This window comes from Nocardia sp. NPDC004278 (genome assembly GCF_053602975.1).
On record NZ_JBSGEQ010000006.1, the window covers coordinates 339,037 to 385,414 of the forward strand.

General features: G+C 66.0%; 50 protein-coding genes (1 of these 50 cut by a window edge). 33 read left to right on the plus strand and 17 right to left on the minus strand.

Features of this window, described 5'->3' with window-relative positions:
- Nucleotides 1-37, minus strand: partial view of a serine--tRNA ligase gene (serS, locus tag ACWEO2_RS12495; protein ID WP_354961493.1) — the 5' end (the start) only. Its footprint begins 1,226 nt before the window's first position; only the first 37 of its 1,263 coding nucleotides appear in the window; it begins with the start codon at nt 35-37; its stop codon lies beyond the left edge, outside the window.
- A gap of 92 nt (nt 38-129) precedes the next feature.
- Between serS and ACWEO2_RS12500 the strand changes: the two genes are divergently transcribed.
- The 6 genes from ACWEO2_RS12500 (at nt 130) to ACWEO2_RS12525 (ending at nt 5,892) form a co-directional block, all read left to right on the plus strand.
- Nucleotides 130-1,821, plus strand: a complete 1,692-nt coding sequence (locus ACWEO2_RS12500) for an aldehyde dehydrogenase family protein (RefSeq protein ID WP_452405383.1) — start codon at nt 130-132, stop codon at nt 1,819-1,821.
- A gap of 89 nt (nt 1,822-1,910) precedes the next feature.
- Nucleotides 1,911-3,050: a septum formation family protein gene (locus ACWEO2_RS12505; RefSeq protein ID WP_452405384.1), complete on the plus strand. Its 1,140-nt coding sequence runs from the start codon at nt 1,911-1,913 to the stop codon at nt 3,048-3,050.
- A complete protein-coding gene (locus tag ACWEO2_RS12510; RefSeq protein WP_452405385.1) occupies nt 3,050-3,400 on the plus strand; it encodes a metallopeptidase family protein in 351 nt (116 codons plus the stop codon). The genes ACWEO2_RS12505 and ACWEO2_RS12510 overlap by 1 nt, the downstream gene beginning before the upstream one ends.
- A 157-nt stretch (nt 3,401-3,557) precedes the next feature.
- Nucleotides 3,558-3,878, plus strand: a complete 321-nt coding sequence (locus tag ACWEO2_RS12515) for a PE family protein (protein ID WP_452405386.1) — start codon at nt 3,558-3,560, stop codon at nt 3,876-3,878.
- Nucleotides 3,879-3,910: 32 nt separating this feature from the next.
- Nucleotides 3,911-5,065: a PPE domain-containing protein gene (locus ACWEO2_RS12520; protein WP_452405387.1), complete on the plus strand. Its 1,155-nt coding sequence runs from the start codon at nt 3,911-3,913 to the stop codon at nt 5,063-5,065.
- Nucleotides 5,062-5,892, plus strand: a complete 831-nt coding sequence (locus tag ACWEO2_RS12525) for an ESX secretion-associated protein EspG (RefSeq protein ID WP_452405388.1) — start codon at nt 5,062-5,064, stop codon at nt 5,890-5,892. Before ACWEO2_RS12520 ends, ACWEO2_RS12525 begins: the two co-directional genes overlap by 4 nt.
- Before the next feature lie 642 nt (nt 5,893-6,534).
- Here the strand turns inward: ACWEO2_RS12525 and ACWEO2_RS12530 are convergent.
- The 3 genes from ACWEO2_RS12530 to ACWEO2_RS12540 are packed head-to-tail and all read right to left on the minus strand — an operon-like array spanning nt 6,535 to nt 8,646.
- Nucleotides 6,535-7,197, minus strand: a complete 663-nt coding sequence (locus ACWEO2_RS12530; RefSeq protein ID WP_452405389.1) for a histidine phosphatase family protein — start codon at nt 7,195-7,197, stop codon at nt 6,535-6,537.
- Nucleotides 7,194-8,108 (minus strand): prephenate dehydratase, encoded by a 915-nt coding sequence (pheA, locus tag ACWEO2_RS12535; protein ID WP_354958663.1) that lies wholly within the window; start codon nt 8,106-8,108, stop codon nt 7,194-7,196. Before pheA ends, ACWEO2_RS12530 begins: the two co-directional genes overlap by 4 nt.
- Before the next feature lie 10 nt (nt 8,109-8,118).
- On the minus strand, nt 8,119-8,646 hold the full coding sequence (locus ACWEO2_RS12540; RefSeq protein WP_452405390.1) for a hypothetical protein: 528 nt from the start codon (nt 8,644-8,646) through the stop codon (nt 8,119-8,121).
- Nucleotides 8,647-8,832: 186 nt separating this feature from the next.
- Between ACWEO2_RS12540 and ACWEO2_RS12545 the strand changes: the two genes are divergently transcribed.
- The 5 genes from ACWEO2_RS12545 (at nt 8,833) to ACWEO2_RS12565 (ending at nt 13,795) form a co-directional block, all read left to right on the plus strand.
- Nucleotides 8,833-9,594 carry a DUF2470 domain-containing protein gene (locus ACWEO2_RS12545; protein WP_452405391.1) on the plus strand — a complete coding sequence of 254 codons (762 nt, stop codon included), beginning with the start codon at nt 8,833-8,835 and terminating at the stop codon, nt 9,592-9,594.
- A 676-nt stretch (nt 9,595-10,270) separates the two neighbouring features.
- Nucleotides 10,271-11,059, plus strand: a complete 789-nt coding sequence (locus tag ACWEO2_RS12550; RefSeq protein ID WP_452405392.1) for a CPBP family intramembrane glutamic endopeptidase — start codon at nt 10,271-10,273, stop codon at nt 11,057-11,059.
- 108 nt (nt 11,060-11,167) lie between these two features.
- Nucleotides 11,168-12,616, plus strand: coding sequence for an LCP family glycopolymer transferase (locus ACWEO2_RS12555; RefSeq protein ID WP_452405393.1), 1,449 nt, complete (start codon nt 11,168-11,170; stop codon nt 12,614-12,616).
- Nucleotides 12,617-12,626: 10 nt separating this feature from the next.
- Nucleotides 12,627-13,175 (plus strand): ferritin, encoded by a 549-nt coding sequence (locus ACWEO2_RS12560; RefSeq protein WP_354958658.1) that lies wholly within the window; start codon nt 12,627-12,629, stop codon nt 13,173-13,175.
- A gap of 71 nt (nt 13,176-13,246) precedes the next feature.
- Nucleotides 13,247-13,795, plus strand: coding sequence for a ferritin (locus ACWEO2_RS12565; protein ID WP_354958657.1), 549 nt, complete (start codon nt 13,247-13,249; stop codon nt 13,793-13,795).
- A gap of 295 nt (nt 13,796-14,090) precedes the next feature.
- Here ACWEO2_RS12565 and ACWEO2_RS12570 read toward each other — a convergent pair whose 3' ends face one another.
- The 4 genes from ACWEO2_RS12570 to ACWEO2_RS12585 form a co-directional block, all read right to left on the minus strand.
- Nucleotides 14,091-15,014, minus strand: coding sequence for a DUF5926 family protein (locus ACWEO2_RS12570; RefSeq protein ID WP_452405394.1), 924 nt, complete (start codon nt 15,012-15,014; stop codon nt 14,091-14,093).
- Between the two features lie 244 nt (nt 15,015-15,258).
- Nucleotides 15,259-16,026 (minus strand): glycerophosphodiester phosphodiesterase, encoded by a 768-nt coding sequence (locus ACWEO2_RS12575; protein ID WP_354958655.1) that lies wholly within the window; start codon nt 16,024-16,026, stop codon nt 15,259-15,261.
- The gene (locus ACWEO2_RS12580; protein ID WP_452405395.1) at nt 16,023-17,063 is read right to left on the minus strand and encodes a DUF4328 domain-containing protein; all 1,041 of its coding nucleotides are present in this window, start codon (nt 17,061-17,063) and stop codon (nt 16,023-16,025) included. Before ACWEO2_RS12580 ends, ACWEO2_RS12575 begins: the two co-directional genes overlap by 4 nt.
- A 21-nt stretch (nt 17,064-17,084) precedes the next feature.
- The gene (locus tag ACWEO2_RS12585) at nt 17,085-17,456 is read right to left on the minus strand and encodes a rhodanese-like domain-containing protein (RefSeq protein ID WP_452405396.1); all 372 of its coding nucleotides are present in this window, start codon (nt 17,454-17,456) and stop codon (nt 17,085-17,087) included.
- A gap of 574 nt (nt 17,457-18,030) precedes the next feature.
- Between ACWEO2_RS12585 and ACWEO2_RS12590 the strand changes: the two genes are divergently transcribed.
- Nucleotides 18,031-18,642, plus strand: coding sequence for a hypothetical protein (locus tag ACWEO2_RS12590; RefSeq protein ID WP_452405397.1), 612 nt, complete (start codon nt 18,031-18,033; stop codon nt 18,640-18,642).
- Between the two features lie 53 nt (nt 18,643-18,695).
- Here ACWEO2_RS12590 and msrA read toward each other — a convergent pair whose 3' ends face one another.
- A complete protein-coding gene (gene msrA, locus ACWEO2_RS12595; protein ID WP_452405398.1) occupies nt 18,696-19,403 on the minus strand; it encodes a peptide-methionine (S)-S-oxide reductase MsrA in 708 nt (235 codons plus the stop codon).
- Nucleotides 19,404-19,665: 262 nt separating this feature from the next.
- On the opposite strand from msrA, the gene ACWEO2_RS12600 reads away from it, so the two are divergent.
- From ACWEO2_RS12600 to ACWEO2_RS12620, 5 genes are all read left to right on the plus strand, one after another.
- Entirely contained in the window at nt 19,666-20,289 is a 624-nt protein-coding gene (locus ACWEO2_RS12600; RefSeq protein ID WP_354958666.1) for a superoxide dismutase, read from the plus strand.
- Nucleotides 20,290-20,584: 295 nt separating this feature from the next.
- On the plus strand, nt 20,585-21,112 hold the full coding sequence (locus ACWEO2_RS12605; RefSeq protein ID WP_354958651.1) for a peptidase: 528 nt from the start codon (nt 20,585-20,587) through the stop codon (nt 21,110-21,112).
- A 238-nt stretch (nt 21,113-21,350) separates the two neighbouring features.
- On the plus strand, nt 21,351-21,548 hold the full coding sequence (locus ACWEO2_RS12610) for a hypothetical protein (protein ID WP_452405399.1): 198 nt from the start codon (nt 21,351-21,353) through the stop codon (nt 21,546-21,548).
- 14 nt (nt 21,549-21,562) lie between these two features.
- Nucleotides 21,563-22,036 carry an N-acetyltransferase family protein gene (locus ACWEO2_RS12615; RefSeq protein WP_452405441.1) on the plus strand — a complete coding sequence of 158 codons (474 nt, stop codon included), beginning with the start codon at nt 21,563-21,565 and terminating at the stop codon, nt 22,034-22,036.
- A 92-nt stretch (nt 22,037-22,128) separates the two neighbouring features.
- Entirely contained in the window at nt 22,129-22,947 is an 819-nt protein-coding gene (locus ACWEO2_RS12620; RefSeq protein ID WP_452405400.1) for a methyltransferase domain-containing protein, read from the plus strand.
- 253 nt (nt 22,948-23,200) lie between these two features.
- Here the strand turns inward: ACWEO2_RS12620 and ACWEO2_RS12625 are convergent, their stop codons facing one another.
- On the minus strand, nt 23,201-23,968 hold the full coding sequence (locus tag ACWEO2_RS12625) for an SDR family NAD(P)-dependent oxidoreductase (RefSeq protein WP_452405401.1): 768 nt from the start codon (nt 23,966-23,968) through the stop codon (nt 23,201-23,203).
- Nucleotides 23,969-24,145: 177 nt separating this feature from the next.
- Between ACWEO2_RS12625 and ACWEO2_RS12630 the strand changes: the two genes are divergently transcribed.
- Nucleotides 24,146-25,024 (plus strand): SDR family NAD(P)-dependent oxidoreductase, encoded by an 879-nt coding sequence (locus tag ACWEO2_RS12630; protein WP_452405402.1) that lies wholly within the window; start codon nt 24,146-24,148, stop codon nt 25,022-25,024.
- 35 nt (nt 25,025-25,059) lie between these two features.
- The gene (locus ACWEO2_RS12635; RefSeq protein WP_452405403.1) at nt 25,060-25,737 is read left to right on the plus strand and encodes a TetR/AcrR family transcriptional regulator; all 678 of its coding nucleotides are present in this window, start codon (nt 25,060-25,062) and stop codon (nt 25,735-25,737) included.
- 379 nt (nt 25,738-26,116) lie between these two features.
- On the opposite strand, the gene ACWEO2_RS12640 is transcribed toward ACWEO2_RS12635, so the two are convergent.
- The 3 genes from ACWEO2_RS12640 to ACWEO2_RS12650 form a co-directional block, all read right to left on the minus strand.
- Entirely contained in the window at nt 26,117-26,842 is a 726-nt protein-coding gene (locus tag ACWEO2_RS12640; RefSeq protein ID WP_452405404.1) for a TMEM165/GDT1 family protein, read from the minus strand.
- Between the two features lie 445 nt (nt 26,843-27,287).
- Nucleotides 27,288-29,240, minus strand: a complete 1,953-nt coding sequence (htpG, locus tag ACWEO2_RS12645; protein ID WP_452405405.1) for a molecular chaperone HtpG — start codon at nt 29,238-29,240, stop codon at nt 27,288-27,290.
- Nucleotides 29,237-30,913, minus strand: a complete 1,677-nt coding sequence (locus ACWEO2_RS12650; RefSeq protein ID WP_452405442.1) for a TM0106 family RecB-like putative nuclease — start codon at nt 30,911-30,913, stop codon at nt 29,237-29,239. Before ACWEO2_RS12650 ends, htpG begins: the two co-directional genes overlap by 4 nt.
- 369 nt (nt 30,914-31,282) lie before the next feature.
- Here ACWEO2_RS12650 and ACWEO2_RS12655 point away from each other — a divergent pair, with 369 nt between their 5' ends.
- From ACWEO2_RS12655 to rraA, 9 genes are all read left to right on the plus strand, one after another.
- Entirely contained in the window at nt 31,283-31,933 is a 651-nt protein-coding gene (locus ACWEO2_RS12655) for a DUF6474 family protein (RefSeq protein WP_452405406.1), read from the plus strand.
- 7 nt (nt 31,934-31,940) lie between these two features.
- Nucleotides 31,941-32,507, plus strand: a complete 567-nt coding sequence (locus ACWEO2_RS12660; RefSeq protein ID WP_452405407.1) for a hypothetical protein — start codon at nt 31,941-31,943, stop codon at nt 32,505-32,507.
- A gap of 42 nt (nt 32,508-32,549) precedes the next feature.
- Nucleotides 32,550-33,209: a YcnI family copper-binding membrane protein gene (locus ACWEO2_RS12665; RefSeq protein WP_452405408.1), complete on the plus strand. Its 660-nt coding sequence runs from the start codon at nt 32,550-32,552 to the stop codon at nt 33,207-33,209.
- Entirely contained in the window at nt 33,206-33,769 is a 564-nt protein-coding gene (locus ACWEO2_RS12670) for a copper resistance CopC family protein (RefSeq protein ID WP_452405409.1), read from the plus strand. Before ACWEO2_RS12665 ends, ACWEO2_RS12670 begins: the two co-directional genes overlap by 4 nt.
- 13 nt (nt 33,770-33,782) lie before the next feature.
- Entirely contained in the window at nt 33,783-34,718 is a 936-nt protein-coding gene (locus ACWEO2_RS12675; protein ID WP_452405410.1) for a CopD family protein, read from the plus strand.
- Between the two features lie 57 nt (nt 34,719-34,775).
- Nucleotides 34,776-35,234: an SRPBCC family protein gene (locus ACWEO2_RS12680; protein WP_452405411.1), complete on the plus strand. Its 459-nt coding sequence runs from the start codon at nt 34,776-34,778 to the stop codon at nt 35,232-35,234.
- A gap of 86 nt (nt 35,235-35,320) precedes the next feature.
- Nucleotides 35,321-35,701 carry a DUF5313 family protein gene (locus ACWEO2_RS12685; RefSeq protein WP_354958634.1) on the plus strand — a complete coding sequence of 127 codons (381 nt, stop codon included), beginning with the start codon at nt 35,321-35,323 and terminating at the stop codon, nt 35,699-35,701.
- 100 nt (nt 35,702-35,801) lie between these two features.
- Entirely contained in the window at nt 35,802-36,191 is a 390-nt protein-coding gene (locus ACWEO2_RS12690; protein ID WP_355180341.1) for a DUF5313 family protein, read from the plus strand.
- 103 nt (nt 36,192-36,294) lie between these two features.
- A complete protein-coding gene (gene rraA, locus ACWEO2_RS12695; protein ID WP_355180343.1) occupies nt 36,295-36,783 on the plus strand; it encodes a ribonuclease E activity regulator RraA in 489 nt (162 codons plus the stop codon).
- A gap of 1 nt (nt 36,784) precedes the next feature.
- On the opposite strand, the gene ACWEO2_RS12700 is transcribed toward rraA, so the two are convergent.
- Entirely contained in the window at nt 36,785-37,006 is a 222-nt protein-coding gene (locus ACWEO2_RS12700; protein WP_354958631.1) for an RNA-binding S4 domain-containing protein, read from the minus strand.
- Between the two features lie 141 nt (nt 37,007-37,147).
- Here ACWEO2_RS12700 and lysX point away from each other — a divergent pair, with 141 nt between their 5' ends.
- Together lysX and ACWEO2_RS12710 are read left to right on the plus strand one after the other, a co-directional pair.
- A complete protein-coding gene (gene lysX, locus ACWEO2_RS12705; RefSeq protein WP_452405412.1) occupies nt 37,148-40,471 on the plus strand; it encodes a bifunctional lysylphosphatidylglycerol synthetase/lysine--tRNA ligase LysX in 3,324 nt (1,107 codons plus the stop codon).
- 145 nt (nt 40,472-40,616) lie between these two features.
- Nucleotides 40,617-40,844, plus strand: coding sequence for a hypothetical protein (locus ACWEO2_RS12710; protein WP_452405413.1), 228 nt, complete (start codon nt 40,617-40,619; stop codon nt 40,842-40,844).
- Between the two features lie 67 nt (nt 40,845-40,911).
- Here ACWEO2_RS12710 and ACWEO2_RS12715 read toward each other — a convergent pair whose 3' ends face one another.
- Complete coding sequence (locus ACWEO2_RS12715; RefSeq protein ID WP_452405414.1) at nt 40,912-42,435, minus strand: MFS transporter; 1,524 nt, start codon at nt 42,433-42,435, stop codon at nt 40,912-40,914.
- Nucleotides 42,436-42,543: 108 nt separating this feature from the next.
- Here ACWEO2_RS12715 and ACWEO2_RS12720 point away from each other — a divergent pair, with 108 nt between their 5' ends.
- Complete coding sequence (locus ACWEO2_RS12720; RefSeq protein WP_452405415.1) at nt 42,544-43,251, plus strand: winged helix-turn-helix transcriptional regulator; 708 nt, start codon at nt 42,544-42,546, stop codon at nt 43,249-43,251.
- A 12-nt stretch (nt 43,252-43,263) separates the two neighbouring features.
- Here ACWEO2_RS12720 and ACWEO2_RS12725 read toward each other — a convergent pair whose 3' ends face one another.
- Entirely contained in the window at nt 43,264-43,842 is a 579-nt protein-coding gene (locus ACWEO2_RS12725; protein ID WP_452405416.1) for a Uma2 family endonuclease, read from the minus strand.
- 78 nt (nt 43,843-43,920) lie between these two features.
- Here ACWEO2_RS12725 and ACWEO2_RS12730 point away from each other — a divergent pair, with 78 nt between their 5' ends.
- Together ACWEO2_RS12730 and ACWEO2_RS12735 are read left to right on the plus strand one after the other, a co-directional pair.
- The gene (locus tag ACWEO2_RS12730; RefSeq protein WP_452405417.1) at nt 43,921-44,538 is read left to right on the plus strand and encodes a histidine phosphatase family protein; all 618 of its coding nucleotides are present in this window, start codon (nt 43,921-43,923) and stop codon (nt 44,536-44,538) included.
- 160 nt (nt 44,539-44,698) lie between these two features.
- On the plus strand, nt 44,699-45,031 hold the full coding sequence (locus ACWEO2_RS12735; RefSeq protein ID WP_452405418.1) for a hypothetical protein: 333 nt from the start codon (nt 44,699-44,701) through the stop codon (nt 45,029-45,031).
- Nucleotides 45,032-45,120: 89 nt separating this feature from the next.
- On the opposite strand, the gene ACWEO2_RS12740 is transcribed toward ACWEO2_RS12735, so the two are convergent.
- The gene (locus ACWEO2_RS12740; RefSeq protein WP_452405419.1) at nt 45,121-46,020 is read right to left on the minus strand and encodes a cutinase family protein; all 900 of its coding nucleotides are present in this window, start codon (nt 46,018-46,020) and stop codon (nt 45,121-45,123) included.
- Between the last annotated feature and the right edge of the window lie 358 nt (nt 46,021-46,378).

The window sequence follows — 46,378 nt, forward strand, 5'->3', positions numbered from 1 at the left end:
CGTCGGGGTTGTCCCGCAGGAATCGGAGGTCGATCATGGGTGACCAGCCTAATGGTCGCGGTATTGCGGTTTCACGCCGATATCCCAGGATGCGAACCGTGCGGGGGTGTACGCGCGCATAGTTGGTTTGTGGGCACAACTTTCGACAAAACCGCGATTGACAACGCAGTGGCCGATCTGGTCGCGGGCGAGAAGACGTGGGCGCATACCTCGCTGCGTCGCCGCCGCGAACTTCTCGACGATATCCACACCCGCACCGGCCGCTTCTCGCACGAGTGGGTGCGGGCCGCGCGCACCATCAAGGGACTGGATCCGGACTCGCCGCTGGTCGGCGAGGAGTGGATGTCGGGTCCGATGACACTGCTGCAGGCCACCGCCGCGCTGTCGGCCACGCTATCGGCGCTGGAGCAGGGGCGCAGTCCGCTGGACCGGGTCGCGCTGGCCGAGGCGCCCGGCGAGCGGGTCGCGGTGCCGATTCTGCCGCTCGATCTCTACGACCGGCTGCTGCTCAGTGGGTTTCACGGCGAAGTATGGCTGCGGCCCGGCGTCGATGCCGATACCGCGCGCAGCCGCGCCGGACTCGGCCAGCTCGATCCGACCGCGACCGGGGGCGTCGGCGCGGTGCTCGGCGCGGGCAATATCACCTCCATACCGCCCCTGGATGTGCTCTACGAGCTGTATGCCCACAACCGGGTGGTCGCGCTCAAGCTGAATCCGATCACCGACCCGCTGTTCACGGTGTACGAAATGGTCTTCGCGCCGCTGCTCGAGCTCGGTGTGCTGCGCATACTGACCGGTGGTGCCGAGGCGGGCGGGTATCTGGTGCATCACCCCGATATCACGCATGTCCATATGACCGGCAGCATGCGCACCCACGACGCGATCGTCTGGGGCCCGGACGGCAAGGCCGAGGGACGGCCACTGCTGGACAAGCCGATCACCAGCGAACTCGGCGGGGTATCGCCGACGATCGTGGTGCCGGGCGAATGGGACGACGCCGACCTGCGCTTCCAAGCCGAACACGTCGCAACCCAGCGGCTGCACAATGGCGGCTACAACTGCGTCGCCACTCAGGCGGTGGTGGTCAGTTCGGATTGGCCGCAGAAGGACAGGTTCCTCGCGGAGTTGCGTACCGCGATCGAGCGGGCGCCGCGGCGCCGGGCCTACTACCCGGGCAGTGACGATCGGGTCGCCGGGGCGCTGGATTCGTATCCGGAGGCCGAGCGGCTCGGGCCGGATCACGGGCGCGTACTCGTCGAGAATCTGCCGCGGACCGAAACGCCGCTGCTGCGCACCGAGTACTTCGCACCGGTCCTGGGTGTCGTCGAACTGCCGCATACCGGCAGCGAATTCCTCCAGCATGCGGTCGATTTCGCCAATGACGAGGTGATCGGCACACTCGGCGTCAACGTGATCGCACACCCGAGCACCATCAAACGGCTCGGCATCGCCTTCGACCGCGCCATCGAGCGGCTGCGCTACGGGGCCATCGCGGTCAATGCCTGGACCGCACTGGCCTTTTTGGCCCCGCGCGCCTCCTGGGGCGCCTATCCCGGCCACACGCTCGATGACGTGCAGAGCGGAATCGGCGTGGTGCACAACGCTTTTCTGCTCGACGATGTGGAGCGCACGGTGGTGCGCGGACCGTTCCGGCCGTCGCCGCGGTCACTGCTGCGCGGGGAAATGGCGCTGTCGCCGAAGCCGCCGTGGTTCGTCACCAATGCCACCGCGGCCGCAACGGGGCGCAAGCTGACGGAGTTCTACGCGACCGCAAATCCGGCGCGGCTGCCGGGTCTGTTCCTGTCCGCATTCCGCGGATGACGCACCTCGCATAGCCACTACCGGGGCGCTTCGGATCGATCCGACCAGGTCGTGGCACCCGAGATCAGACGCTGACATGATGGATCGCGATGTCTGCTGATGATCTGCCCCAGGACCCGCGTGAACTCGAGCCGCGCTCGGGCGAGTCGTCGCGCGCGGAATCGTTCCCGCAGTCGGTGATCATCGACCGCGACGCGGTCGCCGACGGCAAACTGCATCTGTCCGCGCCGAAACTGCGCTGGGTGCTGCTTGCCGCGGCGGCGGGTGCCGTCCTCATCTCGCTGGTCGGCCTGTTCATCACCGGCTACGACAATGAAAAGGGGCTGGAGGCGCACACCCCCGGTGCACCCGGCGAGACGGTGTTGGACCGGGAGTTCGGCACCGCGGCGAAGGGCGATTGCCTCAGCTGGAGCAAGCAGGATCGCAGCGATCTGGTGAAGGTCGCCTGTTCGAACAAGCATCTGTTCGAGGTCGCGGCCGATGTCGATATGGCCAAATATCCCGGCGTGGAATTCGGTCCCGGCTCACGCTTCCCGGACTCGCTGCGGCTGACCGAACTCAAGGAAGAGCACTGCAACCCGGCGGTGACGCAATATTTGAGCGGCAGGTTCGATCCGCGCGGCCGCTATGTCGTCGGCCTGATGTACCCCAGCCCCGACGGCTGGAAGCACGGCGACCGGACACTGCGCTGCGGGCTCCAGTTCTCCGGCAGCACCGGCACCCCGCTGCCGACCACCGGCAGCGCCGCCGAACACGACCAGTCGAAGGTGTTCGAGCCGGGTACCTGCCTGGGCATCAACCAGAATCTGCCCACCGATCCGGTGGACTGCGCACAGGCGCATGCCGTCGAAATCGTCTCCACCGCCGACCTCGGCCAGCGCTTTCCCGGCGGACCGCCCAGCAAGGACGACCAGGACAAGTTCATGGAGGACGAATGCGGGCGCGCGGCCAACGACTACCTCGGCTCCCCCGACGCGGTGCGCAATAAAACGCTGACACTGTTCTTCGATTACCTCGACGCCCGCAGCTGGTTGTCCGGCAGCCACAAGCTGGACTGCATGATCGGCAAGGGCACCGACCGCGAGGGCTTCGCACCGATCACCGGCTCGGCGAAGGGCGAGATCCTGATCAATGGCCAGGCGCCGGTCCCGCCGCCGAACTCCGGGCGCTCGACCCCGGCACCGCTGCCCGGCGCGGCGCCGCTGCCGCCGCAACCGCAGCCCCGCTGATGTCGGTCACCATGTCCGCGGACCGGTTCGAGGAGCTGGTCGGCGATGCGCTCGATCTCATCCCGCCGGAGCTGGCCCGTGCCATCGACAATGTGGTCGTGCTGATCGAACCGCGCAATCCGGAGGATCCACATCTGCTCGGCCTGTATCACGGAATCGCGCTGACCGAGCGGGACAGTCACTATGGCGGATCGCTGCCGGACACCGTAACCATCTATCGCGAAGCGATTTTGGACATCTGTGGCGATGAACGTGAGGTCGTCGAGGAGGTCGCAATCACCGTGATCCATGAGATTGCACACTATTTCGGCATTGACGAAGACCGGTTGCATGAGTTGGGATGGGGCTAGTCTTTACCCAGCTGTGTGGGACCGGAAACAGCTGAGACAGACCGGGATAGAAATGTGGGGATTCGATGGAACCGATCGCGTGGCTGTCGCGTCCTATCACTCGTAGGGGGAATTCTCGTGGTTCCGCCCAGTAGTTGCCACTAGAAGGAGTCGAGCCATGGTTGGCCTTGTAAACATCTCACCCGAAGCCGTCCTCCTCGCAGCGGGAGAGCTGGATCTGCTCGCCGAAAGGCTCACCGCCGCACAAGCTTTGAGCGCTCCGGCAACCCATGTCGTCCCCTCTGGAATCGACGAGGTGTCCCTGCTGGCCGCGCAGCATTTCAACAAGGCGGCGATCACGCACGACCAGTCGGTGGGCCAGCTCGTACTCGAGCTGCATCACGCCGCCGCGACGCTGCGCAGTCAGCTCGCCACGCACATCGGCGAAGACATCGTGAAGGCGGGCGTCATGAACGTCCAGGCCTCGACCATCATCTGAGCTGCGATCACGGATTAAGGGGAGTTACTGACATGACCGCAGGTGTTACCGGGGTGTTCTGGCTGCCCCGCCTGGCAGAAGCAAATTCCATCGCCCTCAACGCGGGTGCGCACGGCGTTCCGATCTCGGCCGCCGGCACCGCGTGGGGCGCGCTGACCGGTGCGTGGGTGGACGCCACCGCGACCGTCGCCCGGGTGATGGCCGAACTCGGCGTCGGCATGCAGGGTGTCACCGGTCTCGCCGTGCTGAGCCGGCTCGGCGGCATCACCGCATGGGCCGAACAGCAGAGCGTCATGGCGGCCACGATGGGCGCCAAGGCGGCAGCGAACGCGACCGCGTACACCGTCGCCTCGATCGCCATGCCGAGCCTGCCGGAGATCGCGGCCGTGGACGCCGCCCGGGTCGCCGCGCACTCCACCGGCGGCGTGCTCAACGGCTCCTCGGAAGCCGCCGAGGCCGCCAAGGCGGCGCTCGATCTGCGGGCCGCGCTCACCATGGAGACCTACGAGGCCGCGACCAGCGCAATGGTCGTGACGCCCGGTGAGTTCATCAGCCCGCCGCCGATCGCCAACGGCGCCGGTACCGCAGACGCGAGTCAATCGTCGGACACGGCTTTCGGGGGCGACCCGGTGCAGGGTGCGCTCGCCGCCGCGTCCGCATTCGTGCAGAACCCGGCAGTGGTGAGCGCAGCGACCCAGGCGGCCAATGTCGCGGGCGGGGTGCTCTCCGGCGGTGTCACCACGGCCGGAAATATCGGCGCGAGCGCGATCTCGGCCGTCACCAGTGCGGCGGCGCCGTCCGCGGCCACCACGGTCGCGCCGATGGCCGCCATGGGAATCGGCGGCGTGGCCAGCGCCGCCACCGCGACCCGTTCCGCATCGTCGGTGCCGGGTGCCACGCTCAACAACGGTTCGCTCAAGATCCCCGAGGGCTGGGGTGCAGGCGCGACCAGCGGTGGTACGCCTGCCGCGGCGGCGACCGAGAACGTCTCGGTTCGGCTCGATAGTGCGCCGGTGCGCAGCGCGTCGACATCCAGCAGCCCGCTGATGGGTCACGGCACTCACTCGGATGAGGACGATGAGTCCGAGCACAAGACCCCGGATTACCTGGTCGCCGATCACTTCGCCGACGGCCGGTACGCCGCCGACGGGGTCATCGGTGCCGACGCCTCCGGGACGGCTAAGTGACGGTGCTGGGTGCGGGCCGCGGCCCGTCCACGCTCGCGTCGGTCGTGCTGTCACTCGACGAGATGCAGTATCTCCTGGAGACACTGGAGATCGACGAGCTCCCCATCGTGCTGCAAGCGATGGGGAGCTACGACAACGTGACCGATCACGATGCCGCGATGGCCCTGGCAGCCCAGTCGCTCACCGATCGGGAACTCCTGATCGATGGTGCCGTCCACCACGAACTCGAAGACCGGCTGCGCGCGCTGTACCGCCCGCACTGGGTGGTCGCGGTGCGGCTGATCGTCGAAGGTCAAGTGAGTCGCATGTGTCTGGCGAAGGGCGATGACCTGGTGGCCGTCGCCCTTCGCGGGCCACACTCCTACGTGATCGACCAGGTCGAAGAGGATCTGCCCGCGCCGATCCTCGCGGCACTCGGCCCCGCCGAAGCGCTCGAGCTGACCGGTATGAACGCTCCAACCGAACAGCTCGTCCCGATCTTCGACGATGCGGGCGATGCCGCGGCAACCGCGGCCCGCCTGACCAAGGTCGGCAACCCCCCAAGGGATGCGCAGGTCCTGGCCTCGGCCATGGTGCAGATCCACTCGCACACCGAAATCGTCGGCGTTATCTATGGCGACGGCACGAAGGACTACGCCGACAACCACATCGCCGTATTCAACACGCGCGGTGGACGATTCATCGCGACCGCGAGTGTGTCCGATGACGGGACGAAGTGGACGTCACTGAGCAGCGGAACGACCGCGAGGCTGCGGACGGCGTTGTTGGATTTGATCAATTCGCTGCCGGAGCGTGCGGAGTTTCCTAGGAATCCGAAGTTGGCCTAGGTGTATGAGGCCGTACAACGTCGACCTCCTCCCCGGCCCCGGCGCAGCCACCTAACCGAGCCGGGCCCCCAACTGGTTTCGCCTCCAGCACAGACCGCTCACCACCCAGCTCGTAGCAGGGCACCGAGTATCCCCACCCATCAGCGATGCACTCGACATCGATAACGATCACCGCTCGAATGCCCAGATATTCGAGGCCGAAATCCGTTCGAAGGTAGATGAACTCAGGGTCGTCAGATCGAACTCCCCGCCCAGAGCCGACACCCACAGAATCCTGGACTTCCGTCCGAACATGACCGTGATCCGCCCGTCGTCCCACAGATCCGAACCGCTCCCAACGCCACCCCCCAACACCGATCACGCACCCGTCGAGAATGCGCTGATGCAGGGCGCTCTCGACGTTTACCTGCATGAGCGCATGGTGATCATCCGTCCAGGGGACGGGCGGGGGGTGTGTTGTCCCCGGAGGGTCGAGGAGGTGGGTGGTGGTGAATTTGGGTTGGTTGCCTGCGGTTTCGACGAGATCCGGGCTGATCTCTTTGGGGCGGATCCTGATCTGGGTGGTGCTGTCCCGCGTCACTGGATCGAGGGAGACGGCCGTCCGGCAATAGCACTGGAACTCGCTCAGCGTGTCGAGAGGATTCAGCCCATGGGGTCGTCGGCGGTGGGGGCGACTTCGTAGCCGAAGGGTGGGGTGAAGCGGCCCCAGCGGGTGCATTCCCAGCCGCCGATGGCGCGGGGGAGCAGTTGGATGGTTTCGGTGTTGTCGAGGTGGTTGTTGGTGGTGAAGGGGGGAGCTACGCCGCTGAGAGTGCGGGAGACCAGGCGCATGGCGGCACCGTGGTTGACCAGCATGATGTCGCCGTCACTGCCGTCGGTGAGGTATTTGGTGCGGAGGTCTTCGATGATGGGGAGGAAGCGGGCGAGGACGTCGTATCCGGACTCGCCGCCGGGGACTCGTTCGGCCAGATCGCCCTCGTGCCAGGCGCGGTAGATCCGTAGGAATTGTCCGTGCGCTTGCTCGGTGTGCTGGCCCTCCAGTTCGCCGACCTGCACTTCGTGGACATTGTCGAGGACCTCGACGGGTACACCGGTTGCCGCCTCGATATACCCGGCGGTCTGTCTGGCGCGCAATGCCGCCGAGCAGAACAGCGCCTTGGGCGGTCTCGAGAGGCTCGAACCGAACGTCTTCGCTTGGGCCGCACCACGTTCGGTCAGCGGCAGGCCGGGCACCCGGGTGTCCAGGATTTTCGCGACATTGCCTTCGGTCTCGCCATGGCGGACGAGAATCAGCTTGCCTGTCATAGGTCGGTCACCCCCTTGCGCAGCTGGGTGAGCCACTCCGCGGCGGGCTCGTCGGAGGGCGGTGGGGTTCCGGTCGCCGAGGTCGCGGGCCAGGAGCCCAGGAAACGGATCCGCGCCGTGCGGTGCAGTGCCTTGAGCGCCTCGGCGACGGCGGTGTCATCGATGTGCCCGACACAGTCCAGATAGAAGCGGTAGACGCCCAAACCCGTTCGGGTGGGCCGGGATTCGATTCTGGTCAGGTCGATGCCTCGGGTGGCGAATTCGGCGAACGCGCGCATCAGTGAGCCCGGCTCGTTGGGTAGTTCGAGCACAATCGACGTGCGGTCCGTGCCGGTCGCGGGCGGTGCCACCCTGGGGCTGGTGACCAGTACGAAACGGGTGATCGCCTGCTCGTGGTCGGCGACGCCGGACACCAATGCCGTCAGACCGCGACGCTCACCGGCAAGTGCGGTGGAGACCGCGGCGTCGGCACGACCGGCCGCGACATCCTCGGCCGCGGCCGCATTCGATGCCGAGGTGTACAGCTCGACATTCGGCAGCGTGCCCGCCACCCACTGCCGCACCTGCGCCGCGGCCACCGGATAGGCGGCCAGGGTGCGGACATCGGCGAGCGTCGTCCCGGGCCTGGCCACGATCGTGAAACTCACCTCGAGTTCGGTTTCGGCGATGATCTGCAGCCGCGGGCCGATGGCGAGCGAATCCAACGTCGCCGAGATGGAACCCTCGACCGAACTCTCGATCGGCACGACAGCACCCTCGACATCGCCGGACCGGATCAGATCGAGCGCCGCACCTTGACTGGGCGCGGCAATCCGCTCGACCGGTCCGTCGAAGGCTTGCGAGGACTCGAGTTTGGCGAGGGCCATCTCGGTGAAGGTTCCGGACGGCCCGAAGTACGCGATACGCGGCACGGTTACGAGATTACTTGCGTGTGCTGAGGATGCTCAGAGTTCGAGCTAGATCGTCGGGCGCAGCGGTTTCGATCGCCAGCAATACATTGCGCGCTGCCTCGACCGCGGGCGGCTTCAACGAGGTCAGAAAGGCGATATCCGGCTGAGCCAGCGCCGCCCGGATATCCTCACCGCACAGCGCGGCAACCGTTCCCGCGACGATAGCCAGGGCGCGCTGCCCCTCGTCGGTTCGCGCGATGAAGCCACCATCAGAGTGTGCGATCTCGGCCAGAAAATCAGCCACTGCGGCATCGGGCTCAGCCGCATCGAGAATTCGAACGCCGGTCTCCCCGGCCCCGATCCCCCGCACCAACCCTTCGTCCAGACTGCGCCGCGCGGGCGTCGGCGCCGACAACGAAAGCAGCACCGGCTCCCCCGCCACTCCGTGCGCCGCCTGCACTCCATCCGCCATACCCCCACCGTAGCCGCGGCCGGTCACCGCGCTGGTGACATGGGTCTGCCCGACCACCCCGAATCCACCCAACCACTCCGGATCCACCGCGGGTCACCCGACAGCCGGTACCAGTCTCGTGCGGCGACCAGGCCCAGGCGTTGGCGAACACAGCCAGCACCGATGCGGCCGAAAGGTGCGGGAATCCTCAGGATCCAGCTGACGCGAACGGTTGCGGAAAATTCGGCGGTGACTTAGCTTAGGGTAACCTAATTGAGATGCTTGGAGGTCTGCATGCCGAACCCGACCGTCGCACCGTCTACCGCCGAGCGGGTTCGGAGTGCGTGTGCCCATGCGGAGCAGGCGGTGCTGGCGATGCCGGGCATCGATCCGACGCCGATCTCGGTGCATCATGTGCGGCAGTGCGGTGATGCTGTGATCGCGGTGCCGACCGCATCCATGGCCGCGGTGCTGGCCGGGAATTCCGGAGAGAGCGGCGCCCCCGCGGTGCTCGAGCTCACTGATCACGCACCGCTGCCGCTGCGGGAACCGGTTCGGGCGCTGGTGTGGCTGCGCGGCTGGGTGCGGGCGGTGCCGATGCAGGCACAGCGGGCGCTGGCCACCGAGGTGGCCAAGGATCATCCGCATCCCGACCTGCTCGATGTCGGGTACACCTCGACCCTGCTGCGTGTGGTGATCAATTCCGCAGTGGTGGCCGACTCCACCGGCGCCGAATCCGTCTGCGTCGACGAACTCCGGCTGGCCCAACCGGATCCGTTCTGCGCCCTGGAATCGGCCTGGCTGCAGCATATGGACGCCGACCACGCCGATATCGTCGCCCAACTCGCCCGCCACCTGCCGCCCCGCCTGCAGCGCGGCACCGTGCACCCACTGGCCATCGACCGCTACGGCCTGACCCTGCGCGTCGAAGGCCACGACGGCGACCACGACTTCCGCCTCTCTTTCAACACCCCCGCCGATAACATCGAATCCCTGAGCCGCGCCGTCCGCACCCTCGCAGGCTGCCCCTTCCTCAACGGCCTGCGCCGCATCTGATCCGAACGGCGCACCGGCCACGCAAAGCGATCAGCCGCCACCCACGCAATCACCTCCCCGACCGCCGTCCGCAGCCTCGCGCAGTGCGCCCTTCTAACGACCTGCGCCACACCCCGACCTGCACCAGCATGCTACGGCTGAGCACGTCGATGGGCATCCATATGCAAAGGCATCAGCTGCCAGCCGTGCACCACCTCCCCGAGCCGCACCACCCCCACCCTCGCGCACTGCCTTGCTCGACGGTCTGCGCCACCTCTGACCCGGCCGCCGCACCCGCGCGGCCGAAATCGCTGCCAAGATGCGTACAACAGCGGCGCGATCGGATGCCCTCCCGCGTATTCACCCCAACGCGAGCCGTCTGCTCGCACGCATTCCTCGTGGCATGCGCCATATCCGACCAGCCCACGCCGCCGCACCCAGGCCGTCGAGATCGCTGCCAAGATGCGAACAACAGCAACGCGATCGGATGCCTCCCGCACTCACTCGTGTGACTCACCCCTTCGTCGCCGTCGTCCGGCACAACCAGCAATCGCCTTCGACAAGCAAGAACAGCACTCCGGCCGAACCAGCACAGGTGGGCACCTCGGCCGACCGGTAGGCACGCCCAGCAGCGCACCGATCGCTACGCGACACGTGGATCACCCGCGCAGGAGGTATGGGCAATAGATTCGGACGCATGCGTGCAGAGACCGGTCCCGATCGGGACGAGCCCGTGAGCGATCGGGAGCGGCTGGGGATACGGCTCGAGATCCTGGTCGTTCTGGTCGTGACCTTTGGGCTGAGTGGGCTCAATGCGGCGCTGTCGCTGCTCGATAGTGCATTGTCGCCGGGTGGCGTCGGCGGGCGGACCGTTGCGCTGAATCCCACGCGAGCGGCGCAGTCGACCATCGATCTGCTGTTCCAGTTGCTCAGCGCATTGCGTTTGGGCGGATGGGCCGCCCTGGGGCTGTATCTGTTGTGGCGCAGCGGAATCGGGCCACGAATGATCGGGTTGGCCCGGATTCATTGGCGTTCCGATGTGGTGCCGGGCCTGGTGCTGGCGGCCGTCATCGGGTTGCCGGGGCTCGGGTTGTATCTGGCCGCACATGCGCTGGGGTTCAGCGTGACGATCGTGCCGAGTTCGCTCGGTGACCACTGGTGGCGATTGCCCGCGCTCATTCTGGCAGCGTGTGCGAATGCGGCGGCGGAGGAGATCGTCGTGGTGGCCTATCTCATTACCCGGCTGCACAGGCTGGGTTGGTCGGAGAACCGATCGCTGCTGGCCTCGGCGCTGCTGCGGGGCAGTTATCACTTGTATCAGGGCTTGGGCGGTGGGCTCGGGAACCTGGTGATGGGCTTGATCTTCGGTCGGTTCTGGCAGCGCACGAACCGGCTGTGGCCGCTGGTTTTGGCCCACGCCACCATTGATGCGGTCGCCTATATCGGCTATACATTGCTGCGCGGTCACGTTTCCTGGTTGCCGTAACATACGCGGGTCCGGGCAGCGAATTATCGAAGAGCGCTCATCCGAGCGAACGAACCAGCGGCCGCTCGTCAAGCCCCCCGACGGCCCACGATAAGTAAAGTCTGAATGATGAACGGCGACGACCCCCAGCGCTACGAGCGGACGCGGCGGGCGCCGCAACCCTTCGGAAACCCGGGTGCGCCGTCCAAGCCACCGCAGCGACGCGAACCGCACCACCCGGCTCCGGGCCGTGATCCACACAGCCAGCCCCCGGGTCGTCGCGAGCCGCACCCGCCCGGACACGACCCCGGGCGCGTCGAACGCACCAAGGTGATCCGACGCGACGGCTCGAACCACCCCCAGCCACTCGCGTACTCCCAGGTGCCACCGGAGCCCGCCGCGGCACAGATGCCACCGCCGCCCCGCAGGCCTGGGCGGACGCACGCACCGACCCAGCAGCCGCAGCCGTACCGCGATCCCCAGCACCGCGGTGTGCCCGGCTACGCACCGCCGCAGCAGCCGCAGCCGTATCGGGATCCGCAGCAGCTGCGCCCGCGCCGCGAGGTCCCACCGCCGCCCCCACCCTCGTTGCCACCGGCGCGGCGGGAGCGCGAACCGCGGCCGCCGCGCCGCCGCCGCAAACTGCACCTGTTCCGCTGGTTCCTCGTGCTGTTGGTGGTGCTGGTACTCGCGGTGGTCGGCGCGATCGTCAAACTCGACGGTTCGCTCAATCGGATCGACGCACTCGCGAATTACGCCGACCGCGTCGGCGATACCCCCGGCACCAACTGGCTGCTCGTCGGCTCCGACGGCCGGGCCGGGCTCACCCCCGAACAGGAACAGGCGCTCGCCACCGGCGGTGAGGTCGGGCCCGAGCGCACCGACACGATCATGCTGGTGCACATCCCGAAATCGGGCGCGACCACCCTGGTCAGCCTGCCGCGCGATTCCTACGTGAGCATTCCGGGCCACGGCAAGGACAAGCTCAATGCCGCCTTCGCCTTCGGCGGCGCGCCGCTGCTGGTGCAGACCGTCGAGACCGCCACCGGAGTGCACATCGATCACTACGCGCAGATCGGCTTCGGCGGATTCGCTGGCATCGTCGATACGCTCGGCGGCATCGATATCTGCGTGCCGAAGGCCATCGACGATCCGCTCGCCGGCGTCGATCTGCAGGCGGGATGCCAGACGCTGGATGGGCCGCAGGCGCTGGGTTTCGTGCGCAGCCGCGCGACCGCCCTCGCCGATATCGACCGGATGAACCACCAGCGCCTGTTCATGGCCGCCCTGCTGAAGAAGGCGACCAGCGCTGGCACACTGGCTAATCCCTTCACACTGTGGCCGCTGGCCAGCGATACCGCGAAATCGCTGAAGGTCGATAAGGGCGATCACATCTGGAACCTCGGCCAGCTCGGCTGGGCAATGCGCGGCGATACGGTGGCGACCACCGTTCCGATCGGCGGGTTCACCGATACCGACAGTGGCAATGTGCTGCTGTGGGATAAGCAGAAGGCGGGCCAATTCTTCGACGACATCGCCAGGGACCAACCGATTCCGGAAGATCTGCTGACGAGGTAGCGTCGGGTCCATGCCGGACACCGACGCAGACGAGCCCTTCCCCGCCCTGCTGCGCGACCAGATCCGTCGTGGCTTGACCGCCGCGCAGCAGTATCTGGCCGCGGCCGTCTACTTCGATTCGAATCGCCTGCCGCAGTTGGCAAAACACAGCTACAGCAAGTCCGACGAGCACCGCTCGCACGCCCTACGCATGGTGCAGTACCTCCTGGATCGCGATCTGGAGGTACAGGTGGGCGGCCTGGATGACGTGCAACCCACCTTCGAATCGCCGCGTGGGGCCGTCGTCTTCCTGTTGGAATCCGAACGCGCCCGCAACGCGCAGATCTCCGAACTGGCTCGGACCGCCCGTGCCGCAGGCGACTATCTCGGCGAGCAGTTCATCCAGTGGTTCCTCAGGGAACAGGTGGAGGATGTCGCCGGGATGACCACGTTGCTGACGGTGATCGACCGTGCGGCAGGTGATCTGTTCGATGTCGAGGACTTCATCTCGCGCGAGCTGCGCACCACACAGCGCGCCGACATGACCGCACCCAAAATGGCGGGCGCGCGCCGAAATTAATTAGGCAATACTTGCCTCAATAAGGCTGCACTTGGATGACACGCGCCCTGACCAGCGCTAATGTCGCAACTATGTCCAGCCATCCGGAGTCCCCCCGCAGCAAATTCCACGGCCTGCTCCACGACCAGATCCGGCATGAATTCAATGCCGAACATCAATACATCGCGATCGCGGTGTGGTTCGACAATGCGGATCTGCCACAGCTGGCCAAGCGTTTCTATGCGCAGGCGGTCGAAGAGCGCAATCACGCAATGATGATCGTGCAGTACTTCCTCGATCGGGATATCAGCGTCGAACTTTCCGGTATCGACCCCGCGAAATCCCATTTCGAGAACGCTCGCGAACCGATCGCGCTGGCCCTCGCACAGGAAAAGAACGTCACCGATCAGATCATCCAATTGGCGAGCACGGCCCGCGAAGAGGGCGATTACCTGGGTGAACAGTTCATGCAGTGGTTCCTGAAGGAGCAGGTGGAGGAGGTCGCCAATATGACAACCCTGCTCACCATCGCCGATCGCGCCGGATCGAACCTGTTCGACCTGGAGGATTTCATCGCCCGCGAAATGAGCGGTCCGAGCGATACTTCCGGGGCCCCGTCCGCGGCGGGCGGCAGCATCTAGTCCGCGATTTCCGAGAGCGAAACAGGGTCGGCTCGCCGCGACGAGCCGACCCTGTCGCTGTTATTAGAACGCGGGGCACGCAACCCCCGCTATCAGCAATACGACTTACTTGGCACTCATGGTGCTGAGCAGCGTCTTGAGCAGCGTGAGAATGGCGTCCATGATGTTCCCTACTTTCCTCATCATTCGGTGAGAGTGTCCCTCACCACCACCAGCTTTCGGTGATGCAGTGAACCTAACCGAGTGCGATTAGAAAGGGGGGTGTTTCACAAAATTCTCTGTGATTTTTTTCGAATCACCGAAGGGTGACCTGACGAGACCGCAGTCCGTCGCGGGACCGACGCTCGTCCGCCGAGAGCGGAGCGGTATCGGCCAGCGCCGCCACCAGTCGGTCACCGAACTCGATCGCAGGTTTGGTCCATTCGCTGGCATGCAACTCCGGGTCCAGATCGAAAACCGGCACCAGCAGGCCGTGCGTGCGGAACGAACCCGCGAAACGCGAACCCTCGCCCAGCTGCAATCCACCCGCGGCGTGCAGCCGGGCCAGCGCCAGCATCAGATCGTCCTCATGCTCCGGACGAACCCAGCGCACATGCGCCTTCTCACCCGCGTCGACCCACCAGGCGGCACCAATGGCATCCGGACCGAGATCCAGTCGCGCCGAGGGCATGATCGCCTGCTTGGCCTGTTCGATGGTCGCGGCGACCTGCGGATCGGGCTGTACGCCCTCGGGCACCCACCAGTCGAAGTCCTGGTGCACGGTCAGCTCCAATGCCGCGTCCGGGTCGATCACATCGGCCAATCGCGGTCCGCCCGCAACACTTTCGGCCGCGGTCAGCGATTCGCCCGGTTCAGCGGACTGCGTCCAGAGGATGGCGGCCGCGAGGTCGGCGGCCGGATCCACACCCTGGAACTGCACCTGCGCGGCGACATACCCGGTCGGCGGCTCGCCCGCCCGCACCAATGCGGCGACCGCGCCCGGCAGCACCGTGGCGAGCACGACGGAACGCTCCGCCGCGATATCGGCCGATAGCTTCAATGTCGCGGTCGCCGACGGCACGAACTCGCGCAGCGCCACGAGATCGCATTCCGCGGCCAGCCCCTGGAACGGACGCGTGACGGCCTGCGCCGCCTGCTGTTCCAGGGTGGCCCGCCGCTCGGCGAGACGCTGGGCCCGGTTCCCTCCGGGCTTCGGACTATTGCGCTTGCTTTTACCCACGGCAGGTCAAACTACATGGTGCGGATCGATATGTGCCGCGCGCCGCTCTGAGTCATTTGCTGCGCTACGCGCTGCGTCTTCGCCGCACCCGATGCTTCGACGACTCGGCTGCCTTAAATAGCCATGACTTCGCGCGACCGAATCGATGACCGTGCTTATGCCCGGCCGCGAACGGTCGCTGGTGAGAATCGCTCTGCGAGTGGCTGCGCTGCCACGAAAAGCTATGCGGCCGAAGCAATTCGACTCAGGCGGCCGCCAGCAGCGCCTTGGTGCGGGCCGGGTGGTTGGTGGCGACCCAGCTGACGCCGAGATCGGCGCACAGGCGCACATCGTCGGGGTCGTCGACGGTCCAGCAGTAGGTGGCGCGCCCCGCCGCGGCGGCCTTGTCGACCAGGTCCGGATGCTCGCGCAGGGTTTTCACCGAGGGGCCGACGGCGGTGGCACCGACCGTGGTCGCGGCGCCGCCGCCCAGGTAGCGCGATGATTCGCCGAGTAGCACCGTCGGCAGCAGCGGCGCGGAACGGCGGATCCGCCAGACCGCGGTCGCCGCGAAGGACATGACCACCGCGCGGGAGTGATCGGCGGAGGCGGGGGTGGCGATGCCGAAGCGTTGGAGTTCGGCGAGCAGCTTGTTCTCCACCAGCGCGCCGTAGCGCACCGGATGCTTGGTCTCGATGAACAGCTTGGTCGGCCTGCTGCGCCAATCCAGGACCAGCTCGATCAATTCGCTGAGAGTGAGCACCGAAGCCGGTTCGCCCGCCGCGCCGAAATCGAGGCCCTTGAGCTCATCGAGGGTCAACTCGCTGACCAGTCCGGTGCCCGATGAGGTCCGGTCGACGGTGCGGTCGTGCACGCAGACCAGGTGCCCGTCCCTGGTCAACCGGACATCACACTCCACGCCATCGGCGCCCTCCTGTAGCGCCAGCTCGTAGGCGGCGAGCGTATGTTCCGGGCGCGCCGCCGAGGCTCCCCGGTGCGCGACGACGAACGGTGCGCGACTGCCCTGGCTCACTTGGCCAAAACCTCCTCGTGCTCACGGTGCGGTGTAGTTGTCTCGGGCATGTCCACCGGCTCGGCGGCTTGCTCTTTCACGGCGCCACCCGGCTGCACGGGTTCGATCACCGGCACCACGGGGTCGACCGCCATCACCCACCGGCGCGCGATCCTGGTGCGGCCGAACAGATCACGACCGGTGATCGACCGCTGCACCCAGAGGGTGAGCACCGCGACCGCCGCGGCGGCGAGATCGGTGAACGCGGCGAACAGCACACCATCCGCCTTGGCCTGCAGGGTATCCGCGGTCCGCCACAGCAGCGCCGCCACCGTACACACCGCGCCGAGCAGCCATCCGAGCCACCAGATGCGCACGGCCCGCAGCGCCCGGGGATCGGCGCGCACGGTGACCAGCTCGGTGAGGAAAACGCCGGGCCACAACAGATTCACCACCGGAATCAGACAGCCGAGCGCGAGCATCCGGACCGACCGCGGGTCACGCCGTCCGGCCTCGGCGAAGGCGGTTCGACGCGCCTCGATCAACCAGCCGAGCAGCGCGAGCGCGCAGACCAATCCGAGCACCAGGCCGACCAATGCGGACAGCCACACCATCACATCGGAGAAGTGCAGCAGCAGCGACGGGATCAACCGGGTGCGGTTGCGCAGCAGAATCAGGTAGCGCCCGAGTTCGGCGCAGGCGGCGACCGCGAATACCCCCGCGGTTGCGATGAGCAGCGCACCGGCCCGGTTCGTCAACCGGTCCAACGGCCGCTGGACCTCGGCGGCGGATTCGACCGGCGGATCCACCAGACCCCAGCGCGGAATCTGCTGATACCGCGGAGTTTCCAGGGACGGCCGCGGCCGGCTCGAGCTCGGCCTGCGGATGCGCTGATCGGGGCGGCGTGCCACCCAGCGGTAGTTACGCCGCTCGGCGGGTGCATCGATGGGCGCCGGTGACAACAGCACGCCACGGCAGCGCGGGCACCAGTGCATCGGGGTCGTCTGCACGGCCCAGCGCGCGCCACAGCGCGCACAAGGTTGTACCACCGTACTCATGGCGCCCCTTACTCTCTCGCCTCAGTAAATCTTTGCCTGGTGATCGCCGTCCGCGACCAGCGGACGGCCCGCCCGCTGCCAGGCCACCATGCCGCCGCTGACGTTGATCGCCTCATATCCGATGTATGTCAAGTACTTGACCACCTCGAAGGAGCGGCCGCCCTGTCGGCAGACCACATAGAGCTGGGCGTCGTAATCCAGCTCGTCGACTCGCGCGGGCACATCGACCATCGGGATATGGATCGCTCCCGGCGCGTGCCCGAGGTCCCATTCGTCGTCTTCGCGCACATCGAGCAGGATCGCCCGCGGCATGTCCGCGGCGACCTGCTCGGTCTGATCGAATTCGCCCGGCACGGCTTCCACCGGCACCGACGACACTTCGGGGCTCGTCACGCTTCGATCCTGCCATGGGTGGCGCACCGCGGGGGAGTTCCGGGCCCGCTGCGCGGGGGATGGACGGGGCACTTCACGGCCTCGACATCGGCACGTTACCTCAGGTATGTTCTGTGCTTCCGGATCCGGTTCGACGCCCGCTCCGGGGCCGCTTGTGCATATCCTCGGTCGAAGTTATCCACATAATCCACAACTTGATCCACAGGCCTCAGCTATCGAATAGCACACGAATCACAGGCCTTTAGCTATCAAGAAAATGTTGGGAGAATTGGTTCTACGAGGGTCGATGCGACTATCAGCGGATCGATGACGCCACAATTCCAGGTTGCTGATAGTCCGCTCGACGCTCTTCCGGGCGATCCGAAGACGCGCGCTGGCGGTACGAACGACCGATCCGAGACTCCCCTCCTTGCCATCCCGGAGCGGTCATTCGCCGCGGCTTCGGGAACTGAGGCTGTGCAGTCCCGATATCTACTTGGACGCCGCTGATCGCCGATCGGTTCCGTAAAAACGAGAACACCGACGAAAAACTGAAATACCGGGTTCCCGCAGGTGGTGTCGGTAGCCTGGGTGCATGGATGTGAGCAGGGGGCTTCTCGACGGAATGGATACGACCGAACTCGACACCGCACTCTCCGAGGCCGCATGCCTAGGGCTGCAGGTCGATACCGAAAACGCACAGCTGAGTCTGGATCTGGAGGTTCTTACGCTTCCGGTCGAAGGACCCGCACCGCAGGACTATCGCGTGAAGCTGACGTTCACCGGGGTCAGCCGGGTCGCGGCCTCGCTGCGCACTCAGCATTGGGACGATCTGGCCCCCACCGTGCTGCCGCTGCAACTGGACGGCCTGGACAAGGCCATCCGCAGCTTCGGCGGCGGACGGCTACACGGCTGGGAATTCATCGATCTGGACGACAGCAGCTGGGTGCACTGGAGTGAACTGCTCAGCTTCGACACCAAGATCGACTCGCACGCCTCCGCGCATGTGCTGGAGTTCTCCCAGGAGGAGGGCATCGATCCGCGCGAACTCGACGTACGAGTCTGGTTCGACAGCATGACGATTCACGACGCGAACGGCACCGAGATCCCGGTGGCGCAGTTCATCGCGGGAGGGGTGCGCTGGTGGCAGGCGCATGACGCCGGCGATCCGCGGACCATGCGGCCCGGAATCGTGCCGCAGCTGTAAACATCGTCGAAATCGCCTACCGCACACCCGGTCACCGGGTGTGCGGTCGTATTTCAGGCCCCCGAACCGACCGGACAGGTGACACCGGTGGCATGCACCGGGCAATAGCCGCCCGGATTCTTGGCGAGGTACTGCTGGTGGTAGCTCTCGGCGTAATAGAACCCGGGCAGCGCGTGCCGCGGATCGGTCGCACCCAGTCCGGGCAGATCCGTAATCTCGGTGGTGATTTCGCCGTAGCCGACCGCGGCGAGTCGCTCGCCGTAGACCTGTGCGGTGCGGTGTGCGAGCTGTGCCTGCGCCGGATCGACGGTGAAGATCGCCGAGCGGTACTGGGTACCGCGGTCATTGCCCTGCCGCATGCCCTGGGTCGGGTCGTGGTTCTCCCAGAATTGCTGCAGCACGGCGCCGTAGTCGATGACCGCCGGATCGAAGACGATCAGCACCGATTCGGTGTGGCCGGTTCGCCCGCTGCACACCTGTTCGTAGGTCGGATTCGGCGTGTACCCGCCGACATAGCCGACCGCGGTCGTGTACACGCCGTCAAGTCGCCAGAATTCTTGCTCCGCACCCCAGAAGCAGCCCATCGCCAGCACCGCGACCTGCAGGTCTTCCGGAAATGGCGGATGGATCGGGTGACCGTTCACATAATGGATATCCGGCACCGAGATTGGGTCGGGGCGGCCGGGCAAGGCCTGCGCCGGCGTAACCATGACCGGCTCGGGTAGACGGAAGCGTCCGACCAGTTCGTCGTACCACGACATGGTTCGATGCTAGTCCGCCTCCCCGAATCTCTTGGCCGATGAGTTTGGTACCCCATCAGGTCTATACCGGACCACCGGTGGGGTAGATGGCAGAGTTAACCCATTCCGACGAATTACCCATGTGCTCACGAAAACCGGTCGTTGCGAAGGCAACCGGAATGAGGGGGCACAGGGTGAGGTTGGAACCCATCGGGTGTACGAATGATGGTTGGATGTGCTCGACGACGAGGGCGCACCCGGCCCGACATTAGGAAGGGACATCGTGGCTGAGTACACGTTGCCAGATCTGGATTACGACTACAGCGCCCTGGAGCCCCACATCTCCGGGCAGATCAATGAGATTCATCATTCCAAGCACCACGCTGCCTACGTCGCGGGCGTCAACGCGGCCCTGGAGAAGCTCGAGGCCGCGCGCGAGGCGGGCGACCACGCCGCCATCTTCCTGAACGAGAAGAACCTGGCCTTCCACCTGGGCGGACACGTCAACCACTCGATCTGGTGGAAGAACCTCTCCCCCAACGGTGGCGACAAGCCGACCGGTGAGCTGGCCGCCGCGATCGACGACCAGTTCGGTTCGTTCGACAAGTTCCGCGCGCAGTTCACCGCCGCGGCCAACGGCCTGCAGGGCTCCGGCTGGGCGGTGCTCGGCTATGACACCCTCGGCCAGAAGCTGCTGACCTTCCAGCTCTACGACCAGCAGGCCAACGTGCCGCTCGGCATCATCCCGCTGCTGCAGGTCGACATGTGGGAGCACGCCTTCTACCTGCAGTACAAGAACGTCAAGGCGGACTACGTCACCGCGTTCTGGAACGTCGTCAACTGGGAAGACGTGCAGGAGCGCTTCGCCCGCGCCATCGGCCAGGCCAAGGGCCTCATCTTCGGCTGAGTCAGCTCACCTTCGGGCCCGCGAACCCGCCATCCGAGGCGACCGGTTCGCGGGCCCGATTGTGTTTTGTGGCTCGGCCTCGGCTCAACGCTGAGACGTTCGATGCCTCGTGATTCAGCGCATCGGCGTACCTCAGGTTTCGAGCGAAGCGAGTCGAGCATGCGCCGCTCGCGGCCCCGGCCAGAAGCACTAGCACTCTTTGGTACTTGTGTGCCAGGTGAGTATTGGCGCATTCTCGGGAATCCACAGTTCGAGGACGGGCAACGCCGCCCCCGGTTCCATGACGGGAGGCATCATGCATACGAATGGACCCATCGGCATCACGCCGTTCCATGCCCGCGGATCGCTGCGGGGGTTCGTCATATCCGGCCGCTGGCCCGATACCACCAAGGAATGGGCGCAGGTGCTGGTGCTCGCCGTGCGGGTGGCATCATTTCCCGGATTGCTGACCACCTCGACCGTCTTCGGCGTGCGCGAGGAGCTGCCGGATGATCCGGCGCCCGGCACCGTCGGCCTGGTCCTCGCCGAGGGACCGGTGCTCGGTGAGCAGGCGCTGGCACCGGGTCGTTTCGCCGACCACGTGCCAGCGGCCCTGCTGATGCTGCATCCGCCCTCGGAGACCAGGCCGTCACTGCCGGAATGCGTGGGCGCGGCATCGGGCTGTGTGCTGCTGCCCGGCGTCCCGCACCTGGGACTCGAGCATCGCGCCGCCTGGGCCGAGGCGGAATCCGACGGCACCGTCACCTCCCTGGTCAGCCGGGTCGGTCTGGACCCGATCAGCGATCCCGACACCGCGGTGCTGGCCATGCTGCTCGCCGCATAGGCGGCACCGACTCCCCACTTGTAGAGATCCTGTGGCGGATCTGTCGAGATGTGGTGGGCTGCGGCGGATTACTATCTGGCGCTCGCGGAGTTGGGCCGCTACCTGGACCGCATCGGTCGCGCCGCCTGGCGCACACCGATGAGACCTTCGGCTTGCATGCACTGTGCGCGGTCGGCGTCTTCCTCGGCCGCTGGGTTTCGACAGTTGGGAACCGGTGGTCCAGCCGCCCTTCGAATGCATGATGCTCGCACTGACCTGGTCCTGGGCGCCGATCCGCATTGCGGTCGTCTTCGTGGTCACCGCCATCGGGCATCTCGTCACCAAGGCGATCGCCGAAGCGGCGGTGGCGCCTACGCGCATCGGAATGCGCTGGATTCGCGGAGGGCGGAGCGTGATAAGGCCAACACCACGCAATGCGAGCAATTGCGCACAATGAATAGTGTGCAGAAAGTGAACGGGCCGGTGATCCGGGCCGCCCGTGCCGATGACTATGACGCCATCGCAACCGTCATCGATGACTGGTGGGGGCGCTCTGTGCTATCCCACCTGCCGAGGTTGTTCCTCGATCATTTCCATCGAACCAGCCTGGTCGCCGAGGTTCCGGTGACGCGGATGCGGGAACCGACCGATTGGCTGGCCGGATTTCTGATCGGCTTCCTCTCGCCGTCCGAATCCGATGAGGCCTACATCCATTTCGTCGGCGTTGATCCGCAGTCGCGCAAGAGCGGCCTGGCTCGCGAACTGTACGAACGGTTCTTCGCGATCGCCCGGGCGAACGACCGGCACATCGTGAAGGCGATCACCTCGCCCGGCAACGACGCGTCGATCGGCTTCCATCGACACCTCGGTTTCACGGTCACCGGCCCGGTGCGCGACTACAACGGACCGGGCCACCACCTGATCACCTTCGAACGCAAGATCTGATCCGCTTCGCGCGCAGCGAGATTCGCCCGTGTTGGTGGGTCCGCGGGGTGCGGCACGGTTTAGCCTTGGACCGTCGAAAGGATTGTCAGCAGATGTCTGGAAACCCGCTTGCCGCCGCTGAACCCTGGGATCTCGTTGCCGACGGATACGCTGAATTCGGCCCGTCGATCATGGCGCCCTTCTCCGCGCACGCACTCGAACTCGCGGGTCTGTCGGCGGATTCGCATGTGGTGGACGTCGCCGCGGGGCCGGGCACACTGAGCCTGCCTGCCGCCGAACGGGTGGCTCGGGTAACTGCCATCGACTTCTCGGAGCCGATGCTCGAGCGACTCGCCGAGGACGCGCGGGCGGCGGGGCTGACCAATATCGAGGTGAGCGTCGGCGATGGACAGGCGCTGCCCTTCGACGATGATCAATTCGACGCGGGCTTCTCGATGTTCGGGCTGATGTTCTTTCCGGATCGGGCCAAGGGTTTCGCCGAATTGTTCCGAGTGCTGCGCCCTGGCGCCATCGCCGTGGTGTCGAGCTGGGCGCCGGTGGCCGAATCGCCACTCATGCGACTGATGTTCGGGGCGTTCGCCGCCGCCGACCCGTCCATCCAGGAGCCCCAGCCCAACTTCCTCAACCTGGAGAATCCGGAGGTCTTCGCCACCGAGATGCAGACCGCGGGCTTCGCCGGGGTGAGCATCCAACGGCATACCAGCGCACTCGTTTTCGCCAGCTCCGACGAGATGTGGGAAACCATGATGCGCAGCAGCGCGCCGCTGGTGCTGATGCGGCGCACCGTCGGAGAGCAGGTGTGGGCCGAACGAGCCGAGATCATGCGCGCCTACCTCGCCGAGCACTACCGCCCGAATATGCCCCTGTCCACTACGGCATTCCTCGGCATCGGCCACAAACCGAACCGGTAACCCCCTGCTCAGCCGAGGAATCGGTGAGCGCGGCGACAACTGCCTCGGGCTGCTCTTCGGCAAGGTGGTGACCGCAGTTCGCGATCTCGCGCACCTTGACATCGGTCGCCTTGGCCGGCAGGAGATCTCGCAGCGCCGGGGTGATCTGGACGCGCGGTTTCCCGGGCTGTCGGATCTGGTGCTCAGTCGGTCATGACAAACGCCCCGCCATGCAGACGGATGGCGGGGCGTGGTTGCCTTGCGGCGCAGGCAGTTAACGGGGGGCCATGCGCAGGGCGCCATCCATGCGGATGGTTTCGCCGTTCAGGTAGTCGTGCTCGACGATGTACTGCGACAGCTGGGCGTACTCGTCGGGGCGGCCGAGGCGGGACGGGAAGGGCACACCGGCCTCGAGGCCCTTGCGGTACTCCTCGGTGACACCGGCGAGCATCGGGGTGTCGATGATGCCGGGGGCGATGGTGTTCACGCGGATGCCGAACTGCGCCAGGTCGCGCGCGGCCGGGACGGTCATGCCGTGGACGCCACCCTTGGAGGCCGAGTACGCGATCTGGCCGATCTGGCCCTCGAACGCGGCGACCGAGGCGGTGTTGATGATGACGCCGCGCTGGCCGTATTCATCGACGGTGTCGGTCTTGGCGATCGCATCGGCGGCCAGGCGCATGACATTGAAGGTGCCGAGCAGGTTGACGGTGATGACTGTGCGGAACAGCTCCAGATCGTGCGGGCCGTTCTTGGACAGGATGCGTCCGGCCCAGCCGACACCGGCGCAGTTCACCACGATGCGCAGCGGCACACCGGATTCCACGACCTTCGCGACCGCGGCGGAGACCTCGTCGTTGCTGGTGACGTCGGCCGGGATCAGGGTGACGCCGTCGGGCACACTGTCCCCGGCCCGCTCGATGGATTGGGGTACATCGAGTCCGAAGACGGTTGCGCCGAGATCGGCGAAACGCTTGGCAGTGGCGGCGCCGAGGCCGGATGCGCCTCCGGTGATGATGGCGGCGGAACCCGAAATCTCCACGATGGTCCTCTCGTTCGTGACAGCCAGTTGGCCCTTCGTCAATTTGCACCCTAACGGGTCCTATGTGAGAGCCCGATCACGGCTCCCTGACACTCGGAGCCCACCGCGCACAACGTGGTCGAATAGACAGAAAATTATTTGCGAACATATCTGTTCACAGCTGGTATCGTCGCTGGTATGAAGCTGTTTTCCGCCGCGTCCGTGGCCGGGCGCCGGATTCTGATCACTGGAGCGGCGCGCGGTATCGGTGCCGCATTGGCACGCCAGTTGCACGCGAAAGGGGCCAAGGTCGCCCTACTCGGCCTGGAGGCCGACCTACTCGCCGAGGTGGCGCACGAATGCGGAGACGCACCCTGGCGGTATTGCGATATCGCCGATCACCTGCAGGTCGAGCGGGTGGTGAACACGCTGGTCAGCGAGCTCGGCGGACTGGATGTGGTGGTGGCAAACGCCGGGGTGGCGAAGCAATTGGCACTGCTCGGCGGGGATCCGCAGGTCATGGAGGAGACGCTGGCGGTCAATGTGCTCGGGGTCTACTACACGCTGCGCGCGGCGGGACCGCACATCTGCCATCCGAACGGATACGCGCTGGTCGTCTCGTCGCTGGCGGCCGCGGTGAATCTGCCGCTGGTCGGGGCGTACAGCGCGTCGAAGGCCGGTGTGGAGGCGCTCGGCAATACGTTGCGCCATGAGATCAGGCATACCGGGGCCAAGGTCGGGGTCGCGTATTTCGCCGAACTCGATACCGATATGACCTCGCGCGGTTTCGGTACCGCCGCCGCGCGGGCCATCCTCGGCCGGTCGACGGTCTCGGGGGTGGCGCCACTCGGTCCCGCGATCGATGCGGTCGAGCGCGCCATCGCGCGACGGAAACGTCAGGTCGTTTCGCCGTGGTGGGTGGCGGTGGCGCTGCCCTTCCGGCCGATCGCGCAGCGCGTCATCGATATCTCGCTGCGTCGCGGAGTGGCGCGGGCATTGGAGATCGCGCGTACCGAAGAGGCGCCGTTCACCACCGACCAACCGGCCCGCCCCCGCAAAATGGACCGACCGGCATAGCCGGACACCGTACGACCGACCATCGGAGCCACCGCATGCCCCCATCCGCCAGCAGCGCCCGCCAACTCCCCCGGGGCAGACACGGCCTGCCGAGGGAGGAGGTGATCGCCTCGCAGCGCGAGCGGATCCTGAGCGCGATGGCCGAGGCCATGGTTGAGAACGGATACGTCGGGACCTCGGTCGCGGCCATCCTGAAGCGGGCCGGGGTGTCGCGGGAGACCTTCTACGAGCAATTCCGTTCCAAGGAGGACTGCTTCGAGGCCGCCTACGAGCGGGCCGTCGAGCTGCTGATCGCCAATATCGCCGATGCCATCAGTGGGCCGGAATCCGATGCCGAGACCGCGGACCCGGCCGATCCGGACCGGTTGGGCCGGATCCTGGAGGCGTATTTCGATGGGCTGATCGCCGAACCCGCATACGCCCGGCTCTATCTCGTCGAGGTATACGCGGTGGGTTCGAAGGCGGTCGCCCGGCGCGCCGAGCTGCAGGAATCCTTCGTCACGATGATCGCCGATGTCCTCGACGCCCGCACCGAACAGCAGCACTTCGCCTGCCAGACCCTGGCCGCCGCGGTCAGCGCGATGGTCACCGCACGCATCGCCGTCGATGATCTGGCCGGACTTCGGGCTCTCCGGGAACCGCTGTTGGACCTGCTGCGCCGCAGCGGCGATCTGTACGGCGAGGCGATGTCGCACTCTGCGGTGCGTGCCTGAGCGCTCGCAGCGCAGCGGCGAGCTGGCGCCGCTGATGGCGCGATCCAAGGTGCGCCACGATCGGATGTCAGCGCATCACGGTTAGCGGGTTGCTCGACAGCGCGATCCGAGGTGCCTGCCGCAACGGTGCATGCCCAATGCATCGCCCGGGCCACCGAACAGCGCCGCCGCCGGTGGCACGCCCGCCGATTCACCGAGGTCGCCGCCTGCGATCGGGGACCGCAGGTCGGGGCCATCGCCCGACACCGACACCGCGACGTCGAGACCAGCAGCGGCAGCCGGACCGCAGTGCATCGGCACTTGCGACTCGACGGCTACCGGTGGAGCAAATACGGGTGCGGCACCGTGCGGCCGGGCGGCAGCAGACGGGGACGATCGGTCAGTGCATCTCCTCGGCGGGCTCGGCCGCTGGCCGGTCCGGAACAAGTTCGGTGCGGCGTGCAAGCCGTGCTCGGATCAGCAGGGCAGCACCTGCGGCGGCCGGGGCAAGGATGGCGAATGCGCCGCCGGTGAGCACGCCGATGCCGGGGATGGCCGCGGCGAGCAGGCTCGCGGTACCGAAGTAAAGGAACAGCAGGCCGGAGCCGATGCCGATGACATGTTCCGGAAGGTGTTTGCCGACCAGGATGCCGACGGCGATGGCAAGGGCGTCGGCGGCCACCATGCCGATGGTGGAGCCGATCCAGACACCGATCCAGCTGTTGTCGGTGGCCAGTGCGGCGGTGGCGAACATGGTTCGGTCGCCGAGTTCGGCGAGCAGGAATGCGGAGAGCACCACGAAGTACGGGGCGGTATTCGTGCGCGGCGGCTTCGGGTCGGCGTCGTGGGCGTCATCGCCGCCGAAATGCTCGCGCAGGGTCCACAGGCCGACGGCCAGGAAGGTGATGGCGGCCACCAGTGCGATGGCGCGGGTCGGCAATGCGGCACCGAGGAAATAGCCGACGCCGACGGAGATCAGATGCACCGTCGCGGTCGCGGTCGCGATGGCGCCGAGCACCACCCACCAGCGGTAGCGCAGCGCGAACGTCAACGCCATGAGCTGGGACTTATCACCCAACTCGGCGAGAAAGACTATTCCGACGCTCAGCAGGATCGTGGCGATCATGTGGTGTGTACTCCCGGGTCTCCGGCCTGTCGGCCAGGAGATCGGGTACGCCTCCGGCCGACAACGAAATGGTTGTCTCGGCCGAAGGTCTCGCCCACCGGATCTACGCCGGTTCACGCTGCCGGATCCACGCCCTCATGAGGTGACGGACCAGTATGTCGACAGCGCAATTGCGGGCTACTCCCCTTCGCTGGCACCGACTCTACCCCCGCGACCGCGCCCGCGGCAAACCGTTGTAATCGAAATCGCAATGCGCACAATAAGTTTGGCGCTCCAATGGTTGAGTTTCGGGTGCCCTTATAGATACGGCAGGAGGTGCTGATCCGAAAATCAGCTAGCCCTTGGCAATCGCATCGGCACTGCCACCCCAGCAGAAGCTGTCGCATAAGCAAATGGCCGCCTCACACAAGGTGTGAGGCGGCCAGTGCGGCAGCGATGAAACTACTCAGAGCGTGCGGGTGAGCCGCTCGGTGAGGATCTGTGCGAATCGGGCCGGATCCTTCAGCTCCCCGCCCTCGGCCAGAACCGCTGTGCCATAGAGCAATTCGGCGGTTTCGGTGAGCTCGGGGACCTTACCCGCGTCGGCGTCCTGCTTGCGCGTGTCGTAGGCGTCGCGCAGACCGGTGACCAGCGGATGAGTCGGGTTGAGCTCGAGGATCCGCTTGGTCTCGGGCACCAGCTGCCCGGACGCGCGGTACATGCGCTCCAGCATCGGGGTGAAGTCGAAGACATCACCGACGAGGCAGGCGGGCGAGGTGGTGAGCCGGTTGGTCAGGCGCACCTCCTTGACAGTGTCCAGCGTCTTGCCGAGCCAGGTGAGCACCTCGGCGAAGTCCTTGTCCTGCTGTTCGCGCAGCGACTCGGTGGCCTTCTTCTCCTCCTCGGTCTCCAGATCGACCTCGCCCTTGGCGATGGACTGGAACGGCTTGCCGTCGAATTCGGTCACCGAGCCGACCCACATCTCGTCGACCGGATCGGTCAGAATCAGCACCTCGCGGCCCTTGGCCTTGAAAGCCTCCATATGCGGGGAGCTTTCGATCTGCTGACGGGTCTCGCCGGTCATGTAGTAGATGGCGTCCTGGCCGTCCTTCATGCGCTCGACGTACTGCGCGAGCGTCGTCAACTCCTCGTCGGAATTGGTCGAGGCGAACGACGAAACCTGCAGCAGCGTCTCGCGATTGTCGAAGTCCGAGAGCAGCCCCTCCTTGAGGACGCGGCCGAACTCCTTCCAGAACGTCTGGTACTTCTCCTGATCCTCGGCACCCTGCAGATCCTTGACCGTGGACAGCACCTTCTTCACCAGACGCTTGCGGATCATCTGGATCTGCCGGTCCTGCTGCAGGATTTCCCGGGACACATTGAGCGACAGGTCCTGCGCATCCACTACACCCTTGACGAAGCGCAGATACTCCGGCATCAGCTCCTCGCAGTTGTCCATGATGAACACCCGCTTGACGTAGAGCTGCACACCGCGCTTGTGCTCGCGGGTGAACAGATCGAACGGTGCGTGTGACGGAATGAACAGCAGCGCCTGATATTCGAAGGTGCCCTCGGCCTTCATCGGGATGATCTCCAGCGGATCGTCCCAGCCGTGGCTGACGTGCTTGTAGAACTCCTTGTACTCCTCGTCGCTGACCTCGCTCTTGGGGCGGGTCCACAGCGCCTTCATGGAGTTGAGGGTCTGCTCCTCGAGAATCGTCTTCTCGGTCTTCTCCTCGCCCTCACCCTCGGTGACGGTCCGCTCCACCTGCATGCGGATCGGCCAGGCGATGAAGTCGGAGTACTTCTTGACGATTTCGCGGAGCTTCCACTCCAGCGTGTAGTCGAAGAGATGATCTTCCTCGTCGGCAGGCTTGAGGTGCAGCGATACCGAGGTGCCCGGTGGACCGTCATCGATGGTTTCGATGGTGTAGGTCGACTGGCCCTCGGACTCCCAGCGGGTGCCCTCGGTCTCGCCCGCCTTGCGGGTGGTCAAGGTGACCTTGTCGGCGACCATGAAGGTCGAGTAGAAGCCGATGCCGAACTGGCCGATCAGCTCCTCGGCGGCCGCCTCGGACTTGGCCTCGTTCAGCTTTTTGCGCAGCTCGGCGGTACCGGATTTGGCCAGTGTGCCGATGAGATCGACCACCTCGGCGCGGGACATGCCGATGCCGTTATCCCGGACCGTCAGGATCCGGTTGTCCTTGTCGACCTCCAGCTCGATGTGCAGATCGGAGGTGTCGACGTGCAGATCCTTATCGCGGAAGGACTCCAGCCGCAGCTTGTCCAGCGCGTCGGAGGAGTTCGAGATGAGCTCCCGCAGGAACGTGTCCTTATTGGAGTAGACCGAATGGATCATCAGCTCGAGCAGCTGATGGGTTTCTGCCTGAAACTCGAGTTGTTCGACGTGCTCAGTCACGTCGCGATAGTACGACTTTTGAAATCGGCCAGGCCAGGAACCTCGCGATCGGCGCTGTGCGGCCCCGGCTGGCGCGGCTTCATCCATTCGCGCAGCACCATGGTGGCGCGGACATCGTCCTCGTTGTATTCGAGCAGCCGGGTGCGCTGGCTCAGGTCGGGTTCGCCCTCGTAGCCGACGGCCAGCCGATACCAGCTCATCGACGCCTCGCCGCCCGCCTCGGGATCGCGCCAGGAGAATCCGGCCACCGGCGCGATCTTCTTGAGCCCCTTGCCATTCGGGCAGATGAACTGGTCGGTGACGGCCTGGAACATATCCACCCACTGCGGTCCATCGACGAACGCGCGCACCTGATCAACCGTCGGCACCCCCGGCCGACCAGCGAACCGGCGCGCCGATTCGTAGAGCCATTTGTCTTCGGCGGTGCGCGAATAGCAGTAGGCGGCAAAGGTTTTCCCGGCCGCAATGGCCTCGGCGCGCACGGTCATCAGCCAGGTCCAGAATTCGCCGAAGGACCGCCCCTCGTCCTCGGTCGGCAGCGGATCCCAGGTGACGAACGGGCGGTACACGCCGTCGAGCAGCGTGCCCCACAGGTAGGCGCCGTACTCCTGGAAGCTCTCCAGATCGACGTCCACCTCGACATCGGCTCGGCGCACCCAGACCCGCTCGGCCCGGCGCACCAGCGGCGCACCAGCGAGCCAGGCCCGCGCGGTGACGACCGCCTCGTCGAACGGGCCGTGCTGCCAGTCGTCCGGATCGTCACCGACCCAGGCGGCCAGATCGTCGATGGTTTCGACCCCGTGCCCGCGCAGCACATCGGCGCGCGAGCCGGGCGCGACCAGGCTGACGTCCCGATGTTCGGTCAGCCAGCCCTCGCAGCTGCGCCCAGCGACCTGCGCCTCATCAGCGGGCGCCCCGCGCGTCCACCACGGGCATTGGCGGCATTCGGGCACCTTGGAGGGAACGGTCGGCAATTCCCCGCGCACCACCGCGATGCGATCGGCGTAGCGCCGGTCGTAATCGTCGAGCAGCGCGCCGAGATCATGCACCAGGATGCGGTCGAAGTGGTAGCCGATCACGCCGCCGACCAGTGCCGGACTGGCCAGACCGTGCCGCTGCAGCATGCGGTACAGATGCACGAGGCGCTGTTGGTCGCGGGGCTGCTGGCGCAGTTTGCGACTGGGATCGGGTTGCGGATCCCAGTGATACGGATCCGAGGTGGTCGGGTGGAAGTCGGCCGGTTCGGGCTGACGCGGGTCGGTCACCTTGTGGTTGACCACGATCACCGGGATATAGCCGCCGCGATCGAGATCGCGCAGCAGGATCTCCGAACCGCCTCGACGCCCGGTATCCGGTTCCTGCGGCAACAATCCGCCCCAGATGTGTTGTGCGCCTTCGGCACACGCGCGCATGGTGGCCGCGGCCCGCTCGCCCGCGCGCAGTGTCGGATCGATCACCACCCAGTTGTCCGGATCGGCGGCGATCAGCGCCTCGCGGACCCGCGTGCGGTGCGCCATCGCGGCCTCGCGGCGCTGGCGGACCCCGGGATCCTCGCTCACCTCGGTCAGCAGTTCGGGGTGGGCCGCGTTCAAATGCAGTCGGTGACGGCAGCCGATCAATGCCCTGGCATCGACAAATGCGGTCGGCACCGCGGGTGTCGGCACCGCACTCACCTCGGCCTGCCGCTCGTCGGCTCCGCCTTCGTGATTGCGACCGTCGCGGTCACCGATGCCCGAATACACATACGCAGTATGGTCCAGACCCCTGACAACTCCGCGAGCCGCATGACATGACGGTGCGCAGACGGCTTCTCTGGTAGACAAGCATCGACCGACAAACGATTCGACGCCGACTCGAGCACGCTCGGAGCCAGTCCTACGAGCGAGGAGTTCGCGGCCCGTCTCGGGTCCGAGTCGTCGAAGCGCATGCGACCGAGTCGCGAGTCTCGACGGCTCGGACCCGAAACATATGGGGGCCGCGAACACGCCGTGCCGTAGGCCCGGCAAAATGACACAGTGAACCAGCATGACGGAGGGCCTTCGATGGGTTTGTTCACGAAGCGCAAGCGGCGGCCGAGCCGCAGGGCAGAGGCGAAAGCCCTCAAGCACAAGGCCGCCATGGAGGCAAGACTCGGCGCCAGGAACGACCGCAAGGCCCGGCGCGCGGAGGCGCGCACCCAAAGCAAGGTCGCCAAGGCCCAGATCGCCACCCTGCAGGCGGAGGAGAAGGCCGCACTCAAGGTGGCGGCCAAGGCCGAACGGGATCCGTTCAGTGCGAGCCAGGTCCGCAAATACCTCGGTGTCGCCCGGGTGCTCGTGCCCGTACTCGCGCCGCTGGCCTACCGCGCCGCGACCTTCATCCGCGGCCAGATCGATACCCGGCGGGCGCATCAGCTCGGCATCGGCGTCGAACAGCTCGGTGATTTCAGCGGCCACGGCGGTCGCCTGCAGGCCAGGATCACCAATACCGAAGCCGCCCTTGACAAGATCGGCGCACAGCCCGGCGACAAGGCGAACAAGGGCGAGACCCAGAAGTTCGTCGCGGCCACCCAGGACCGGCTCGGCAATCTGACCGCCGCGATTCAAACCGCCGAGCAGATGCCCGCGCCGCGCCGCCGCGCCGTGCACGCGTCGATCTCGAACGAGCTGTCCGGTATCGAGGCCGACGTGCTGGCGCGCCTCGGCGTCAGCTGAGCCAGCGATGCGTCCCGGTCCGTCCACCGGCAGCCTGCGCGGCTGCCTGGTCGGCGGCACGGTCGGGGCGCTCGCCATCGCGGCACACGGTGTCGCGGGCGGCGGATTTCCGGATTCGGCCGAGGCGGCACTGCTGCTGGTTGTTTCGGCGCTGACGGGTTGGGCCGCGGCCTACGGTGCGAGGTCATTGCGGCGCGACAGCGGTGCAGCTGCGGCCCCTGGCGCGGTACTCGGTCCGCTCGTGCTCGGCCAGCTCGCCGGACATGCGGTGTTATCCGGACTGATCGACCACTCCCATACCCACGATCCGAGCTCGACAGATCTCGCTCGGTCCTCTCTGCCCACCGGCTGGATGCTGGTGGCGCACCTGATCGCGACACTCGGCTGTGTCGCGCTGATCCTGTTGGCCGAGCGCCTCTATGCCTTGGCATCCAGCGTCATTCGGGCGGTGTCGACCGCCGGGTCACCGCCCGAGATCACCGGCCCGATCCGCTGGCCGAATCCCGGTCTCGGGCACTACCGCTTTCCACCGAAGGGCGCGTTCGGTCCGCGCGCGCCACCGGTGTCGGCCTGACCCGCCACACCCAAACCCCTTCGGACAGAAAGCACTTCACCCATGCGCACGCAGATCTCGCGCGCCTGCACGGCCGCAACCGCAGCCGGCCTGGTTCTCCTCGCTGGCGGTACCGCCTCCGCACACGTCACCGCCGACGCACCGGGCGCCACCCAGGGCCAGTATTCGGTGGTCACCTTCAAGGTCCCGACCGAATCGGAGACCGCGAACACCACCGCGCTGACCGTCACCCTGCCCAACCTCAAGAGCGCACGCACCGAACCCATCCCCGGCTGGACTTCCAAGGTCGGCCGCAATGACAAGGCCGAGGCCACCTCGGTCACCTGGACCGCCGATCCCGGCGCCCCCGGCGTCGGCCCCGGTCAGTTCCAGCGCTTCGTACTCTCGGTCGGCCCACTGCCGTCCCAGGACACGCTCAGCTTCCCGGCCACCCAGACCTACAGCGACGGCAAGGTCGTGAAATGGGATCAGCCGATGGGTGCCGACGGCTCCGAACCCGAGCACCCGGCGCCGACGCTCACCCTCGCCGCAGCCAAGGGCGGCGAGGGCCATGATGGCCACCACGTCGACAGCGAAGCCGCCACCGAGAAGTCGAACGACACCGACAACACCGCGCGCTGGCTGGGCGGCATCGGCCTCGCCCTCGGCCTGCTCGGCGTCGCGCTCGGTCTCGGCAATGTGATTCGCGGACGCCGGGCATGAGCGGCATCGCGACCAAGGCCACGCGCCGTCTGATCGCCGGATTCGTCGCCGGTCTGCTCCTCGTGGGCGCCGGCGCGCTCGCCGCCGGAACGGCCGCGGCACATTCGGCCCCGGTCAGCAGCATGCCCGCCGATGGGGCGAGTGTCGAAACCGGTCCGGAGCGGGTGAGCATCACGTTCAACGAACCGCTGCAGACGAGCTTTCCGGCACTGACCGTGGTCGGCCCGGACGGCAACCTGTGGTCCAAGGGCGACCCGACGGTGGATGGCCCCACCGTCAGCGTCGCGGTCGGCGAACTCGGCCCGACCGGCGTCTACAAGATCGGGTACCGGGTCACCTCGGCCGACGGACATCCGGTCAAGGGCGAGCTGACCTTCACCCTCACCAAGGCGGGCAGTGGCACGCCCGGACCGAAGGCCAATAGCCAGAACGGTTCCGGCGATAAGGGCGACTCCGACGGAATTCCGTTGTGGGTCTTCATTGTCGGCGCCGTCATCCTGTTCGGCGGTGGTCTCGCGTTCGCCCTGTTCGGCGGTAGGGGCCGGAAACCGCAGCGGTGAGAAGAGCAGACGGGTGAACAAGGCACAGGGCACGACCGGCGGGCACGCGCAAGCGTTACTGCTGGTCGTCCCGGCCGGGATACTCGGGGTGGCACTCGCCCTGATCCTGGCCACCCCGGCTCCCGCCCAAAGCGCGAGCATCGTCCGGGTGCTCGCGGATTGTGCCGGTGCGACCGTGCTCGGGCTGGCCGCGCTACCCAGGCTGCACGATCGGCTGCGGCCGCCGTGGCGAATGCTCGCGATACTGGCCGGGATCTGGTGCGTCACCGAATTCGCGGTGCTGGTCTTCGAGGCGGCCGCGGTCGTCGGCGTGCCGGTCGGCAAGCTCACCGCCGCCCAGTTCGGCAACTTCCTGGTCGAGATCAGCGGCGGTCAGGTCGGCATCGCGGTGCTGATCGGCAGCGGTGCGGTCGCCTGCTACGCGGCGCTGGCGTTCCGACGACCCGAGACCGCATCGGCCGATCTGGTGCTGGTGTTCGCCGCGGTGGCGCTGGCGCTGCGGCCGATCACCGGACATATGTCGCAGCAACCCTTCGGTTCGGTGCTCGCCGCGGTGCATGCGCTGGCTGCGGCGGCCTGGTTCGGGCTGCTGGTCGCGCTCACGCTGGTGGTGCGTACCCGCGGTGAATGGGCAGTGACGCTGCCCCGGTATTCGGCGGTGGCATTGCCGCTGGTCGGCATCGTCGCGGTGACCGGCATTGTGAACGGACTGGTGCGCGTCGGCGGGATCACCCCGTTCGTGACGACCGGCTATGGCCGCATTCTGCTCGCGAAAACCCTTGTGCTGGTCGGTTTGCTGGTGCTGGGCTGGTGGTGGCGGCGCACCTGGGTGCCGCTCGCGACCAACCACCGGATGCTGGCCGAATCCTCGCTGCGGCGGGCGGTCATCGAGGTTGTGGTTATGTCGGTGGCATTCGGTCTGGCGGCGACGCTGGCGGTCACCGCCTGACGCTTGCAAATGCAAGCACGTGCGGCCGCACAGATAGCAACCCGTTACAGTTGGGCCATGACCGAAGTGAAGATCGTCGAGGACTGTGTGGCGTCGGCCGAAACCGCATTCGCGTATGTCAACGACTACCGGAATCTGTCGCGTTTCATCACCGAGGTCCACGACTTCACCCCGCGCACCGAGCAGGTGGAGGGTGTCGGCGCGACCTTCGACGGCGTCATCAAACTCGGTCCCGCCTCGCTGCATTCGCGGCTCGAGGTGGTGCGCTGGGAGGAGAATTTCGCGATCGCGGTGAAGTCGATCAAGGGCTTCGAGATCGAGTCGACCTTCCTGTTCCACGACAAGGGCCCCGATCTGTGCACCGTCGACGCGATCGTCGACTATCGGGTGCCCGGCGGTATCGCCGGAAAGGTGCTCGGCAAGACCATCGAGCCGTTCGTGAAGATCGCGGTCAAGCACTCCACGCACAACCTGACCACCCAGATCGCCGAATTCCACACCAGCAGGCAAGGCTGACCGACCGCTGCAGGCATTTGCCGGGGGTCCAGACGGCGGGTGGGCGAACTTGTCCGGGTGCACCCGGGCGGAGGATGCTTAGCACCATGGCGGAACGCACGACACCGACGCTGCCGCAGCGCATCGGCTATATCTGCGGGCGCACGCTGCCGGAGTCGATGTCGGCGTGGGTGCTCGAGGATCTGACCGGACCAGGCGCGGCGCGGCGTTATCTGATGCGGTTCCTCATTCCGATGATTCCGGTACTGAGCCTATTTCTGCTGGTACCAGGGCCGCTGTGGATGGGCTTCGCGATGATGGCGCTGCTGTACCTGCCGCTGATCTATTTCACCGCGGCATTGATGTACGTCTATCGCAGGTCGCGTCTGGTCAAGCATGGCCTCGATCCGGCGCTGGCCGATTTCGCCTCGCGCAAGCGCGCGGAATCCGAGCGTCTGGCCTACGAACGCCGTCACGGTCGCGCCTGATTTCGCCCTTGCCGGATATTCGCCGAACCCGGTGGTCACTTTTCGCTGACCTACCATCAATCTGTAGCGGTGGCGTATATCACAGGCATAGCCTTGGCATATGAACCGCCCCACATCTGGGCATATGAAACGCCCCACATTAGGCCAACGGATCGCCTACGATCTCGGCCGCGAGCTCCCCGAGGAGCTGCACGAGTGGGTCATCCACGACCTCGTCGGGCACGGGGCCATGGAGCGCTATCTCGTCCGCTTCCTCGTACCGTTCATCCCGTTCTTCGCGCTGTGGTTGCTGTTCCCCGGCCCGATGGGGTTGAAGATCGGCATGATCATCATGATGATCGTGCCGCTGGTCGTGTTCACGGTGTCGCTGAGTTACGTCTGGCGTCGGTTCCGGCTGGCCCAACACGGCATCGATCAGGAGTGGATCAACCACAACAAGATGCGCGAAACCGAGCGGATCAAGTACCAGATGCATTACGGGCACCGCTAGCGGACTGCTTGCGGGACGCTCGAAAAGGTCAGCCAGCAGCCGCCCGGACAGACCGAATGGTCCGTTCGGAGTCGACTGCGGCCCGAACTCTAAGCTGACACCCGTGACCGAATCGCAGAACATCGTTGCCACCGCGGATCTCGCCGACGAGATCGGCCCAGAAATCCGCAGCTGCGACACGCAGTTCATCCAGTTCGGCGGGCGCGCGGCGTTCTCCGGGCGCATCACCACCATCAGCTGCTTCCAGGACAACCTGCTGGTCAAGCAAACGTTGAGTGAACCAGGCAATGGCGGCGTGCTCGTGGTGGACGGCGGCGCGAGCGTGCACACCGCACTGGTCGGCGACATCATCGCGGGACGCGGGGTCGCCAACGGCTGGTCCGGTGTCATCGTCAACGGCGCGGTGCGGGATTCAGCGGTTCTGCGCACGCTCGATATCGGCATCAAGGCACTGGGCACCAACCCGCGCAAGAGCACCCAGATCGGCTCCGGCGACCGCGATATTCCGATCGAATTCGGCAGCGTCACTTTCATCCCCGGGGATATGCTCTATAGCGACCACGACGGCATCGTGGTCCGCGCCGAGGGTTGACCTAGATCGCCGCGACCCTGGCCTTGTGACCGGCGATGGCCACAATGTCGCCGACATGCAGCTGCCGTCCGCGACGTAGTTCCACCTCCTCGTTCACCCGGACCAGCCCCGCGGCTATCACGGTCTTGGCCTCCGATCCGGAATCGATCAGATTGGCCAGCTTGAGGAACTGGCCGAGTCGAATGACGTCGTCATCGATCGGCACATCGACTGCTTCGGACATGGAATACATCCTTACTCCGTGCGGGTGTCCAGCGAAACGCCAACCCCCGCCCCGACAAAGGACACGCATGAATGAAACGCCGATAACCGACATGCCCGGGTCTTCGAGCACCACTACTGCGGCACCGTACACACTGGTCCTGTGACAATCACGCACGCCGGGCAACGCATCGACACCGAACCGCCCTCGGGCAGACCGGCACCACCGGTTCCGCATCGCGGACATGGACGGCTGCGCGAGGTCCCGCATATCGCGGGTCTGATGCTCGGTGTGTTCGCCGTGCTCTGCTTCCTGTGGAGCCTCTCGCCCGGACTGCGCTATCTGACGCATGTGCCGCGTCGCTATATCGACCTGTACTACTTCGACGCACCGGACACCAGCCTGGTGTGGGCGCTGGTGGTCGGCCTACTCGCCGGGGCGACGGCCAGCCGCAAGCGGATCGCCTGGTGGTTGCTGCTCGGCTATATCGCGCTCTACGCCCTGGCGAACGTGTTGGAGTTCGCCGACGAGGGCAATACGAACTCGCTGGTGGCCGCGGTGGTGCAGATCGCCGTGATCGGCGTGCTGCTCGCGTCCTGGCGCGAGTTCTATACCAAGGTGCGCCGCGGTGCGGGCTGGAAGGCGCTCGGCGTACTGGCCGGTGGCCTCGCGATCGGCTGTCTGCTCGGCTGGGGTCTGGTCGAACTGTTCCCCGGCTCGCTGCCGCAGGGCGTGCAGCGGCCGCTGTGGTCGGTCTATCGGGTGACCGCCGCGGTGCTGGTGGACAACGAACACTTCGACGGCCACCCGCGTCCGTTCGTCAACTTCCTGCTCGGCCTCTTCGGCGCCATCGCGCTGTTGGCCGCGGTGGTCATCCTGCTGCGCTCGCAACGGGCGGGCAATGCGATGACCGGCACCGACGAATCGGCGATCCGCGGGCTGCTGGAGCGCTCCGATGTCGAGGATTCGCTGGGCTACTTCGCGACTCGGCGCGATAAGGCGGTGGTGTTCGCACCCAGCGGCAAGGCGGCGCTCACCTACCGTGTCGAACTCGGAGTCTGCCTTGCCAGCGGTGATCCGATCGGCATCCGCGAGGCTTGGCCGCAGGCGATCGACGCCTGGCTGCAGCTGGCCGACCAGTTCGGCTGGGCGCCCGCGGTGATGGGCGCGAGCGAACTCGGTGCGACGGCGTACCGGCGCGCCGGACTCTCGGCGCTGCGCCTCGGTGATGAGGCCATTCTCGACACCAGAACCTTCTCGATGGCCGGTCCGGAGATGAAGCAGGTCCGTCAGGCCGGGAACCGATTGCGCAAGCACGGGATCACCGTTCGGATCCGCCGCCATCGCGATATCCCGGCCGAGGAATTCCGGCAGGTGATCGCGCGCGCGGATGCATGGCGCGATACCGAAACCGAGCGCGGCTTCTCAATGGCGTTGGGGCGGCTGGGCGATCCGCTGGACGGCGACTGCCTATTGGTGGAGGCGGTCAACCCTCAGGGGCGCGTCCTCGGCATGTTGTCGCTGGTCCCGTGGGGTCGCACGGGTGCATCACTCGAGCTGATGCGCCGCGATCCGCACGGCCCCAATGGCGTGATGGAGCTGATGATCTCCCAGCTCGCGCTGACCTCCGAACAGCATGGCATCACCAAGGTCTCGCTGAACTTCGCCGTGTTCCGCTCGGTCTTCGAGGAGGGCGGACGCATCGGCGCGGGTCCGGTGCTGCGCCTGTGGCGCGGTGTGCTGCTGTTCTTTTCGCGCTGGTGGCAGCTGGAGGCGCTGTATCGGTCGAATGTGAAGTACCAGCCGCACTGGGTGCCCCGGTTCTTCCTGTTCGAGGAGCGCAGGCAACTACCCCGGGTCGCCATGGCCAGTGCGCTCGCCGAGGGCTTCCTGCCGCGTTTCGGCAAGGAACCCGAAACCATCACCCATACCGGTCTGCACAGCGCGGTGCCCGTGGGCGTTATCGGACTACACGCCGATGGCAGTCCGCCGGATCTGCCGGACACCGTTGGTGTGGAACAGCTGCCACGCCGGCCGGAGCAGGTGCGGGTGCGCATGGACAAGCTGGACCGGCTCGCGGCCGCGGGTGTCGACGCCTATCCGGTGGCCTATCCCCCGACGCATGCCGTTGCGGCGGCTCGCCGTTCACCGCGCGGCACCACGGTCCGGGTCTGCGGTCGGCTCCTGCGCATCCGCGACTACGGCGGCGTGATCTTCGCGGTACTGCGGGACTGGACCGACGATATCCAGCTGGTCATCGATCGCGATCGGGTCGGTGCCGAGCGCAGCGCCGAATTCGGCGAATTCTTCGATCTCGGTGACCTCATCGAGGTCAGCGGCCAGATCGGCCACAGTCGCCGCGGCGAACTCTCGCTGCTCGCCGCGGACTGGCGGATGATCGGCAAATGCCTGCACCCACTGCCGGACAAGTGGAAGGGCCTATCCGATCCCGAGGCCAGGGTGCGCCAGCGCTACGTCGATATGGCGATCAATCCCGAGGTCCGCGAAGTGCTGACCAAACGCACCGCCGTGGTGCGCTCGCTGCGAGATTCGTTGAATGCCTGGGGATATCTCGAGGTGGAGACCCCGATCCTGCAGAAGGTGCACGGCGGCGCCAACGCGACCCCGTTCCAGACCCATATCAACGCCTACGATCTGGATCTGTATCTGCGCATCGCACCCGAGCTGTACCTCAAGCGACTGTGTGTCGGCGGCATGGAGAAGGTGTTCGAGATCGGCCGCAACTTCCGCAACGAGGGTGTGGACTTCAGCCACAATCCGGAGTTCACCAGCCTCGAGGCCTATGAGGCGCATGCCGATTACGAGCGCATGATGCACCTGGCCCGCGAGCTCATTCAGAACGCCGCGCTGGCGGCCAATGGTGCGATGGTGGCACTGCGCCCCAATTCGGACGGATCCTTCGAGCACGTGGACATCTCCGGTGAGTGGCCGGTGAAGACCGTGCACGGCGCGGTATCCGAGGTGCTCGGCACCGATATCACGGCGCAGACCAAGCTCGAGGAGTTGCGCGAACTCTGCGATAAGGCACATGTGTCCTATCAGCACGGCTGGGACGCCGGACAGGTCGTGCTGGAAATGTACGAGCATCTGGTCGAATCCCAAACGCAGGAGCCGACTTTCTACATCGACTTCCCCACCTCGGTCTCCCCGCTGACCCGTGCGCACCGCAGCATCGCGGGCGTGACCGAGCGCTGGGATCTGGTTGCCTGGGGCGTCGAATTGGGTACGGCCTACAGCGAACTCACCGATCCGATCGAACAGCGGCGCAGGCTCACCGAACAATCGATGCTGGCGGCCAATGGCGATCCGGAGGCGATGGAGCTCGACGAGGACTTCCTGCAGGCGCTCGAACATGCGATGCCACCGACCGGCGGACTGGGCATGGGCGTGGACCGCATCGTCATGCTGATCACCGGCCGCAGCATTCGCGAGACGCTGCCGTTCCCATTGGTTAAGCCGCGCTGAGGATTTCATCGGTGCGTATCGCCGGCTCCGAGGATCTCACTATGAAAGATTGCAGCATGGAAAAGTTTCCTTTGCCGTAATCGCCAGCTAACCTTGGTGATTCGGCCCCGGGAGGAGGCCGATACCTTCAACCATGGGGATGGATATGTACGTTGACCTGCTGACCAATACCGCTCTGCTGGACCCGCAGGTGTGGGCGAGCGCGGACACCTGGACCAACTCGGACACCATGGCCTCGGCGGTCGAGTTCGCCGCCAAGAAAAAGAAGAAGAGCAGCAGCGCGCTGATCATCGGCGGCATCTGCTGCCTGGTCGTCATCGGCCTGATCGTCGGCGGCATCTACCTGCTGACCCAGCGCAAGAAGCAGCAGTAGGCGAAACCATACGAAACGGCCCGGCTCGCATTCGCGAACCGGGCCGTTTCGGTAGCTGCGGCCGACGCTAGATGGCGGTGCGTTCGGACGCGACCTCGGCCTCGAGCAGCATTTCTTCGTCGAGGTCGTCCTGCGGCCCGTGCGGCTGCGCCGGTACCGACTTCAGCACGACCACCGCCGCCACCAACGCGGCCACCACCAGTGCCGCGCCGATCCAGAACGCCAGGTGGAATCCGCTGGTGAGCGCCTCATTCGGTACCACACCGTCCGTCAGCAGATGCTCGGTCCTGCTCGCCGACAGCGTGGCGAGCACCGCCAGGCCGAGCGCACCACCGACCTGCATGGTGGTATTGGCCAGACCCGAGGCCAGACCGGCCTCCTGCGGCTCGACACCCGACATCGCCAGGTTCATCAGCGACGGGAACGCCAGACCGGCCCCGGTGCCGAACAGCACCATCGGTCCGAAGATGTTGAGCCAGTAGTTGCCATCCACCGGCGCCTGGGTCAGCCAGAGCAGCGCGATGAGAATCAGCGTCAGACCCGGAATCAGCACCTTGCGGCCACCGAAGCGCATCACCAGATGTTCGGAGTAGCGCACCGAGAGCAGTCCCATGATCGCCGCGACCGGGAAGAAGGCCGTACCGAGCTGGATCGGCGAGTAGCCGAGGACCTGCTTCAAGTACAGCGAGCCCATGAAGAACATGCCGAACATGCCCGCAACGGTCAGCACCTGGATCACGTTGGCGCCGGACAGATTCCGCGAGCGGAAGATCTTCAGCGGCATCAGCGGGGTGGTCGCCGTCGCCTCCCTGGCGATGAATCCGGCCAGCAGTGCCAGCGCGGCCGCACCGAGTCCCAGCGTGACCGGATCGGTCCAGCCGAATTCGGCCGCCGGCTTGACGATCGTGTAGACACCGAGCATCAGCGCCGCCGTGATCAGCACCGCGCCGGGCACATCCGCGCCGTTCTTCAGTCCGGCGCCCTTGTCCTTGTCCAGGATCTTCAGCGCACCGAGGCCGACCGTAATGCCGATCGGCACATTGACCAGGAAGATCAGCCGCCAGTCCAGCGCGGTGAGGAAACCGCCGAGCAGCAGACCGATGGCACCACCGGCCGAGGCGACGAATGCGTAGCGGCCGATCGCCTTGGCCTGCTCCCGCGGATCCGGAAACATCGCGAAGATCATGCCGAGGATGACCGCCGAGGTCATGGCGCCGCCGATGCCCTGCAGGAATCGGGCCGCGATGAGGGTCACCTCGTTCACGGCCGCACCGCACAGCGCCGAGGCCAGGGTGAACACGACCAGGCCGGACAGGAACATGGTGCGGCGGCCGATGAGGTCACCGAGACGACCGGCCAGCATGAGCAGGCCGCCGAAGGAGATCAGATATCCGTTCACCACCCAGGCCAGACCCGAGGCGGTGAAGCCGAGATCGGTCTGGATATCCGCGAGCGCGACATTCACGATCGTCGCGTCGAGCACGATCATCAACATGCCGCCACACAGCACGTAGAGGGCGAGCCAGCGCTTGCTGTCCGGACCGGAGTCGGCGTCCCCCGCCTGTCTATGTCGTTCTTTTGCTTCCGTCACCACATACGCCTTCCAGCCGAAGATCGTTACCGTGGCACGCTATCAGCGGCTAGTCCTAAAAGACAACTAATTAATTCAGTTGAAGTATCAGCTGATATCATGTAGTTCATGACTGTTACCCCGGAGCATCGCGCGAAGCGCAGCTACCACGACGCCTGCGGTGCCGCCCGCGCGCTCGACCTGGTCGGCGAGCGATGGACGCTACTGGTGGTGCGCGAACTACTCCTGGGCCCCAAGCGCTTCACCGATCTGCGCGCCGGACTGCCCGGCATCAGCCCAAATGTGCTCTCGCAGCGGCTCGAAGAACTGGTCCAGATCGGCGTCGTGCACAAGCGCAAGCTGCCACCACCGGTCAGCGCCGCCGTCTACGACCTCACCGATTGGGGTCGCGAACTCGATGAGGTGATCGTCGCGCTCAATCGCTGGGGCGCCCGCACCCCCAACATCTACAACTGCTCCGATATGTCGACCGATTCACTGGTGGTCACCCTGCGGACCTTCTTCCAACCCGAGCAGGCCGCAGGTGTACACGCCGACTACGACCTGTACTTCACCGGATCCGATTCCGGCACCGATGAATTCCACGCCGTGATCTCCGACGGTGCGTTCACCATCGGCCGCGGCGCCACCGGCACCGGTGCCACCGCTATCCACACCACCGTCCCGGCCTTCATCGCCATCACCTTCCACGGCCGACAGCTGGCCGACAGCTTGGCCTCCGGCGAAACCAAGATCACCGGGTCTCCCACGACCATCGAACAATTCCTCAGCTTCTTCGAGCTGCCCCCTGAGTGCACGGCGAGTCCCCGGAAGTAATCAGCGGCGAATCTACAACCGGTCGATATCGGTCAGATCGATGTCGATGTCGAATGGAACGCTCAACTTCAGCTGGTCGTGATGAATGCCGGTGAGCGCGTAAGTCTTTGTGGCGGGATCGAGTTCGTAGACATAGACCACCGGACGCTTGTCTACATTCTCGACACGCCAAAAATGTGTGATGCCCGCCTGGGCGTACAGCTGAGGCTTGCGTTCCCGATCGCGGGTGCGCGATTCAGGGGAGACAACCTCCACGACGACGACAACATCATCGGCCTGATACGTCGTGAGTTCGAAGTCCCCATCGCGGTCGGCATGAACCACGACGATGTCAGGCTCCACACGTTGGTCACGCCCCAACGTCACCATCATCTCCCGCCGGACCCGCAAGTCAGTGGGCACTAGACGATGCAAGGCGATATCAAGCAAGGTAATGACGACCACGTGAAACTTCGCCTGCGGGCTCACGAAGACAAGACTCCCGTCGATCAACTCGGTATGCGGGGGCAGGTCGGGCAGGCGGTCCAGATCCTCGGCGACAAAACCGCCCGGCGGCGGGCGCAGCCACTGCGGAAACGGTTCGACGGTCATGACTTCGAGTATGGCACCCATACGTCGCTGATTCCCCCTAGTGCGAATGAGCGCTCATCATACGGCAGAGTGGGCGGGGTGCAGTTGATTCTGGTTCGTCATGCTCAGCCGGTGCGGTTGTCGAATGCGGTCGGGCCCGCTGATCCTGGGTTGGCGCCGGTGGGTGTCGAGCAGGCCGAGCGGGTGCCCGCGGCGCTGGGTCAGCATCGGATCAGCCGGATCGTGAGCAGTCCGCAGCGGCGGGCGCGCGAGACGGCGGAGCCGACGGCGGCCAAGCTCGGGCTCGCGGTGGACGTGCTCGACGACTTGGCGGAATACGATCGGGACCTGCCCGCCTACATTCCGATCGAGGACGCCAAGGTCGAATTCCAGGCAGTCTACGAACGGATCAAATCCGGGCATCTGCCCGAGCAGATCGACGGACCGGCGTTCATCACCCGGGTGCGCGAAGCGGTCACCTCGATCGCCGCGCATACCGATCCCGCCGATACGGTGGCCGTCTTTGCACACGGCGGGGTGATCAACGTGATCTTGCAGGATGTGCTCGGCCTGGCACGGCCGCTGACCTTCCCGATCGACTACTGCTCGATCACCCGAATCCTGTTCTCCCGCAGCGGCCGCCGCACCGCGGCCACCATCAATGAAAACGGTCACGTCTGGGATCTGTTGCCGCGCAACCTTTCACAGCAATCCTGACGGTGTCTCACAGACTCGGGTGTTCACAGCCGACTGCCAGGCACATCGCATCCGAATCCCAGTCATGCGGCCTTGTATGGGACCGGTGAGCCGACGTAGCGACCACTGCCGGGTCGCTCGGAACAGCCAGCGACTCACAGTCCGAGGAAAGGAATCCGTTTTGCTTCCCAAGACATCGACCTCCTTCAGGCGTGGCTTCGCTCGCGTTGCGATCGCAGGCGCGCTGGCCGCGATTCCGCTCAGCGCGCTCGTGGTCACCGCATCCGCGGCCACGGCCGATTCGTCCGTGCCAGCGGTTCAGGACGTATCGGATCAGATTCCGTTGCAGGGCACCGATATCGACGGTCCGGATCGAGGTGACTGGGACGGACCGCGCGGCGATTGGGACGGCCGTGCTCACCACCACCATCACCGTGGCCCCGACGATCAGCACGATGGCCCGTGGCAGCCCTGGCAGCCGCCCGCCCTGCCACCGACCGGCTCGGCTGGCTGACCAGTCGCAGGTCGTCCGACAAAAGCGCAGGCCACCCCCTCCATTCGGAAGGGGTGGCCCACGTTTTTGTCCGGGAACTATCGCCTAAATCAGGCCATGCCCGCAATCCAGTTGTGCATCCAGGAGATTGCGGTCTGCCCGCCGCCCACCGGGTAGCTGCCGTAGAGCGTATGCGCCTGCGACTTGTAGAACCGCTCCAGATCCTTGGCCCGCTGCTGGTTCGCGGAATCGGTCAGCTGCGACTGCAGCGCCGGGACGCCACCGCTCGACATCAGGTCGTTCATGATGGCGCCCGCCTCGAGCTGGTAGCGCCAGATGTTCGACGGGTTCGCCTCCGAGGACTGCGCGAGGAATCCGGCGAACCGGGTCACGAAATCGTCGGTGGCGGTGGCGCAGTAGAGATCGTCGACCGCGCAGATGGTGCGGGTGCGATCGCTGAGCCAGCCGAAGCCGCCGACCCGAGGGCCACCGGCTCCCGCGCCCTGCGCGATCGGACCGACCTGAATGTCGGTGGGCGAACGGCGCGGATCGGAGATCAGGCCGACGCCCGCGATCCGGTCCGCCGGAATGGGACTCAGGCCGGTGCCGATCTCGGCCGCGAGATCACCTGCGGCATCGGCACCCTGGCTGTAGCCGACCAGCGCGATCTTGGTGCCGCCGCAGCGCTGCGCCATCCCGGTCGCCAGATCGCGGGCCCGGTCGGTCGCTTCCTTCTTCGACGCGCCGTAAACATCGCCCTCCCAGGGGAATGCGGTCGCGGCGTAGGTCACGTAGTCGACATCCACCGACCCGGGCAGACCGTTGGTGACGCCAGCCAACATGCCGGGCTGCGGCGTCTTATCCTTTCCGGTCTCCCAGGTGCCGGGAACCGCCACCACATAGAGGCTCGGGCAGCCCGGATCGGCCGTTACCGAACCGCTACCAAGGACCAGGCCGGATGCAACGGCCGCGCACGCACCGAGTGCCGCGGCAACTTTCTTCAACTGCATATTGCTCCAGTTCAAAAGCATTGCCCCGCATGGAGCAAGCCCCGACAATTGTTCGCCAACGTGCTGACCTCGGCAGATGTCGGTCCAGTGCACGTCGGGTGAACGCGATTCACCGACTGATATGACGTGCACGGTGCGACCACATCCCAAGATCACGCACCACGCCGAAGATCACAATAAGGCAACATCCCACTGCACGCCATTCGAACCCGCCGCCGTGTCCGATTCCCGTCACCGGCAACAAGACTCGGCGCATGCGAAAGGGCGCCTGTGGACTCGAGTCCACAGGCGCCCGTGTCCCCGCCGGGGTGTGGGGGTTTATCGCGGGGGGGCCCCCCGCGGGGGAGGAAGGGATAGG

Excerpts from the sequence above, each read along its gene's own strand:
- ACWEO2_RS12505 (WP_452405384.1), top strand. The coding sequence starts at position 1,911 with ATGTCTGCTGATGATCTGCCCCAGGACCCGCGTGAACTCGAGCCGCGC.
- ACWEO2_RS12510 (WP_452405385.1), top strand. The coding sequence starts at position 3,050 with ATGTCGGTCACCATGTCCGCGGACCGGTTCGAGGAGCTGGTCGGCGAT.
- ACWEO2_RS12515 (WP_452405386.1), top strand. The coding sequence starts at position 3,558 with ATGGTTGGCCTTGTAAACATCTCACCCGAAGCCGTCCTCCTCGCAGCG.
- ACWEO2_RS12520 (WP_452405387.1), top strand. The coding sequence starts at position 3,911 with ATGACCGCAGGTGTTACCGGGGTGTTCTGGCTGCCCCGCCTGGCAGAA.
- ACWEO2_RS12530 (WP_452405389.1), bottom strand. The coding sequence starts at position 7,197 with ATGACAGGCAAGCTGATTCTCGTCCGCCATGGCGAGACCGAAGGCAAT.
- ACWEO2_RS12545 (WP_452405391.1), top strand. The coding sequence starts at position 8,833 with ATGCCGAACCCGACCGTCGCACCGTCTACCGCCGAGCGGGTTCGGAGT.
- ACWEO2_RS12550 (WP_452405392.1), top strand. The coding sequence starts at position 10,271 with ATGCGTGCAGAGACCGGTCCCGATCGGGACGAGCCCGTGAGCGATCGG.
- ACWEO2_RS12555 (WP_452405393.1), top strand. The coding sequence starts at position 11,168 with ATGAACGGCGACGACCCCCAGCGCTACGAGCGGACGCGGCGGGCGCCG.
- ACWEO2_RS12560 (WP_354958658.1), top strand. The coding sequence starts at position 12,627 with ATGCCGGACACCGACGCAGACGAGCCCTTCCCCGCCCTGCTGCGCGAC.
- ACWEO2_RS12565 (WP_354958657.1), top strand. The coding sequence starts at position 13,247 with ATGTCCAGCCATCCGGAGTCCCCCCGCAGCAAATTCCACGGCCTGCTC.
- ACWEO2_RS12580 (WP_452405395.1), bottom strand. The coding sequence starts at position 17,063 with ATGAGTACGGTGGTACAACCTTGTGCGCGCTGTGGCGCGCGCTGGGCC.
- ACWEO2_RS12590 (WP_452405397.1), top strand. The coding sequence starts at position 18,031 with ATGGATGTGAGCAGGGGGCTTCTCGACGGAATGGATACGACCGAACTC.
- msrA (WP_452405398.1), bottom strand. The coding sequence starts at position 19,403 with ATGTCGTGGTACGACGAACTGGTCGGACGCTTCCGTCTACCCGAGCCG.
- ACWEO2_RS12605 (WP_354958651.1), top strand. The coding sequence starts at position 20,585 with ATGCATACGAATGGACCCATCGGCATCACGCCGTTCCATGCCCGCGGA.
- ACWEO2_RS12610 (WP_452405399.1), top strand. The coding sequence starts at position 21,351 with ATGATGCTCGCACTGACCTGGTCCTGGGCGCCGATCCGCATTGCGGTC.
- ACWEO2_RS12620 (WP_452405400.1), top strand. The coding sequence starts at position 22,129 with ATGTCTGGAAACCCGCTTGCCGCCGCTGAACCCTGGGATCTCGTTGCC.
- ACWEO2_RS12630 (WP_452405402.1), top strand. The coding sequence starts at position 24,146 with ATGAAGCTGTTTTCCGCCGCGTCCGTGGCCGGGCGCCGGATTCTGATC.
- ACWEO2_RS12635 (WP_452405403.1), top strand. The coding sequence starts at position 25,060 with ATGCCCCCATCCGCCAGCAGCGCCCGCCAACTCCCCCGGGGCAGACAC.
- ACWEO2_RS12640 (WP_452405404.1), bottom strand. The coding sequence starts at position 26,842 with ATGATCGCCACGATCCTGCTGAGCGTCGGAATAGTCTTTCTCGCCGAG.
- ACWEO2_RS12655 (WP_452405406.1), top strand. The coding sequence starts at position 31,283 with ATGGGTTTGTTCACGAAGCGCAAGCGGCGGCCGAGCCGCAGGGCAGAG.
- ACWEO2_RS12660 (WP_452405407.1), top strand. The coding sequence starts at position 31,941 with ATGCGTCCCGGTCCGTCCACCGGCAGCCTGCGCGGCTGCCTGGTCGGC.
- ACWEO2_RS12665 (WP_452405408.1), top strand. The coding sequence starts at position 32,550 with ATGCGCACGCAGATCTCGCGCGCCTGCACGGCCGCAACCGCAGCCGGC.
- ACWEO2_RS12670 (WP_452405409.1), top strand. The coding sequence starts at position 33,206 with ATGAGCGGCATCGCGACCAAGGCCACGCGCCGTCTGATCGCCGGATTC.
- ACWEO2_RS12680 (WP_452405411.1), top strand. The coding sequence starts at position 34,776 with ATGACCGAAGTGAAGATCGTCGAGGACTGTGTGGCGTCGGCCGAAACC.
- ACWEO2_RS12685 (WP_354958634.1), top strand. The coding sequence starts at position 35,321 with ATGGCGGAACGCACGACACCGACGCTGCCGCAGCGCATCGGCTATATC.
- ACWEO2_RS12690 (WP_355180341.1), top strand. The coding sequence starts at position 35,802 with ATGAACCGCCCCACATCTGGGCATATGAAACGCCCCACATTAGGCCAA.
- ACWEO2_RS12700 (WP_354958631.1), bottom strand. The coding sequence starts at position 37,006 with ATGTCCGAAGCAGTCGATGTGCCGATCGATGACGACGTCATTCGACTC.
- ACWEO2_RS12710 (WP_452405413.1), top strand. The coding sequence starts at position 40,617 with ATGTACGTTGACCTGCTGACCAATACCGCTCTGCTGGACCCGCAGGTG.
- ACWEO2_RS12720 (WP_452405415.1), top strand. The coding sequence starts at position 42,544 with ATGACTGTTACCCCGGAGCATCGCGCGAAGCGCAGCTACCACGACGCC.
- ACWEO2_RS12725 (WP_452405416.1), bottom strand. The coding sequence starts at position 43,842 with ATGACCGTCGAACCGTTTCCGCAGTGGCTGCGCCCGCCGCCGGGCGGT.
- ACWEO2_RS12740 (WP_452405419.1), bottom strand. The coding sequence starts at position 46,020 with ATGCAGTTGAAGAAAGTTGCCGCGGCACTCGGTGCGTGCGCGGCCGTT.